The organism is Sphingopyxis sp. LC363 (assembly GCF_000756385.1).
GTDB lineage: Bacteria > Pseudomonadota > Alphaproteobacteria > Sphingomonadales > Sphingomonadaceae > Sphingopyxis.
Window position 1 is genome coordinate 1 of record NZ_JNFC01000019.1, and the last position, 56,248, is coordinate 56,248.

Sequence of the window (56,248 nt, forward strand, 5' to 3'; positions counted from 1 at the left end):
CCCCATGACGAACCGCCGCCGCCGCCGCCCCAATTGCCCCAGTCGTCGTCATCGCCCCAGATGATGATCGGCGCGGCGCCCCATGGCCCGCCCTTGCGCCGTTTCCTGCCGCGCCGCGAGCGGCTCGACAGCCAGGGGATGATGAAGAAGATCAGGATGATGAAGCCGATGAAGAAGAGGCCGCCGAAATTGCCGTCGTCGGCGCGGTCGCGCTCGGCCTTGTCGGCCGCGGCAGCCCGGGCGGCGGCTTCCTCGGGCGTCAGCTGGATCTGCTCCGCGATCGCGTTGACGCCATCCCGAATGCCGCCGGGCATATCGCCCGCCTTGAACTTGGGCGTCACGACGTCGCGGATGATCCGGCCCGACAGCGCGTCGGTCAGGATGGGTTCGAGGCCATAGCCGACCGAAATATTCATCCGTCGCTCGTTCGGCGCGATCAGGAAGACGACGCCGTCGTCCTTTTCCTTGTCGCCGATCTGCCATTCGCGACCGAGACGGTAGCCATAGTCGGAGACGTCATGGCCCTCGAGGTCGTTCACCGTCGCGACGACGAGCTGATGTCCGGTCTTATGCTGGAATTCGAGCAGCTGCGTGTTCAGCGCGGCTTCCTCGGCCGCGGGGATGATGTCGGCCTGATCGACGACGGGGTTGCCCGCGAGCTTGGGGAAGGTCTGCGCCGCGGCGGGGGAGGCGACGACCGTCCCGGCAATGGCAAACGCCAACCACGCGGCCAGTTTGCGCTTATGCAGAAAAACTCCGCTCGTGCTGAGCTCGTCGAAGCACCGTTCTTCCTCCTTTTGACGTCGAAAGAAAGAACGGCCCTTCGACAAGCTCAGGGCGAACGGTAAATGGGTCATACCGCTTGCCTTAGCTGCCGAAATCGACCTTCGGCGCCTGATTGGCGTTGGGCGTCACCGCGCGGTACGGCGTCATCGGCTGCGCGCCATGGACGATCTTGGCACCGATGATGTCGGGGAAGGTGCGGATCGTCGTATTATAGTCCTGCACCGCGGCGTTATAATCCTGCACCGACACGTTGATGCGGTTCTCGGTGCCCTCGAGCTGGGTCATCAGGTCGGCGAAGCGCGCCTGGCTCTTGAGATCGGGATAGGCTTCGACGGTAACGAGCAGGCGGCCGAGGGCGCTCGACACATTGCCTTGCGCCTGCTGGAAGGCTTGCACCTTGGCCGGATCTTCGAGATCGTCGGTGCTGAGCTTCACCTGCGTCGCCGAAGCGCGTGCCTGGATGACGCCCTCGAGCGTCGACTGCTCGATATTGGCGGCGCCCTTCGCGGTTTCGACGAGATTGGGGATCAGGTCGGCGCGCCGCTGATAGGCGGCCTCGACATTCGCCCACTTCGCTTTCGCGGCCTCTTCCTTGGTCGGGACGCTGTTGATGCCGCAGGCGGACAGGCTCATCGCGGCGACGGGCAGGATCAACCAGCGGGCGTTACGATAGGTCATGGTCATCAGGCTCCCTCCGGCGGCGTTTTGCCGCAACAATACACATAATAGGATCGCGCTTGCCTTTGTGCAATCGTCGCGGCAGTTTTCACGGCACGGCTCAACAACTTGGGGTACGACAAGATGCTGAATGAATTCAGGGAATTTATCGCCCGCGGCAATGTCATCGACCTCGCGGTCGGTGTCATCATCGGCGGCGCCTTCGCAACGATCACCAAGTCGCTGACCGAGGATATCATCATGCCCGTCGTCGGCGCGCTCTTCGGCGGGGTCGATTTCTCGAACATGTTCATCCGCCTCGGTCCAGTGCCGGCGGGCGTGTCGGCGACCGACTATGCCGCGCTCAAAGAGGCCGGGGTCGCGATGTTCGGCTATGGCGCCTTCATCACCGCGACGATCAACTTCCTGATCCTCGCGTGGATCATCTTCCTGCTGGTGAGGGCGGTGAACAAGGTCGTCCGCAAGGCGCCCGACGCGCCGGCGGGGCCGACAGAGGTCGAACTGCTGGCCGAAATCCGCGACGAGCTGAGAAAGAAGTAGTTCGCGATCCGCGACGAAACGCCCGCCCGCTCTTTCCAAGCGCGGGCGGGCTTCCTATATGGGTTGTTGCCGGCTTCGGCCGGCTATGAGGATAAATGGTGTCGTGGAATAGACACAGCGGACCCGGGGGCAGTACCCGGCGGCTCCACCACAAACCCGCGTTTCATCGATGGGCGCGCGGGTTTCTGACGGGGCCGAACCAGGATCGACGTGTGTTCAAAGACGATGTTTTCTTCCGGGCTGAGTAACCCGTTCAAGGCTCAAAACTATAAGTGCTAACGATAACGAAGCACTCGCTCTTGCTGCCTAACCGATAAGCCTCACGGCCTAAGGTTAGACAAATAGAACGCGGTTCGGACCGAACCGGGCAACAGAATCGGATACCAGCGGCTGGGGACGAGCCGGGCAACAGAATCGTCCCACCTATTCCTCCCCAATCAACCGCAGCATCAACCTGATGCCTTCGCACGCGGATCGCCGCCGCACGGCATCACGGCCGGCAGCGCCGAGATGGAGTTCGAGCGTTTCCATTCGTGCGCCGCGCAAGGCCGCCAAATATACCAAGCCCTCCTCGTCTTCCGCCCCGGCGGGTCCGGCAAAGCCGGTGATTGCGAGCGCCAAATCCGCACCGGAGGCTGCGAGCGCGCCCGTCACCATCGCCCTCGCGACCGCTGCAGAGACCGCGCCATTCTCCTCGATCAGCGCGGGCGCAATACCCAGCATCTCTATCTTCGCTTCGTCGCTGTAGGTGACGAAGCCACGCTCGAATACATGTCCAAGTCCCTCGACATCGGTGAGTAGCGAGGCAATCATTCCGCCCGAGCAACTTTCGGCGGTCCCTATTCGCAGATCGCGTGCAGACGCGGCGCGAAGCAGCTGCGCCACCAGATCATCCAGATCCAAGTCCCTGACCATCTCCCCCTAACGTTTCGGCCCCGATCTTGTTTCCTCGGTAGACGAGGGAAAGGGAAGTAACTGATATCGCTTCCCTTTCCATGGTCAGTCTGCTGCTATCAGCTGCCCTGTGGGGCGAACGACGTGCTGTCGACGCGCAGATTGTTCTGCACATGCTTCACGCCCGTCACATCGTCGGCGAGATCCTCGGCGCGGCGTTTGGCGCGCTTGCCGTCGACGCTGCCATCGAGCGTGACTTCGCCGCTCGACACGGTGACGCCGATGCGCGAGGCGTCGAGCCAATAATCCTCGGTCAGCCTGTCGTTCACATCCTCGCGGATGCGGTCGTCCGAACGGACATAATCGGCAGGGCCGCGCCCGCGATGGTCGCGCTCGCGGCGGCGCTGCGCTTCCTCGTCGCCAAACCACGACAGCAGCTCGTCACCCGCGCGCTCGAAGAAGCCGCGCTCGTGACGCCCGCGCGGCGAATAGCCGCCGCGGTCATAGGTCGATCGGCCGAAATCGGCGGCACCATAGGGGATATAGGTCGGCCAGCCATAAGGGTCAGCATATCCCATATAGGCCCAAGCCGACTGGCGATTCTCGCGGTCGCGCCAATCGCGATCGCGCGAACCGCCATAGCGGTCCTTGTCGTCTCGGTCGCCATATCGCTGATCGTCGTCCCAATAGCGCCGCGCACCATAAGCGCGATTCCAGTCGTTTCCGGCATAATCGCGCGGGCGATCGGCGCTGTAATGGCTGCGTTCGGTGCGCTCGCGCCCGCTGCGGCCATGGTCGCCATAACGCCGCGTCTCGCGCGGACCGAATCCGGCTTCGGGATAGCCGCCATAGGCGTATCCGCCGTCGTCGGCGCGGTTCGATTCCCACTCGTAAAGCGGTCCCGATTGCATATCGCGATCGCCGGTTTCGTCGCGGCTGCCGCGATCTCTGTTCGTCTGCCTCTCCACTTTCCGTCTCCTCTTTTCGCTGGGGGAGCGGTTGGCAGGCGCCAAGGGGGCCGACGCCCCCAACCTGTCCGATTGACGCGTGTACGGCGCCCGGGTTCCTGCCTGTTCGACAAAGCGAGTGGAAATAGCCGCGCGACCTTGATCCATGTTGGCCGCCGCTGTTCCGCGGGGCGGTAGGCTCTAGTGCTGGCTTTCGCAGCGGCTGTGGTCGCCAAGTGCCTCGATGACCCGGCAATCGGCGGCGATGCCGCCGCGGCAGCGCCCGACGATGCGCGCAAGTTCGTCGCGAAGCAGAACCAACTGTGCGATCTTCGCCTCGACCTGCCCCAGATGCGCGGTCGCGATCCGGTCGGCCTCGCCGCAGTCGCGCGCCGGATCGTCCGACAAGTCGAGAAGCGACCGGATTTCCTCGATCGTGAAGCCCAGCTCGCGTGAATGGCGCACAAAGCTCAGCCGCGACCGGTGCGCCGGGCCATAGCTGCGATAATTGGCCGCGGTGCGGGCGGGCGCGGGGAGCAGGCCGATGCGCTCATAATAGCGGATGGTTTCGATATTTGCGCCGGTGGCACGCGACAATTCGCCGATCTTCATCGCTTGACCCTGTAGTTGCTACAGGGTGCATATAGGACGCCGACTCGAAGATAACAGGAGATTTCGGCGATGGCCGATCGATGCTGTGCCGGCAAAAGCGGCAAGACCGCGCTGAACAACCCCAAATGGCGTCGCGTCCTGTGGTTCGCGCTGCTGGTCAATGCCGCCATGTTCTGCGTCGAGATCGTCGCGGGCGTCGCGGCGGATTCGCGTGCGCTTCAGGCCGACGCGCTCGATTTCCTCGGCGACAGCGCCAATTATGCGATCAGCCTGGGCGTGGCGGGTATGGCGCTTGCCTGGCGCGCCCGCGCCGCCTTGCTGAAGGCGGCAACGATGCTCGCCTTCGGGCTTTGGGTTTTCGGATCGGCGGTCTGGGGCTTCCTTGCCGGCTCGGCGCCACATGCCGAGACGATGGGACTGATCGGCGCATTGGCGCTCGCCGCCAACGTCGCGGTCGCCCTGATGCTCTATCGCTATCGGACGGGCGATGCCAATATGCGCTCTGTATGGATCTGTTCGCGAAACGATGCGATCGGTAACCTTGCCGTGATGGGCGCGGCGCTCGGCGTATTCGGCACCGGGCGCAATTGGCCCGACCTCGCCGTCGCGGTGATCATGGCCGGGCTCGCGATCTGGGGCAGCCTTGAGGTGTTCCGGCAGGCGCGGGGCGAACTTGCGGCCGGCACCTGAACCTCCGGCCGGTCGTCCTCCGCACGGATCATCCTGTATCCGGCACAAGCCCGCGCTGCCCGCTTGTAATTATTGCCTCCCCGGACATGTTGCATCGCAACAAGATTATGTGAATTCAGGGAGTCTCCCATCCCATGACCAAGATCGACCTGGCGCTCCAGGGCGCACCCGTCCGGACGCCGATTGCGAAAGCGGCGCGCCGCGATGCCAAGATATGGCTCTGCCTCGGCCTGATGGGGTTGGACGCGGTAGCGCTGATGGCGGGTTTTGCGGTGACGCTGATCATCGAAGCGCCGCGGAGCATTTCGGAGAGTTTGCTGACGGCGCTGCTCGGCGCGCTGCTCGTTCACGCGGCGATCGCCTTTCAGAATCAGGCCTATAACCCGCGCTGCCTGACCAAGCCGCTCAAGAGCTGCCGTCAGACGATGCTCTCGTTCGCGACGACCTTGCTCGTCTTCCTCCTCGCCGCCTTCTCGCTGCGCGTGACCGGCGACGTCCCGCGCTTCGCGCTCGGCATGGGCATGGTGACCGCGCTGATACTGCTTGTCGCGCAGCGGTTGCTCGTCTGCCATGTCGTGCGCCGCGTTTTCGGCGAGATGACGGCCGAACTGGTGATCGTCGACGGCGCGAACCTGCCGCCATCCTATCTGAAGCGCGATATCATCGACGCGCGCGCGTCGGGGCTTCGCACCGATCTCGACGACCCGTACATGCTCGACCGGCTCGGTACGGTGTTGCAGGATTACGACCGGGTGACGATCGTTTGCGCGCCCGAGCGGAAGGTCGAATGGGCCCGCGCGCTGAAGGGCGTGAACATCCTTGGCGAGATCGTGATGCCCGAGATCGCCGAACTGGGGCCACTCACCACGCGGCAATCGGGCGGGGTGACGACGCTGGTGGTATCGTGGGGCCCGCTCAACCGCGCCAACCGGGTCAAGAAACGCGCGCTCGATCTCGCGGTGACGATCCCGGCGCTCTTCGTGCTGGCGCCCTTTCTGATGCTGGTCGCGATCGCGATCAAACTCGATTCGCCGGGACCGGTGTTTTTCCGGCAGGAGCGGATGGGGCGCGGCAATCGCATTTTCCGGATCCTCAAATTCCGCAGCATGCGCGTCGAGGCGACCGATGCGAACGGCGCGCGCTCGGCGAGCCGCGACGACGACCGGATCACGCGCGTCGGCAAATTCATCCGGGCGACGAGCATCGACGAACTTCCGCAGCTGATCAACGTGCTCTCGGGCGAGATGAGCCTCGTCGGGCCGCGCCCACACGCGCTGGGCTCGACAGCGGGGAACGAGCTGTTCTGGCGCGTCGACCGGCAATATTGGCATCGCCACGCGCTCAAGCCGGGCATCACCGGGCTCGCCCAGATCCGCGGTTTTCGCGGTGCGACCAACACAAAACGCGATATCGTCAACCGGCTGGGCGCCGACCTTGAATATCAGCATGGCTGGTCGCTGCTGCGCGACGTTTCGATTCTGGTGCGCACGGCGCAGGTGCTGATCCACCGCAACGCCTATTGAGGCGCTGAACCCTCAGCCGTCGACGATCTGCGGCGCGGTGCCGGCAAGCGCGGTTTCGAAAGCCTCGGCGCGGCCGGTCGCGCGCATCAGTCCTGCATAATCCCCGGTCCATTGATCGGCGAAGCCCGCGACCTTGCCATAGCTGTTGTCGAGCAGCACATGCGGGATGTCGAGCAACAGCGAGAGGATATGCGCGTGGAGCCGGTCGGTGACGACCAGCTCGCCGGTGGAGAGCATCGCGAGCCCGCGCCCGAGCCGCCATTCGGCCAGGCGCTGTTGCCGCGCGGCGCGCTGCGCCACCGGATCGCGGTTGAAGAGCCGGCCGAGCCCCAGCGACAGGCGCAGGCGGCGCTTTTGCGCGGCATCTTCTTCAAGCCAGTCGTCGGCGACTACCCCGGCGGGGAGCGCATCGGCGCTGCCGGGTGCTCGCTCATGATCGGTGCGGAGCAGCGCGAAGACCGGCACGATGGCGGGACTCCGCTGCTGGCGGCCCAGCATCAGCGCGGCATCGGGGCAGAGCCGGATCGCGCAATCGAAATGCCGCTCGGCAAAGGCGAGCGAGCGGGCGTCGCGGACCAGCAGCGTGAACTGGCCGTGATCGCGGATCGCTTCGGCCATCTCGGCCGCGGCGGCGGGGTCGGCATAGTGGATCGACTGCGGCATCTGCACGATCGGACGGCCGCGGTGCGTGCGAAGAAGGTGCAGACGAAACGCTTCATGCTTCGGCCACAACGTCCCCATATTGCCGCCGCCGTGGATCAGGATCGGACCGTCGCCGATCGCTTCCCGGCAGGCTTCGTCGTCGAAATCGGCGATCGCCGAATAATAGGCGGGCAGGCGGTTCCGCTTGCGCAGATAGGCCATCTCGCCAAGCCAGATCGCCGAATCGCCGACGTTGGAATGATCGGGAAAGTCGACGAGGGCCAGCCGATCCGCCGGCAGCACGGCATCGAGCACGCGGGCAAAATGGTCGGCGAGTTCGCCGACAAGCAGGTCGGCGCTTTTCATGGTCATATCGGGCTCTTTCTGAGCTGTCTGGAGAGGGAGAGGAGGCGGCCGCGCCATGTTCCGGAGATGGCGAGCAACGCGATACCGTAAAAGAGCGCCCCGACAGCCGTGAGCAGCAGCAAGGCCTGCCATCCCGCGAGATGGTCGCCCAGCAGCCGCAGAGCGACCGCGAGCGCGACGCCCATCAGCGAGGAGGCGACGAGCGGCGGGCCAACCGCGCGCAGGCTGTCGATCGGCCGGATGCCCGAGGCGCGGCGGAGCAGCCAGATCTGCATCGGCAGGGTGAGATAGGCACGCCCGACATAGGAAACGGCCACCGCGAAGAGGCCGAAGGGCAGCGCCGCGAGCGTCAGCGCGACGCCGAGCACGAGCTGCGTCGTCGAAAGCGAGATCAGGCTGCGCGATGCGCCGAGCACGCTCAGCGAGGGCGAAGCGAAGAAGTTGAGCGTGAAGGGCACCGCCATGAAGGCGAAAATCTGGGCGAGCTGACCCGCCTCGGCCCATTTGGCGCCGAACACGGTCGGGATCGCGATCGGGGCGAGCGCGCCGAAACCGACCAGCGCCGGAAAGGACAGCGCCGAAGCGCGCGAAATCATCCAGCGATAGGCACGGCGCAGTTCGGCAGGATCGTCCTTGACGCGGGCGAGCGTCTGGACCGCGACCTGCGTGAAAGGCTGGATCGCGCCGCGGCCGATTAGCTCGACGGTCCGCCAGGCGGTGCGATAAATGCCGACGGCGGCGAGCCCGATCCCGGCGCCGATCGCCATTTCCTGCACGCGGACGGTGGCGAGAAAGGCGAGCTGGACATAGATCAGGCTGGCGTTGAGCATCAGATTGCCGCGCAATATGACCCAGTCGAACTGCCAGCCGGGTTTCCAGTCATAGGAAGCGCGCGACAGGATGAGCCCGACGATCTCGGTGACGAGACGCTGGATCACGAGGCTCCACAGGCCGAGCCCGGCGAAAGCGGCGACCACGGCGGCGGTCCCGCCGATCAGTCCGCCGACGACCGAGCGCAGTGCGGTGGTGCGGTGCCCGAACTCGCGCAGGCGCAGCGCCATATGCGTCGCGCCGAACGAGGATATCGGCAGCGTCAGGCTCATCACCGCGAGCGGCAGCGCGATATCCGGCGCACCCATCCAATTGGCGATGGGCTGGGCCAGCGCCATGATCAGCAGGGCGGAGAGGAAGGAAAAGGCCTGCTGCGAGCGATAGATGGTGTCGAGGAAGGCCGGCGTGATGTCCTTCTTGCGCGCGATCGTCTGGACGAGGCCGGCGGTCGCGATGATGCGGAACGCCTCCGCCGTCACCGCCATCACTGCGAAGGCGCCGATGTCCGCTTGGGTCAGCAGGCGCGCGAGGATGACGAAAACGACGAAGGAGAAGATCTGGTCGGAGAGGAAACGCGTCACCGTCCAGCCGATCGAACTGCGGCTGCGTGCGCGTAACCCCGCGTCGAAGCGGGTGGGGAGGTCAGCGCTCAAGCAGGCGCCTCGCTTTCAGCATCCGCATGCGTGCGCGCTCGATATGGCGCCAGAGTCTTTGTCTTGCCGAATGGTAGAGCGGGTCGTTCTTCGGAACGAAGCGCGAATTGCCGATGTCCGAGACGATCGCCGCCTCGAGGATCGGCGCCGGATAGAGCGCGAGATTAGGCAGGCCGTGCGCCCACGACCGGTCCATCTCGTCATCGATCGGGCGGCGGACGGTGCGGCAATGCTCGACAAGCCGCCGCGCGCCCGGGAGCGTGATCGCATAGCCCTGGGTGCCGTAAGCGAGTCCGACCAGCTCGACCACCGCGCGCGAATGCTGGAGGAAGTCGCGCTTGACCACGCGCTGCCACGTCGGCCGCTTGGCATAGAGCCGCAGATAATCGATGCCCTCGGCATGGAGATCGGTGCGCGCGAGCGGCTCGAGATAGGCCCAGTCGACGACCGTATCGTCCTCGAGGATGATCGACTGGCGCACGCCGCGGTCGACCATGTCCTGCCAGATCGAGAAATGGCTCGCATAGCAGCCGATCTCGCCCTTGCTCATCGCGCGGCCCTTGTTGCGGCGGATCGCGGCGTCGTCGACCGTCATCCCCGCCGCAGGGCCGGTGCACGCGTCGAAGAAACGCCAAGCGAGCGACGTGTCCGCGGCGCGCGCGGCGAAGGCGGCCCGCCGAGCCTCGGCGGATTCGAGCGACACCACCAATATTTCGGCAGCCTCGCCCGATTCGGGCAGGAATTCACCCACGGATATACGTCTCCTATTCACCGCCGCTGCGGGGTCTGCGCGGTGCAGAACGGGCGACCAGCCCGACGCGATCCTTGGTAGCGGGCAATTATTTGAGAGCGAAGGCACCCCGGCTCCGGTCGTCCGGTCAACGGGGCGGCTCGTCTTCGCAGGTGCAGCATAAGGTTGACCCGGACCGGGCGAGAGGCCGATTGGATCGATGCGGGGGCACTTAAACAGGCGAATCCATGTTTGAAGTCGCAGTCGTCATACCTGTCTGGAATGGGGAAGCGGTGCTCGGCCGCTGTCTCGAAGCGCTCGCGCACCAAACCTTGCCGCGCGAGGCTTATCAGATCATCGTCGTCGACAATGGGTCGAACGATGCCACGCGCGAAATCGCGCGGAGCTACGCCGGCGTCGAGCTGCTCGAAGAGGCGCGGCCCGGCTCCTATGTCGCGCGTAACCGCGGGATCGAACGCGTGCGGGCGCCGGTTACCGCCTTTACCGATGCCGATTGCGAGCCCGCGCCCGACTGGCTGGAACAGGTGGTGCGCGCTGCCGCCGCTAACCCGGGTTTCGGCGTGCTCGCGGGCAAGATCGAGCTGTTCGACGAAATCGCGCCCGAGCGCGAGGTGTTCGGCGATTATGAGCGGCTTTTCAGCTTTCCGCAGGCGCACGCGTCGCGCGGCAATTGCGCGACCGCCAATTGGGCGAGCGAGACGGCGCTGCTGAAGGAGCTTGGCGGGTTCGATGCGGCTTTGAAATCGGGCGGCGACCGCCAGATGGCGCTGCGCATCCGGGGCGCCGGCCGGCCGCTCATTTATGTGCCGGCGATGACCGTCCGCCATCCGGTGCGCGCGAGCCGCGCCGAGCTGGTGCGCAAGCGCCAGCGACTGAGCGGCGGACGCTGGGACCGCACCGTGGGTCGCCCGCGCCTCGTCCATGTGCTCGGCATCACCGCTGTCGATACGGTGCGGCGATTGCGCCGGGCGGCGATCACACGCGAGCTGTCGTTGCGGCGACGGCTGGCGGTGATGCTGCTGACGTTGCAGCTCGCCGGGGTGGCGGTGGGCGAGTTCCTCAATCTGGCGGGGGGACGAAAGGCAGCACGCGACTGATGACAAATTCCCGACCCGCTCCGCGCTTTTCCGTGGTGATGCCGCTCTATAACAAGGCCGCGCATGTCCGCGCGGCGATCGAGAGCGCGCTCGCGCAGAGCTATCCGGCGCACGAGATACTCGTGATCGATAATGGCTCGACCGACGGCGGCCGCGAACTGGCGGCCGCGGTCGGCGACGATCGAATCACGCTGCTCGACCTCGCGACACCGGGACCGGGCGGCTATGCGGGGCGCAATGTCGGCATTCGCGCCGCGAACGGCGACTGGATCGCCTTCCTCGATGCCGACGACCTGTGGCAGCCCGATCATCTTGCGGTGCTCGCCGAAGGCATCGCCGCCGACGCCGATGTGCGCGCGGCGGCCACGCGGTTCGACCATGTGTTCGAAGATCGCGTGCAGCCGCAGCGGATCGCGCCTAAGTTGGATCGCGCGCGGAGCCTGGACTTCGCGGACTTCCTTGAAGCATGGCTCGCGGTGCGCGAATGCCCGATGTGGACCGGCGCGATCGCGATCCGCCGCGACACGTTGTTCGAGGCGGGGCTGTTTCCCGAAGGGCGCGCGGTGCGCGGGGGCGACAAGGATTTGTGGCTGCGCGTGCTCGCCAAGGGCGCGCTGCGCTATGATCCGCGGATCACCGCGCGCTTTCACCGCGACAGCGACAACAAGGTCAGCAAGTCGACCACGACGCTCGACCTGCCCTGTCTGGTCGAGACGGCGCGGGCGATGCTTGCCGACGCGACGCCGCGCGAAGCCGCCTTGCTGCGGCGGCTCGTCAATCAGGAAATCGCGCATTATGCGCGCTATGCGATGAAATATCCGGGCCGGACGGCGATCCGGGTCGGCGATGTCTATCTGCCCGAGGGGACGGGCACCGCGGCGCTCCTGCTCGCCGCGAAGCTTATCCCAGCGTCGCTCCGGCAGTCGGGCCATGCCCTGCGCAACCGGCTGCGCGCCCGCGCGTGAAACCGGTCCGCGCCTTCGGTTCCCTGCTGGCGGGCGGGGGGATCGTCGCTGCGTGGCTTTCGCTCGCCGGCGGATGGGTGCCGGCGCTCGACCTGCTCGCCTCCTTCCTCCCCTTCTTCGGCGTGGCGGTCTTGCTGGGGCTGTTGTTCGCCCGGTGGCGACCGGGCCTTACGATCGCGGCGGCCCTGCTGGCGCTGGTCCCGTTCGCGATCGGCGTTGCGCCCGAATGGCTGCGTTCGATTCCCGCCGCGCCTTCGGACGCGCCGCGGGTTCTTGTGCTGACGCACAATGTCTGGGCGGGCAACTCCGACCCCGCCGACACCGCGCAGACGATCATCGATGCGAAGCCCGACGTGGTGATGCTGCAAGAGGTGAACGGCAGCTTCCGGCCGATGCTTGCGGCGCTGAGCCAGCATTTCGCCCATGCGACCCGGTGCCCGCGCGGCTGCGACCTCGCCATATTCTCGCGCTGGCCGATCGCCGATGGCGATTATTTTCTGAAGGACGCGACCGGCCGCAAATTCGGCCCCGCGTTGCTCTGGGCGCGGATCGTGCCACCCGCGGGAGAAGCGTTCATGGTCGCGACGCTCCACTATCCCCGGCCGACGTCAAGCGACCAGGCGGTGCGCAGGCGCGACGTGGCGCATGCGTTGGCGCGGATCGATCGCGATGCCTTGATCGTTGCAGGCGACATGAACCTGACCCCTTGGGCCGCGGCGATGCGCGAGCAGGACCGCGCGCTTGCTCCGCTCACCCGCATGACGCGTGCGCCCAGCTGGCCGCGTGCGCTTCCCGTGCTGCCGATCGATCATCTTTATGCCGGGCCCGATTGGGGGCTGGTGTCCACGCGGCAATTGCCCGCGACGGGGTCGGACCATCGGCCGATTCTCGTGACGTTGGCGCGCCGATGAAACGCGTCTTTTCCCTCGCGCTGCTCGGCAGCTGCGGCCTCGCCGTGCCCGCGCTGGCGCAGCAATCGGACGCGACCGACGGGCTCGGTTCGGTGTCGAGCGAAAACAGCTTCGGACGCGACCGCAACATCAGCGTGCTCGAACGCCGTCGGCCCGATTATACGGCGGAGCCGATCCGTGTCGGCTCGCTCGAACTGATGCCGCGCATCGCGGTCGGCGCCGGCTACGACGACAATCTCTATGCGCAGCCCGATGACGAGATCGGCGACGCCTATCTACGCATCCGCCCGCGCATCTCGCTGGTGCGGCCGTCGCCCGACCTCAAGCTGTCGCTCGAAGGCGAAGTCGATCTGCTCCGCTACGCCGACCGGTCCAGCGAAAATGCCACCCAATATGCGGTGAACGCGGGCGCGGCCTGGACGATCAGCAAGTCGGACACGCTCGACATCACGCTGCGCAATGGGCGTTACAGCCAGGAACGCGTCTCGCCCGACAGCCCGACGCAGGCGTCGCGGCCGATCCGCTTCACTCTGAACGGGGGCACCGCGACCTATACGCACGTCTTCAACCGGCTGCGCGTGCGTGGCGTGATCGATGTCGAGAACCGCAATTACAGCGACAGCGTGACGCCGGGCGGCGATCCGATCGATCAGGATTTCCGCGATCACACCAGCTATACCGGCACCGCGATCGGCGAATATGCGTTGAGCCCCAGCGTCGCGCTGTTCGTCGCGGGATCGCTCGGCAAGCGCGACTATCGCGAACGCAGCGGCCCGGTTCCGGCGCGCGATTCGACCGGCTTCGACCTTGCCGCCGGGGCGAGCTTTGAACTGGGGCGCAAGGCGCGCGGATCGCTTCGCCTCGGCTATCTCCATCAGGATTACAAGGCGGCCGAGTTCGAGGATGTCTCGGGCTTCCTCGTGCGCGGCGAACTCGCCTATTTCCTGACCCCGCTGGTGACGATCACCGGCACCGTCGACCGCGGCATCAAGGAAACCGGCGTCAACGGCGCTACGGGCTATCTCGCTACCAACATGACGCTGCGCGCCGATTACGAGCTGCTGCGCAACCTGATCATCAGCGCGGGCGGCGAGCTGGAAAAGCGCGATTTCAACAATATCGACCGGCAGGACGAGCGCTGGACCTGGCGCGCCAACGCCTCCTATCTGGTGAGCAAGCGGCTGGCGCTGCGGTTCGACGTGCAGCGGCGTACCCAGTCGAGCTGGGGCTTCAACGCCGGCCGCGAATTCACCGATAACCGCGTCTCGGTCGGGGTGACCTTCTCGGGTTTGTAGGCCCGATCAGCGGTGCTTCGTCCGCGACCCGTGGAACGCGCCTTCGCATGCGGCGAGCAGCTCGGGCGGGGCGAGGCGGTTGATATAGCCCGCCGATCCCTGATCCGAGAGCAGTTTTGCCGGAATACCGCCGACCACGCCGCGCTCGGGCACGTCCTTCGTCACGACCGCATTGGCGCCGATCGCCGCCTCCGCGCCCACGGCGATGCCGCCGATGACCTTGGCGCCCGACCCCAGAAAGCTGCGGTCGCCGATCACCGGGGCGCCGCGCCGGCCGCCGCGGTTCATATAGCCGAGCACGACGCCGTGGGTGATGTTGACATTGCTGCCGAGCACCGCGTCGCCGTGAAAATAGAAGCCGCCGAAACGGTTGAGGAACAGCCCCGGCCCGATTTCCATATATTCGGGGATCGCAAAACCATATTTGTAGCGCGCGCGCAGCAGCAGCCACTTGGCGAGTGGATAGAGACCGAAAGCCTTGGCGGGCTTCAGCTTGAGCCAACCGGTCGTGCGCATCAGCACGGTGTATTTATATCCGGGAGTGAAGGCATAATGCCGCGCGAAGGCGCCGAAGCCGGTGCGGCCGGCATAGCGATAGAGGTCAGCGGCGAGCAGCGCCTTGAGCTTCGCGAAGCTCACCGGGCAGCCGCGCAGATGCGGCTTGCCAGTCTCCTCGGAAACGGGCTCGTCGAACGCCGGAGCGGGGGCGAGCGATGCGCTGGCCAGGTCCATCAGAAATAACGCTCGCCGAAACGGATCGTGTCGCCCGGAAGCACCGGGAAATCGGCGGTCATCTCATATTCGCGCTCGCCGGCTTCGCCCGCGCGTTTCAGGAAGACGCGCTTTTCGTTGGCGCGATAGGTGAAACCGTCGGCCTTGGCGACGGCACCGCGGATGGTGAGGCCCTGCGTATAGGGATATTCGCCCGGCTTGTTGACTTCGCCGAGCACATAGACGGGCCGGAAGCTCGCGACCTGGACCGAGACCTTGGGCTCGAGCAGATAGCCGTCGCCGAGCTTCGCTTCGATCGTCTTCGACAGCTCGTCGGTCTGCAGCCCGGCCGCCTTGACCTCGCCGATCAGCGGGAAGGCGATCGTGCCGGCGGGGGAGACTTCGAAGTCGCCGGTGAGCGTCTCTTCGCCATAGGTTGCAATCTTGACCTTGTCGCCGGGCGAGAGACTGAACGCCTCGGCGGGCGGCGGTGCGGCGCCGCTGCCGGCGAGCGGCGACTGCCCGGCGCACGCGCCGAGCATTGCGAGCGTGCCTGCCAAGGCGATCTGCTTAAGCCATTTCATGAAACCACTCCCGGACTTGATGCTGCAATGTCTTTGAATTCGGTCCCCGTGCGGAATCCGGCGAGCGCCGCCTCGATCCGGGCCCAATAATTCGCCGCGGCCTGTTCGACGCCATAGGCAAGCGAACGGGTGCGCGCGCGCGCGCCGCATTCGCTGCGGTGCGGCTCGGCGAGCACCCGGCGCAAGGCGGCGGCGAAGGCTGGCACATCATCGGTCGGCACCAACGCGCCGGCATCGACATCGATCCCGCCGCCGATCGTCTCGCGCGGCCGGTCGGCCAGAATCTCGGATGGGCCGGAGGCGCAATTGGTCGCGACGACGGGCACGCCGCACGCCATCGCCTCGACCAGCCCGTTCGGGAAACCCTCGGCGTTCGAGGGCATCGCATAGGCCTGCGCGCGGGACACCACCGCGAAAGGGTTGGCGACGAAGCCCGGCATGTCGACCCGGTCCGCGATACCGAGCGACGCGGCGAGCGCCTCCAGCGCGCCGCGCTCGGGTCCTTCGCCCAGGACGACGAGGCGCTCCGGCGGCGCGGCCTGGGCATAGGCGCGCAGCAAGAGCGGAAAATTCTTGTTCGGCATGAGCCGCCCGGCCGAGACGATATAGGGATCGGCAGGCACGAAGGCGGGCGGTTCGGCGGCCAGTTCGGCGATGCGGCGATGGTCGACCGGATTGGCGATCGCCGACATGCGGCTGCGCGCGACGCCGAAATTGGCGGCAAGATCGTCGACGACGCCTTCGGACACGGCGATGACATGCGCGGCGCGCGGATAGACGAGGCGAACCATCGCCTTGGCGGCAACGGCACTGCCAAGATGGGCGCTGGTGTTCACCCGTTCGCTGATCAGCCACGGCCGGCGGCGTCCCGCCATCGCCCAGGCGTTGGCGATATTGGCGCGGGTCAAAAAGCTGAGCGCCGCATCGGGCTTGAGCCGTCCGGCGAGCGCGCGCAGCCCGGTCAGGCTCGGCAGCAATTTATGCCGCGCGTCGAGCTGATGGGCCGCGACCCATTCGGGGATGTCATAGGCGCGCGGTTCGTCGTCGAGCAGCGCGAGATGGATGTCGTAGCGCGCGCGCCACGGCTCCGACCCGCCGAGCAGGGTCGCCAGCACGCGCTCGGCGCCGCCGCCCGCAAGCGAGTTGATCGCGAACAATATCCGCTTTCGGTGCAGCATGATTCCTCGTTGAAGCTGGTGCGGAATGCGCCTTGGAAGAACCCTTACCACGCCGAATTGTTGCAGTGCACACAGGCGCGCCCGCTTCATCGCCCGCGGGGGGCATTTGGCCGATTCGAGCGGGTTTCGCGCCGGGATGGGTCTATTACCGGCGACACCGATGAACGTTTGCGGAGATATGTAATGGACATTCGGCGCGTCGAGTGTCTGGACGGCTTGCGCGGCGTTGCGGCGCTCTGGGTGCTGCTCGGACACATGATGATCCTCACCGGTTTTCGGCTGCCGCTGATGAGCAAGCCCGACCTGGGCGTCGACCTGTTCATCCTGCTCTCGGGCTTTTTGATGATGTTTCAGTACCGGCTGCGCGCGGGAAGCGAGGATTGGACCGCGCCCGGCACCTGGGCCGCTTTCTGGACGCGGCGCTTTTTCCGGTTGGCGCCGCTTTTCTATGTGACGCTTGCCGCCGCGCTGATTGCAGGACCGGCGATCTATGAGGGCCGCGTCGCGATCGACAGCTTCCTCGGCCAGTCGCTGCAGCCGTCCGAACGCTATCTCGACGGTAGTCTCACGAACATCGCGCTGCATCTGAGCTTCCTGTTCGGATTGCTGCCCGACTATGCCTTCCGCACCCCGCTGCCCGACTGGAGCCTCGGGCTCGAGATGCAATTCTACCTGCTTTTTCCTTTCCTCATACTGCTCGGACGGCGGTTCGGCTGGATCGCGTCGGCGTTCGTCGCGGCCGGCGGCGGGGTGGTCATCGCGCTGCTCGCCGGGGCGGCGGGCCTCGACTATCCGATGCCGTCCTTCCTGCCATTGAAGCTCCAGCTTTTCCTCGCCGGCATGCTGCTCGCCGCCGGTGCGGGCGAAAGCTCTGCGCGGCTTTGGATGCGCCTCGGCGCGGCGATGCTGCTCGCCGCGATCCCGATCGGCGGCGATCAGGATCTGCTCCATTTCGCGGTCCGCGAACTGCTCGTCTTCGGCTTTTTCGCGCTGGTGCACCTGCGTTCGCTCGGCGTCATCGACTGGATTTCGCGGCTCTTCGGTAGCCGGCCCTTCTACTGGCTGGGCGAGCTTTCCTATGGCACCTATCTGATCCACCTCCTGATTCTGCAGCCCGTCGCGGCGGCGGTGATCGGACGGTTCGGCACCGGACTCGGCGCGGTCGAGCGCTTCATCCTGACCGGCGCGATCGTTGTGCCGGCGACCTATTTCCTTGCCTTTGTGACCTACAGGCTGGTCGAGCTGCCGGGGCAGCGGCTCGGGAAGGCGGTCATCAAACGAGCCGTCGGACGCGGTACGCCGCGCGCACATCAGACCGTTCCCGAAAGGATCGCCGCGCCGTGACGGCCGATTCGCCCTGCTATCCCGATACCAATGGAGATTATCCGATGGACCGACGCGCATTGCTGACGGCGATTGCCGGCGCCGCCGCCGCCGGTGCCTGCACGCGGCGCGACGACGATGGCGCCGGGACCGACCGCGCCGGCCGCCCGACGCTGGCGATCGATTCCGAAGGGCCGGGGCGCTGGCGCATCCGCAGCTGGCAATGGCGCGCGAACGCGTGGCGGCCGCGGATCGCGCGGGCGCGACGGGCCGGCGGCAAGATCGAAATAGACGGCGCGATCGATGCGGCCGACCGCGCCGAAGTGATCGCTCGGCTTCGCGCCTAAGCGTCCTAACCTCTCGCCGGCCCCGGGGTGGTGGAGGGGCGTGGGACCGGTCGGCGCGGCGCAAGCGCATCACGGTAGATTTCGAGCGTTTCCGCCGCCGCCCTGTCCCAGCTGAAACGCGCGCGAACAGCGTCGCGATCGACCTGGAAGTCGGCGCAATCGGCGTTTAGCCGCGCGATAAGTTCAGCGACGTCGCCGACCGCGAAATAATTCACGGGATCGAGCCCGATGTCGAGATTGGCCGGAATGTCGCTGAGCAGCATTCGCGCGCCGCAACTCGCCGCCTCCAGCGCCGCGATCGGCAGACCCTCGTGATAGGAGGGCATCACGAAGAGGGCACAATGCTCGTATAGGCATTTCAGCGTCGCGCGCGACTGGACGCCCGCAAAGATCACGCGGTCGCTCGCGCGTTCGAGGAGTTCGCGGGCATATTCGCTTTCGTGATCGGCCGAGCCTGCGATCACCAGCTTGGCGGTGCAGTCGGACCGTTCATAGGCGTCGATCAGATCGTGCAGGCCCTTTTCGGGGACAAGCCGCGCGACCGCGAGGAGGAAGTCGCCGTCGTCGATTCCCAGCCGCTCGAATATCAGCGCGGGATCGGCATCGCCGGGCAGGTCGGACGTGCCGTTGGGGATATAGGCGACCCTTTGTGCGCGCTGCGGGAAACTCTTGCGCAATTGCGCGGCGAGCGAGGGGGAAACGGCGATGACCCGGTCGGCGAAGTTCAGCGCCAGCCATTCGCCGGCGCGCAGCGCGCCGCGCGCGAGCGGGCCCCATTTGGCGCGGTGATAATCGGTGCCGTGGTGCGTCACGACGACCTTCAGGCCGAGCAGCCGCGCGACGGGCGCCAGCAGGCCGGGACCGATCGCATGGATATGGACGAGCCCGGCGCCACGCTTGCGCGCCGACAGCACGGCGAGAAAGGTCGACACGATCGCTTCGAAATGCTGCGAGCGCGGGCAGGGGATGCCGACGATCTCGACCCCGCGATGCTCGCTTGCGGGCTCGGGCAGATATGGCGCGCGGCCGAGCACGACCGAGCGGTGGCCGGGCCACAGCGCCTTGATCCGCGGCAGCAGTTCCTCGCAATGGCTTTCGATCCCGCCCATAACATGCGGGAAGCCGCGCAGGCCCGTCACGCAGATGGTGGGCGACCCCGACCGGTCGCCGGAAGACATGTTCGTCCGTTGCAGCATCATAAAACTCCAAAAGCGCCCCGCCGGATTTCCCGGCTCAGGCCACCGCTGCCATCGGCCCTCTTCCACCATTTTCTATTTCATTGAGATACCAGTCGACGAACCGCTCGATCCCGCGGGAAAGCGGCACCTTCGGGCTGTATCCGGTAAGCGCGTTGATCGCCGAGATGTCGGCATAGGTCGCGGTCACATCGCCGGGCTGCATCGGCCGCATCAGCTTGACCGCCGGCCGGCCGAGCGCACGCTCGAGCATCGCGATCATGTCCATCAGCCCGACCGGATTGCAGTCGCCGATGTTGAGCAAACGATGTTCGCCGCCGACCGGCGGCCTGTCGAGTACCCCGACGACACCATCGACGATATCGTCGATATAGGTGAAGTCGCGCGCCATCCGGCCCTCGCCGAACACCTCGATCGGCTGGCCGAGCAATATCTTCTGCGCGAATCCGTAATAGGCCATGTCGGGCCGACCCCACGGGCCATAGACGGTGAAGAAGCGCAGCCCGCTGAGCGGCAGTTTGTAGAGCGTGGCATAGCTCTGGCTCATCAATTCGCAGCTGCGCTTGGTTGCGGCATATAGCGAGACGGGCGCGGTGCAGGGTTCGTCCTCGCGGAAACCCGCGTCGCCGATCGGACGGTCGCCATAGACCGAACTCGACGAGGCGTAGACGAGATGCTCGATAGTGCCCGCGTGGCGCGCCGCTTCGAGCACCGCGAGATGCCCTTTGAGATTGCTGTGCTCATAGGCGAAGGGGTTTTCGAGGCTGTAGCGCACGCCCGCTTGCGCGGCGAGGTGGACGATGCGGCGAATGCCGTTCGCCTCGACCAGCTCGCTGACCAGCCCTGGGCTGGCGATGTCGCCGTCGATCAGCCGGAAACCCACATTGCCGGCCAGCCGCGCGGTGCGCGCTTTCTTCAGCGCGACGTCATAATAGTCGGTGAAGCTGTCGAGGCCGATCACGCGCTCACCGCGCGCGAGCAGCCGTTCGGACACCGCATGGCCGATGAAACCGGCGGCGCCGGTGACGAGAATGGGGCTGTCGTCAGTCACGCCGCGCGCCTTTCGCTCGAACCTTCGGCATCCTCATCGGGATTGCCCGGCCGCCCGATGCCGACATAGCGCAGGCCCGCCGCCTCCGCCTGTGCGGGGCGATAAATATTGCGCAGGTCGACGAGCAGCGGATCGGCCATCGCCGCCTTGAGGCGCGCGAGATCGAGCGCGCGGAAGGCATCCCATTCGGTGACGATCACCGTCGCCGCCGCGCCTTGCGCCGCGGCATAGGCGGAGGCGGCATAGTCGACATCGCTCAGCACGGTCCTGGCCGCGTCCATGCCCTCGGGGTCATAGGCGCGCACCTTGGCGCCGGCATCCTGCAGCGCCTGGATGATCGCGATCGAGGGCGCATCGCGCATGTCGTCGGTATTGGGTTTGAAGGTCAGACCGAGCACCGCGACGGTGCGGCCGCGAACCGGCCCGTCGATCGCCGCGAGGATCTTGCGGCCCATCGCGCGCTTGCGCTGCTCGTTGACCGCGACGGTCGCCTCGATCAGCCGCAGCGGCGCGTCGTGGTCCTGCGCCGTCTTCATCAGCGCGAGCGTGTCCTTGGGAAAGCAGGAGCCGCCGTAGCCTGGTCCCGCATTCAGGAATTTGCCGCCGATCCGGTTGTCGAGCCCGATGCCGCGCGCGACCTCCTGTACATCGGCGCCGACCTGTTCGCACAGATCCGCCATCTCGTTGATATAGGTGATCTTCATCGCGAGAAAGGCGTTCGCCGCATATTTGATCAGCTCGCTCGTGCGCCGCCGGGTGAAGACGATCGGCGCCTTGTTCAGCGACAGCGGGCGATAGACTTCTTCCATCGGCGGGCGGGCGCGTCCGTCCTCGATACCGATGACGACGCGGTCGGGGCGCTTGAAATCCTCGATCGCCGCGCCTTCGCGCAGGAATTCGGGGTTGGAGGCGACGGCGAACTCGGCCGCGGGATTGCATTCGCGGATGATCCGCTCGACCTCGTCGCCGGTGCCGACGGGGACAGTCGACTTGGTGACGATCACGGTGAAGCCGCTCAAGGCCCCGGCGATTTCGCGCGCCGCGCCATGGACGAAGGAAAGATCGGCGTGGCCATCGCCGCGGCGGCTCGGCGTGCCCACAGCGATGAACACGACGTCCGCGGCGCCAACGGCTTCGGAAAGCTCGGTGGTGAAGTCCAGATTGCCCGCTGCGACATTGCGCGCGACGAGGCTGTCGAGCCCGGGCTCATAGATGGGAATGCCGCCGGCGCGGAGCCGGGCGATCTTGTCCGCATCCTTGTCGACGCAGGTCACATGATGGCCGAAATCGGCAAAACACGCGCCCGAAACGAGCCCGACATAGCCGGACCCGATCATTACGATACGCATTACGCGTTGCTCCCTATTTATATGAAGGCGATTATGCTGCGCTTGCGAACAATCATCCCGGATAGCCCTCGCCCGTCAACTTGGCAGCTTTGAAAAGAGGCAATTCGGAGGCGAAGCGAATGCGCCCGCAATTCCGATTCAAAATGGGGCAGAATTAAAAAAGCGAGAGAAATTTAAGGAGATAACTCGCGACTTCGCGCAAACGAAGATCGAGCGCTTTGGATGCGATGCGACGAAACGTTTCGACTTGAACTTGCCACGCGTCGGCGCGGGACTAGAAGCTGGATACGATAAGCTGTGGGAAGGGCAGGATGCTGGAAGCGCAACGCGCGGCATTTTTCGCCGACCTGCCGGTGTCGCTGGCGGTTCGCCGCGACCGGTTGGGGCGAGCGATGCTGATGATCGAAGAAAATGCCGATGCGCTGTGCGCGGCGCTCGCTGCCGATCAGGCGAATCAGGATGTCGAGTCGGCGAGGCGCTCCGAAGTGGTCCCGGCATTGGCGGTGTTGCGCGCGGCGCGAAACAGCGTCGGGCAATGGATGCGCCTCGAAACCGATGGCCGGTTGCTTGCGCGGCTTTGGGGCGGCGGCGACTATGTCGAATATCTGCCGGTCGGCGTGATCGGAATATCGGCGCCTGCCTCGCTGGCATTGCTCCAGGTGGCGACTGTCCTCGCCGGGGCATTTGCCGCGGGCAATCGGATAATGCTGAAATTTGATACCGCCTCGCCGCGACTGGGCGACCTGATCGACCGGCTGGCTGCCGGCTTTTTCGATCCGCTCGAATTGGCTGTCGCTTCGGACGCGGCCTTTGCGGGGCGCGCATTCGATCTGCTCGTAACCAGCGAACAACAGGGCGACGGCATGATGATCGCGCGCTCGGGCAAGTCGCCGGTCATCTTCGGGCGCTCGGCCGATTTTGCGCGGGCTGCGGACAAGGTGATCGCGGACAAGCGCGTCCGGGGCGGACGGGTGCCGCTGGCGCCCGACTATCTGCTCGTGCCCGACGAGCGGGAAGAGGCGATCGCCGCCTGGCTGTGGCGCGCGGCGATGCAGCCGGCCGCGAACGAAGCGGCGCCGACCGCTGCCGAGCAGGCGCGATGGACGCGGCTGCTGGACGACGCGCGCGCGCGCGGAGGCGAAGTGATGACCGCACGCCCGCGGGGGACGGAAATGCCGCTCCACATCGTCCGCCATGCCAGCGAGGACATGCTGGTGATGCAGGAGGATGTCGAGGGGCCGATCCTGCCGTTGTGCAATTATGCCCGGATCGAGGACGCGATCGCCACGATCCACCGTCGCGCGCCGCCGCATGCCATATATTATTTCGGGCGTGACGGCGCCGAGCGCCGGCATGTGCTGGGGCGCACCCTGTCGTCGGCGATCACGATCGACGGGCGGGCGCTGTCTCCGGTTACGGCGGGCGCGGGCATGACGCTCAATATCGGCTCGGGGGAAGCAGGCTTTCGTCGGTTCAGTCGAACCCGGCGCGTCTGCCGCCCGCCTTTCTTCGGTCTCGCAACCCGGCTCGCGATCAAGGGCGGCGACGATCTTTCCGGGCCGGAACCCGCGCTGCACTGATCCCGGACACACCACGCCGCGCCGCATCGCGCTCGCTCTTATTCGCGCCGACCGCCTAACGCCGCCGCATGGCCGACATGCCCTCCCGCCGCGTTGCGAGCGCGGTTCAGATCGCCGCGAACGGCGAGCCTGTCTATGTCGTGCGCTCGGATGCCGCCTATCGCGACGTGCGCGCCCGCGATGTCGGCAACGGCCTGTTCGTGATTCGCGAACCGGTACGCAATGTGCGGATTTCCAACGTCAGGGTGGCAAGCGGTTATCGCGTCATCGAAAATACCGCGGCGCCCGGCGTGGAGGCCGCAGGCTGCGTTGGGCTGCACGTGCGCGGGGCGAAGGCGAGCGATCTCGAACGCAGCTTTGCGCGTATCCGCTATGACAGCCGCGATGGCGTGATCGAGGATGTGAGCGCGAGCGGCAGACTTACGACCGGTTCGACCGATCTTCCGGTCGGCATCGGATTCGCCGACACGGCGCATGATTTCCGGATCGAGCGCTGTTCGATGCGGGGGTTTCAGTGGAAACGCCGCGACTCGCAATATTGGAACGGCGACGGCTTCTCGACCGAGCGCGGCAATGCGCGGTTCCTGTTTCGGCAGTGCGCCGCCTGGGACAATAGCGACGGTGGGTTCGACCTGAAGTCGACCGAGACTTTGCTCGACGATTGCACCAGCGGCCGCAACGCGCGCAACTTCCGGCTCTGGTCGAGCATTCGCGCGACGCGGCTTATCAGTCTCGATCCGATCAAGATCGGCGGAATCGGCGACACCAACCATTTTTCTATCATGGCGCCGACAGGCGCGAACGAGCCGCTGGTCATCTATATCGAGCATCTGACGGTGAAGAGCGATCGCGGCTGGCCGATCTTCGACGTTCATAACGGACCCGCCAGGATTATCATCGGCTCGCACGATATCCAGGTGCCGCGCGGAACGCAGCTGGTCCGCTCGCGAGGCGGGGGTTCGGTGCCGGGCGGGGTATCCTTCAAGGGCGAGCCGCCGAAGCTTTGAAATAGCCCCGACGCACTTTGGACACGCTTCGACGCCGGGCTCTTGCTGCAATGCAGCGTAAAGGCGCAAACCGCGCCCGTCAGCACGTGGCGATCGTGTCTGGCAAGCCGAATACTGGTTTTTTGGGGGGGAACCCAGTGACCAGAAAAGGGTGGAAAAATGCGAAAGATACGCAAGGCCGTGTTCCCCATTGGCGGCCTTGGAACCCGGTTTCTTCCGGCGACCAAATCCATGCCAAAGGAAATGCTGCCGGTCGTCGACCGGCCGCTCATTCAATATGCCGTCGACGAGGCGCGCGAGGCGGGCATCGAACAGTTCATCTTCGTCACCAGCCGCGGCAAGAGCCTGATCGAGGATCATTTCGATCACGCCTTCGAGCTTGAGGAAGCGATGGCGCGGCGCGGCAAATCGCTTTCCGCGCTCGACGGCACCCGCCCCTCGCCGGGCGATATTACCATCGTGCGGCAGCAAGAGCCGCTCGGGCTCGGCCACGCCGTCTGGTGCGCGCGTCGCCTTGTCGGTGACGAGCCCTTCGCCGTGTTGCTGCCCGACGATTTGATGGTCGGCGAGCCCGGCTGTCTCAAGCAGATGGTCGAAGCCTATAACGACCTTGGTGGCAATCTGATCTGCACCGAGGAAGTGGCGGCAGACCAGACGCATAAATATGGCATCGTCACCCCCGGAGCGCAGGCGGGGCCGATCACCGAAGTGAAGGGGCTGGTCGAAAAGCCGGCGCCCGATGTCGCACCGTCGCGGCTCGCGATCATCGGCCGCTATATTCTCCAGCCCGAGGTGATGGACGTGCTCGGCAGTCAGGAGGAAGGCGCGGGCGGCGAGATTCAGCTCACCGACGCGCTGGCGCGAATGATCGGCCAGCAACCCTTCCACGGCGTCACCTTTGCGGGGACGCGCTATGACTGCGGCGACAAGAGCGGTTTCGTGACTGCGACGCTCGCGCTCGCGCTCGGCCGTCCCGATATCGCGCCCGCGGTCCGCGCTTTCCTGGCTGCCGCGTGACATGGATGCACTTTCACGGCGTACGTCGCTTCGTCAGGAAGCGGATCCGCAGGTCGATCGCGGCGCGCTGATCGACCTGCGCCATATCGGCGGGATTTTGCGCCGGCGATGGATGGTGCTGTGTGCGGCGATGGTCGCGGCGATCATCGTCGCGACCGCCGCCTATCTCGTCGCCGAGCCGCGCTATCTCGCCACCGCGCAGGTCGCGCTCGAACGCACGGCGGAGCGGGTGATCGACGTCGATGCGGTGCCCCCGACCGCCGATCCCGATTCGGCGGCGGTCGACACCGAAGTGCAGGCGCTGCGCTCGCCCGAGCTGATCGGGCGGGTGGTCGACCGGCTGCGGCTCGCGCGCGATCCCGCGTTCAACGAGGCCGCGGGGCAGGGCGCTCCCGCAGCGCAGCCCGACCTGATCGGGCGGCAGCGCGCGATCGGCGCGCTGCTGGGCGGCCTGACGGTGAAGCGCGACGGGCTCTCCTATGCGATCAGCGTGTCTTACGAAGGGAATACGCCGGCGCAGGCGGCCCAGATCGCCAATGCGCTGGTCGACGACTATGTTTCGGGACAGGCGGGTTCGAAGGCCGAGGCGACGCAGCGCGCACAAGGCTTTCTCGAGAAGCGGCTTGAGGAGCTGCGCACGCAGGTGCTCGGCGCCGAGCGAGCGGTCGCCGACTATCGCGCCGCGAACAATCTTTTCGCCGTTTCCGAAGCCAGCACGGTGACGCAGCAGGAATTGTCGGGTCTTTCGACGCAACTCGCGCAGGCCAAGGCGGAAAATGCCGCGGCGCAGGCGCGACTTTCGGCAGCACGCGCACAGGTGCGCGGTGGACGGAGCGGCGAGGAACTCGGCGACTCGCTCGATTCTCCGGTGGTCAGCCAGCTCCGGGCCCAGCGCGCCGAGGCCGCGCGCGAGGTGGCGGCGCTCGAAAAACGCTATGGTCCGCGTCATCCTGCGCTGGTTCAGGCGCAGAACCAGCTCCGCACCGCCGACCAGCATATCGCCGCAGAGGTAAAGCGCATCGTCGCCAACGCGTCGATCCAGGCGAGCATCGCCAATCAGCGCGCGGCTTCGCTCGCGGGCTCGGTCGCGCAGACTCAAGGCAAGCTCGCGAGCGACAATGAAGCATCGGTGCGGCTGGCCGAGCTGGAGCGCAACGCCGAATCGTCGCGGACTCTCTATCAGGCCTTCCTCGACCGCTATCGCCAGACGGTCGCGCAATCGGGGCTCGAGCGCAGCGATTCCTATATCGTCAGCCGTGCGCGCGTTCCCGGTGCGCCCAGTTCGCCTAACATGCTGATCTATGCCGCAATGGCGGTGGTCGGCGGGCTCGGTATCGGGGTTCTGCTCGTGGTGCTGCTGCAATTGCTCGAGCGCGGGCTCGAGACGAGCGACGCGATCGAGGAAGCTTTGGGGTTGGCGACGCTCGCCTCGATCCCCGACGCGCGCACCTTGCCTGGCTATCGCAAGTCGGGGCTGCCGGCGCCGCCCGCGGAGCTGCTGATCAAGCGGCCGCAATCGACCTATGCGGAGGCGTTCCGGGCCTTGCGCACCTCGATCCAGTTCGCCGAGGCGGCGAAGCCGGTCCGTGTCGTCGCGATCACCTCGGCGGTGCCGGGCGAGGGCAAGACGACGACTGCGATGGGTCTTGCCCGCGCGATGGCGGCGACGGGCGGCAAGGTGCTGCTGATCGACGCCGATGCGCGCCGGCGTGCATCGAGCCGGCAGTTCGCCGAGGGCGTAACGCTCGGCCTCGACGAAGTGCTGGCAGGCGAGGCGACCCTCGATCAGGCGATTGTCAAGGACAGCCTGTCCGACGCCTGCTTGCTGCCGCAGCGGCTCGATTCGAAGGGTATCGGCCTGACCGAGAGCCCGCGGCTCGCCGAGCTGATCGAACAGGTGCGCGACCGCTACGACCTCGTGATTCTCGACACGCCGCCGGTCCTGCCGGTCGACGAGGCGCGCGTGATCGCCAGCATGGCGGATGGCGTCGTCTTCCTCGTACGCTGGCGCAAGACGCCGTCGAAGGCGGCGTCGGTGGCGCTGCGCCGGCTCTACGACGTCCATGCCGAAATGCTGGGCGCGGTGCTGACGCTGGTCGATGTGCGCGAGCAGGAACGCGCCGGCTATGAGGATGGCGGCACCTTCCTCAAGGCATACCGCCACTATTATGCCGACTGATCCGTCGGCGCCGTGACCGCGCAGCCGCTGCCCTATGGCCCGGCCTTCGGGCCCGGCATATTGGTGCCCGTCACGCTGCTGCTGCTCGTCCCGCTGGTCGTCGCGGCGCGGCGGGCGGGCGGCATGGCCGGGGCTTTCGTGGTCGTTGCGCTGTGGCTGCGTACCACCGCGGGCGCCTATCATCTCTATATGTTCCAGCCGCTTGCGGGCGGACTGTCGGGTAACGCGCTGCTTTCGGTCGCGGTGACGGGCTTCGGGCTGCTTTTCGTCGTGCGGCCCGCCAATCTCGCGCTCAAATGGCTCGTGCCCATCTATGTGCTCATCCTGCTCGCGCTGGTCAGCGCCGTCCTCAACGGCGATCCGGTGGGCGGCGTCAATGTCGCGGTCAAATATGCCTATATGATCGTGATACTGCTCGCGGCTTTCCAGGCGCTGCGCCGCGATCCCGATGCGCGCTTTCTGACCTGGGCGATGGTTTCCTTCCTGCCCTTGCTCGTCTTTCAGGCGCTGTCGCTGGCTCTTAACATGCCCAAGGGGGCCGAGGATGGCGACGGGCTCGTCTGGATCGGCGGCTATAATCACGAGGCGGCCTTTTCGGTCGCGCTGCTGACGGGGTTCCTCGTCGGCGGCCTCGCGCGCTCGGCGCCGCGCGCGGTGCGGATCGCCTTTCTGTCCGTGACGCTCATTGCCATTCTGCTCGCTGGTTATCGCACCACGATCCTCGCGCTCGCGCCGCTCGCGCTGGCCATCTTCCTCGGCGGGGTGACGATGAGCGTGCGGCGCGACCAGCGCGGTGCGATGGCGGTGACGGCGACCGTCGCGGGGGCGCTGCTCTTTGCGATTGCGGCGCTGCTCTACCGCGAGAGTTTCGCCGACCTCGCCGCCTTCCTCGCGGACCCGGCGGCGCTGATCAAGCCGCCACGCGAGTTCGACCTGCTCGAGCGGCAGGTGATGTCGGGTCGCCCGCTGATCTGGAGCAGCTATATCTATGCCTGGGCCGACGGCACGCCGCTTCAGCATTTGTTCGGCCTCGGGCCCGAAAGCTGGGAGGGCGTGTTCAAAGTCTATCCGCACAACACGCTGGTGGCGACGCTCTATGAACTCGGCTGGTTCGGCGTCGCGGCGATGATTGCCTTGTGGACGGCGATGTTCGCGGCGGCGGCGTCGGCGCGCGGCGACCGCTTCCTGCTGATCGCCGCCCATTTCGCTTTCTTCCTGCTCAACATGGCGACGATGCCCTTCTGGCAGGTCGAGGGGCTGGCGTTTTATGGCCTGCTCTGCGGTTACACCGTCCATGCGGCGCGTGCGGCGACGCGGCGGGGGACAGTCTCTCCGGACCGGTTTGCTTACCGATTGCCAGAAGGCCGCGGGATTCGGGTGCGATGATGGTGCCGGCTACAGGATTCGAACCCGTGGCCCCCTGATTACAAATCAGGTGCTCTACCAACTGAGCTAAGCCGGCGCTCGCGCTCCCCTAAGCATTTTTCGGTCCGATGGAAACAGCGGACGTGCGGGAAAATGCGGTAGGCTGGAAATGGTCAGATAATGCCGAAGGTCCAGCCTTCGGTTCGGGCGAGGGCCTCGGTCAGCGGGGGCGGCGACCAAGGGGCGGCCTCGCTCGCGATCGTGCGTAGCCACGCCGCGGTCAGCAGCGCGTCGCTCGCATGGTCGCTGACCGGGCCGATAAGGCCGGCAGGCGGCGATCCCAGTACGGCGAGCGCAGCATCGAGCGCCGCGCCGTCGCGGATCTTGCTGCGCCCCGGCGGCAGGCCGGCCGCGCGCGCCGCAAGGCTCGTATAGATTTCGACGAGCAGCGGGCCGCGGGCCGGAACCGGATCGAGCGGCCACAGCGGGATCCGGTCTGACAGCCGGTGCAGCAGGCGCATGCCGGCGAGGCTCGCCTTGCCGACCTGCGCCGCGCCGACAAGGTTGAAATTGCTGACGCTCGCGGCCTGCTTGGTCGCGCGCTGATATTGCTCGACGATCCGCAGGCGGCCCGCGCCGGGCGCGAACAGATCGCCGACATCGCCCCGGCCGTGGCGAAAATGGCGCCGCGCGTCGGGATGGCCGAGAAAGGCGCCGGCTTCATAGTGCGGATCGACGCGCGCGAGCCGCTCGACCAGCGCCCAAAGCGCCCGAATATCGGCGGGGCTCTCGCTCCATTCGGGAAAATAGGCGCCTTCGTCGGCAAAGGCGAAGGCGGCCGAGAAATCGAAGCCGATCAGCATGTCCTCGCCCGCGGCGGCGACATCCTCCAGCCAGGCGAGGATTTCGGCGCGCGACCAGATATGGCCGGGCCGTACGAGCGCGGGCGCCGCCGCGCCGCTCGCGACCGCGAGCGCGATCCCGCGCTGGCGCTCGCCGCGGGCGCCCGACCAGTCGAGAGCGGTGAAATGGGTGAAGCGACGCATCGGCGCGCCTTAGGCGTTGTTCCACTTGCGTGGAAGCGGCACCGGCCCTCTCTCACCCCGGCCTCCCTAGGTTACTATCGTTGGGGAGGCCGGGTGGGGGAAGAGGGCCGGTGCCGCTTCTGCTTCAGCGAAGCTGAAGCCTGCCCATCTCACCTTGCACAAAGGGCGACGGAGCCCCACATGCGCCCCATGCTGATCGAAACCGAATCGACGCCCAATCCCGCGACGCTCAAATTCCTGCCCGGCCGGGCGGTGATGGAGACGGGAACCCGCGACTTCGCGAGCCCCGAAGAGGCCGAAGCCTCGCCGCTCGCGAGCGCGCTCTTCTCGCTCGGCGATGTGACGGGCGTGTTCTTCGGCCGCGATTTCGTGTCGGTGACGATCGCGCCCGGCGCCGAATGGGCCGATGCGAAGCCCGACGTGCTCGGTATCGTGATGGATCATTTCCTCGCCGACGTGCCGCTGTTCAATGCCGCGAGCGCGGGTTTCTCGGTTCCGGCCGAGGATGAGGGCTTCGCCGACGATCCCGCCGACGCCGACATCATCGACCAGATCAAGGAACTCATTGAAACGCGCGTCCGCCCCGCGGTCGCCAACGACGGCGGCGACATCATCTATCGCGGTTTCGACAAGGGTAATGTGTATCTGAAGATGCAGGGGGCCTGCGCCGGCTGTCCCTCCTCGACCGCGACGTTGAAGAATGGCATCGAGTCCCTCTTGAAACATTATGTTCCCGAGGTAACGGCAGTTCACGCCGTTTGATTTTTTCCTCGAGGAGTTAGCCCATGAGCGAGCCGCTTTCCGACAGCGCTCTCGACCAGCTGTTTCGCACCGCGCGCACCTATAATGGCTATCACGACAAACCCGTGACAGAAGCGCAGCTGCACGCGATCTGGGACCTGATGAAGTTCGGCCCGACCAGCGCGAACAGCCTGCCGGCGCGGATCGTCTGGTGCGTGTCCGACGAAGCGAAGGCAAAGCTCGCCGCGCACGCCATTCCGGGCAATGAGGAAAAGATCCGCAAGGCCCCCGTTACCGCGATCATCGCGATGGACACCGAGTTCTACGAGCATCTGCCCGAATTCTTCCCGCATACCGACGCGCGGAGCTGGTTCGCGGGCAACGATGCGCACGCGGAGACGACCGCGTTTCGCAATTCGAGCCTGCAGGGTGCCTATTTCATCCTTGCCGCGCGCGCGCTCGGGCTCGACACCGGGCCGATGTCGGGTTTCGACAATGCCGCGGTCGACAAGGCCTTCTTCGCCGACGAGCCGAAGGTGAAGAGCAACTTCATCTCGACCCTCGGCTATGGCGATCCCGCGAGCATTTTCGAGCGCAGCCCGCGCCCGGATTTCGCGCGCTTCAACCGCATCGCCTGAGCGGCGCGCGCTCCCGCCCATGCGCCATCTGGTCATCGATTCGGCGAGTGAAGCCTGTTCGGTGGCGCTGATCGAGGCGGGCTCGGTCGTCGATTATCGCCACGAAGTGATCGGGCGGGGTCACGCCGAGCGCCTCGTTCCGCTGATCGCCGAACTCGTCGGTGGCGGCCGCGCCGACGTCATCGCCGCCGGATGCGGCCCGGGCAGCTTTGCCGGGGTGCGCATCGGCGTGGCCGCAGCGCGCGCGCTCGCGCTCGGCTGGCAGGTACCGGTCCACGGCTTTTCGACGCTCGCCCTCGTTGCCGCCGCCGCGGCGGACGACATCGCGGCGGCAGACGGTGCGCTGGTGGTGATGGAGGGCGGCCACGGCCAATGGTTCGTTCAGCCTTTCGCCGCCGATCTCGCCCCGCGCGCCGAACTTCGATCGCTGCTTCCCGACGAGGCGATCGAACTCGTCGACGCGCTGGTGGTCGGCAATCGCGCCGAGGCCTTTGTCGCGAAACGCGGCTCGGGGCGTGCGCTCACGATGCTGCCCGACGCGCGCGCCTTTTTGCACCTGCCCGCGAGCGCGATGATCGACACGCCGAGCCCGATCTATGGCCGCGCGCCCGACGCCAAGCCGATGGCGCGTGCATGACCGCCGCCATTCGCCTCGCCACCGCGCGCGTCGGCGATCTGGCCGCGGTGATGCGCGTGATGGATGCGGCGTTCGAGCCCGCCTATGGCGAGGCGTGGACCAGCGCGCAGCTTTTGACCCTGTTCGCGCTGCCGTCGGCGCGCGTGTGCCTGGCGTGGGAGGGCGAGCAGGCGTGCGGTTTTTCCGCCGCGCGGATCGCGGGACCCGAAAGCGAATTATTATTGCTCGCGGTCGACCCGCAATTTCGCGGCCGCGGGATCGGGCGATTATTGATCGAAGACTGGCGCGTCTGGGCTAGAGGCGAGGGCGCCGAAGACTATTTCCTTGAAATGCGGGCCGACAATGACGCGGTTCATCTTTATGAACGCGCGGGCTTTACCGAATGCGGGCGGCGCCCAGCCTATTATCGCGGCAACGACGGCAAGCTTCGCGATGCCATTACGATGCGGCGGCCGGCCAGCGAGAGTCTAGGCGACTGATCTGTCATTGCGGAATTATATCCAAAGTGGCACTAATCCCTGCGGTGAAAGAAAAAATCCAATATTCGCCGAGATACTTCTGGGTAATCGAAAACAAGGAATAGTCTCATGTCCGATTCTGCCGACACCAATGAGATGCTCGTTACGTTGACCGCCGACATTGTCGCGGCGCATGTCAGCAACAACAGCGTCGCCATTTCAGACCTCTCCATATTGATCAACAATGTCCACGCCGCGCTGTCGGGTCTCGGAAGCGAGCCGGTCGTGGAAGAAAAGCTGGTGCCGGCGGTTTCGATCCGCACCTCGGTCAAGCCCGACTATATCGTCTGCCTCGAAGACGGCAAAAAGCTGAAGATGCTGCGCCGCCACCTGATGACGCATTATGGCATGACCCCCGACGACTATCGCGCCAAATGGGGTCTTGCTGCCGACTATCCGATGGTCGCGCCCAATTATGCCGAAAAGCGCCGCGCGCTGGCGAAGGAAATCGGCCTCGGCACCAAGGGTCGTGGCGGCGGGCGCAAGCGCAAAGCCAAGGCCTGACAGCCGCGATATATCGCTCCAGCCGGAGCAGGAAGGGCGGCGTTCGCAGGGGCGCCGCCCTTGTCCTATTCGCGGGGCGTCCCTATACAGTTTATGACAAAGACAGACACGGCTGCATCTGCAGGAAAGGCAAGCATGTCCGGCAATATCGATCTCGAAGCCCTGTGCCACGAAAAGGGCCTCCGCATCACCGAACAGCGCCGCATCATCGCGCGCGTCATCTCGGATTCGGAGGATCATCCCGATGTCGAGACCCTCTATGAACGTGCGTCGAAGATCGACAGTGGCATCTCGATCGCGACCGTTTACCGCACCGTGCGCCTGTTCGAAGAAGCCGGCATTCTCGACCGTCATGATTTCGGCGACGGGCGCTCGCGTTACGAAGCCGCGCCCGAGGCGCATCACGATCATCTGATCGACGTCGAAACGGGCAATGTGATCGAATTCGTCGATCCCGAACTCGAAGCGTTGCAGAAGGTGATCGCCGAACGGCTGGGCTTCCGCCTCGTCGACCACCGCATGGAGCTTTACGGTGTCGCCATCGATCGCAAGCGCGACTGATCGCACCTCGATCACCTGGCGGACGGTCGCCCGTCTCGCCTTGATGGTGCTGGCGCTCCTTTTCCTAATCGTTCCGCATCTGCTTTACCGTGCCATCGGCCGCCCGTCGCCGATGGTGATGGCTTTCCTCAATGCCGTCGGCTGGATCGCGGGGCTGCGCATAAAGACGACCGGAACGCGGCTGCGGCGCGATGTCCTGTTCGTGTCGAATCATGTCAGCTGGCTCGACATTCTCGCGCTCGGCGGTGCGGCGCGCTCGGCGTTCGTGTCGAAGGCCGAGATCGGCTCGGCGCCGCTCGTCGGCTGGCTCGCCGACCAGAACCACACCGTCTATGTCCAGCGCGAGGCGCGGCGCGAGATCCACAATCAGGCGAACGACTTGCGCAATGCGCTCGCGCGCGGCCGCCCGGTGACTTTGTTTCCCGAAGGCACGACGGGCCCGGGCGACGGCTTGCTGCCCTTTCGCGCGTCGCTGTTCCAGGCGGTGATCCCGACGCCGCCGAAGCTGCGCGTCCAGCCAGTGTTCCTCGACTACGGGCCCGAAGCGAACGACATCGCGTGGCTCGATCCCGAATCCGGGCTGGACAACTTCAAGCGGCTGCTCGCGCGCAAGCGCCCGGTCCACTTGACGATCCATTATCTCGATCCGCTGCCCGACGCCGTCGAAGGAGACCGCAAGCTGCTCGCCGAAGCGGCACGCGCGGCGATCGCGGCGGAAATCGCACGCTCTTCCGCCAGCCCACCGCATCGCCTATAGCGCGCGGATGAAATCCGACTCTCGCAAGACTTTTCACGTCAAATCCTTCGGCTGCCAGATGAACGTCTATGACGGCGAGCGCATGGCCGAGATGTTGGGCGCGGAGGGCTATGTCGCGGCCGCCGATGGCGCCGACGCCGATCTGGTCGTGCTCAACACCTGCCACATCCGCGAAAAGGCGGCCGAGAAAGTCTATTCGGACATTGGCCGGTTGAAGCGCGCCGACGGCAGCACGCCCACCATCGCGGTGGCCGGCTGCGTCGCGCAGGCCGAAGGCGCCGAGATCGCGCGCCGTGCGCCCAGCGTCGATGTCGTCGTCGGACCGCAGGCCTATCACCGCCTGCCCGACCTGATCGCACGCGCCGAGCGCGGCGAAAAGGCGGTCGATCTCGACATGCCGCTCGAAAGCAAGTTCGGCGCGCTGCCCAAACGCGTGGGCGGCCAGCGCCCGACCGCTTTCCTCACCGTGCAGGAAGGCTGCGACAAATTCTGCACTTATTGCGTCGTCCCCTATACGCGCGGCGCCGAAATCAGCCGGCCCTTCGCTGACCTGATCGCCGAGGCGCGGGCGCTTGTCGCGGGCGGGGTGCGCGAGATCACCTTGCTCGGGCAGAACGTCAACGCGTGGGATGGCGAGGACGAGAAGGGCCGGGCGATCGGGCTCGACGGGCTGATTCGCGAACTGGCGCGCGAGGACGGGCTCGAACGCATCCGCTACACGACGAGCCACCCCAACGACATGACCGACGGGCTGATCGCGGCGCATGGCGAGGTCGACAAGTTGATGCCTTTCCTCCACCTACCGGTGCAGGCGGGCAGCGACCGCATCCTTGCGGCGATGAACCGCAGCCACAGCGTCGAGAGCTATCTTCGCGTCATCGAGCGCGTTCGCGAAGCGCGCCCCGACATCGCGATTTCGGGCGACTTCATCGTCGGCTTCCCCGGCGAGAGCGAAGAGGATTTCGAAGCGACGCTCGATATCGTCCGCGCCACCAATTACGCGATGGCATACAGCTTCAAATATTCGCGCCGCCCCGGCACGCCTGCGGCGACGATGGACGGCCAGATTTCCGAAGCCGAAATGAATGATCGCCTCCAGCGGCTGCAAGCCTTGCTCAACGAGCAGCAGCAGGCGTTCAACGAAGCGACCGTCGGCCGCACCACGCGGCTGCTCCTCGAGCGCAAGGGCAAGCTCGAAGGGCAGCTCATCGGCAAGTCGCCCTGGCTTCAGTCGGTTCACGTCATCGCGCCGGGATTGAAGATCGGCGACATGGTCGACGTGCGGATTACTTCGGCCGGACCCAACAGCCTGGGTGCCGAGCTGCTGATGGAAGCGGTCGCCTAGTGCCACGGGCGGAAGCTGTCTCCGCGAAGACACACTCCGTCTTTTTCCGTCGCATTCCGAACCCGCGGGAGATGGACTCGCGCCTTCGCGGGACTACAGTCGCCTTATCGCCAGAAGGAGCCTTGCCCACGTGTCCAAACGCCCGCTGACCGCCTCCACCCCCGCCGAACCCGGCGACCGCGTCCGACTGACGGCGGAATTTGAGCGCACACAGCTTTTGGGCATTCTCTTCGGCGAGTTCGACCGCAACCTCGTCGCGATCGAGAACCGCCTCGGCGTATACATTTCGGCGCGCGGCAACCGCGTGCAGATCGAGGGCGAGGCCGAAGCCGCGGCGCGCGCGCGCGACGTGCTCACCGACTTGTATGATCGCATCGAAAAGGGGCAGGAGGTCGATGCCGGCATGGTCGACGGGTTGATCGCGATGTCGGCGCAGCCGACGCTCGACGGCATCATCCGCCACGACGCGAGCGAAGCGCCGCCGGTGATGATCCGCACGCGCAAGAAGACGATCGTCCCGCGCGCGCCATCGCAGGTCCCCTATATGCAGGCGCTCGCGCGCGACGAGGTGATCTTCGCGCTCGGTCCCGCGGGCACGGGCAAGACCTATCTCGCGGTCGCGCAGGCGGTCGCGCAGCTCATCACCGGCAGCGTCCAGCGCCTGATCCTGTCGCGCCCCGCGGTCGAGGCGGGGGAGAAGCTCGGCTTCCTCCCCGGCGACATGAAGGAAAAGGTCGATCCCTATCTGCGCCCGCTCTACGACGCGCTCCACGACTGCCTGCCCGCCGAACAGGTCGAGCGCCGCATCGCGAGCGGCGAGATCGAGATCGCACCGCTGGCCTTCATGCGCGGCCGCACACTCGCCGACGCCTTCATCATTCTCGACGAGGCGCAGAATACGACAATCCCGCAGATGAAGATGTTCCTGACCCGCTTCGGCATGAACAGCCGCATGGTCATCTGCGGCGACCCGAAGCAGGTCGATCTGCCGATGCCCGCGACCTCGGGCCTCGCCGACGCCGTCGCGCGGCTTGAGGGGCTCGAAGGGATCAACGTCAGCCGCTTCACCGCCGCCGACGTGGTGCGTCATCCGATCGTCGGCCGGATCGTCGAAGCCTATGAGGGGCCGGGGGCTTAACGCGAACGATGACGGGTTTGGGGTGGAGAGCTGTCGTCCAGATCCTCCCCTTGCGCAGCGATGGGGAGGTGGCAGCCCGCAGGGCTGACGGAGGGGTCGACGCCGTCAGGCGTCGGTGCAAGGCCAGACCCCTCCACCACCGCTTCGCGGCGATCCCCCTCCCCAGCGCTTCGCGATGGGGAGGATCTGTACGTCCGCTTCCGGTCGGTCTCAGACATTCGTCATCCCGGACTTGATCCGGGATCCATTCTTTCCGCGCTGCATGAATGGACCTCGGATCAAGTCCGGGGTGACGATGAAAGATAGGTCCGCTTCGGGCCGCCAGCGGCCTCGAACCCTTAATCCGATGACCCCTGACATTGTTCCGGACGACGCCTCCCATAACGTCGCACCGTTCGCAATATTTTTCGAGAGTGATTCGCATTAGCATATTGACCCTCTGATTTTGCGCGCCTAGAGCGCCGCTATTGCGAGTCAATCGCATAACAATCAGGGGAAGAAAATTGACCAGCCAGAGTTTGTCGTCCGCAAGCCGCCTCGCCGTCGGCAGCGCGCTGAGCCTTGCGCTCGCCGCGACCGCCGCGCCGGCCTTTGCGCAGGACAATGACGGCGAATATTGGCTGGCGCGCAAGAACCAGATCGTCGTGACCGCGACGCGCACCGCGGTGAAGGCCGAAGACCTGCCCGTCACCGTCAGCGTCAAGACCGACGAACAGATCGCCGACGAACTCGTCACGGACATCCGCGACCTCGTGCGCTTCGAGCCCGGCGTCAGCGTCCAGCGCCAGCCCGCGCGCTTCGGCGCCGCGCTGGGCGCGACCGGGCGCGCCGGTAACGAGAGCTTCAACATCCGCGGCATCGGCGGCAACCGCGTGCTGATCCAGGTCGACGGCGTGCGCGTCCCCGATGGCTTCAGCTTCGGCGCGCAGGCGTCGGGGCGCGGCGATTATGTCGACCTAGGTCTCATCAAGTCGGTCGAAATCTTGCGCGGTCCTTCGTCGGCGCTTTACGGCAGCGACGGGCTCGCGGGTGCGGTCAGCTTCATCACCGCCGACCCCGCCGATTTCATCGAAACGGGCAAGACTATCGGCGGCCTCCTCCGCGCAGGCTACAGCAGCGCCGACGAGGAGTTCAGCGAAACCGCGATCCTCGCGGGGCGCAGCGGCGACTGGTCGCTGATGGCCGCCTATACCCGCCGCGACTGGCAGGAGCTCGACAACAAGGGCACGGTCGGCGGTAACGGTCCGGCGCGCACCGAACCCAATCCGCAGGACGGCCATTCGAACGCCGCGCTGGCGCGGATCGTCTATGACCCGGCAAACGGCCATAAATTGCGGCTGACCGGCGAATATCTCGACACAGAGCTTTACACCAACGGACTGACCGGCGTCGGGCCGGGAAGCTTCGGCGCATCGGTCGACCGGCTCGAAGGCTGGGACACGGGCGAACGCAAGCGCGTTTCGCTCGACTGGAGCTGGGAGGGCGAGGGGGTAATCGATTTCGCGCGCGTCGCGCTCTACTGGCAGGATGGCGAAGACCGGCAATATACCGAGGAAGACCGCACGCCTTCGGCCGACCGCACGCGTCTCAACACCTTCGAAAACCGCGTCATCGGTGCCTCGGCCGATGCGCGCGCCGATTTTGCGACCGGGGCGATCGCGCATCGCCTCGTCTTCGGCGGCGACATCAGCAAGACGCGCCAGCGGGGCTTGCGCGATGGTACCGTCCCGCCCGCGGGCGAGGTGTTTCCCACCCGCGCCTTCCCGAGCACCGACTTCACGCGCGGCGGCCTGTTCGCGGGCGACGAGATCAGCATCGCCGACGGCCGGCTGATCCTCTATCCGGCATTGCGCTTCGACTGGTATGATTTGTCGCCCGACGACGACCCGCTGCTTCCGGCGTTCAGCGGTGCCGGGCAGGACGGCTCGCGGCTGTCGCCCAAGTTCGGCGCTTTGTGGAAGATCACCGACACCGTCCGGCTGTTCGCCAATTATGCGACCGGCTTCAAGGCGCCCGAGCCGGGGCAGGTCAACCAGTTCTTCGAAAATCTCGCCTTCGGCTATACGTCGGCGCCGAACCCCGATCTCGACCCCGAACGCAGCGAAAGCTTCGAGGGCGGCATCCGCTTTTCCAGCGATCAGGTCAGCCTCGACGTCACCGCCTTTTCGGCGCGCTACAAGGATTTCATCAGCCAGGAAGTGGTGAGCGGCAGCTTCACGCCCGCCGATCCCGCCGTCTATCAATTCGTGAATCTCGACCGCGCCCGGGTCAAAGGCGCCGAAGCGCGGTTCGAGGGGCGAGCGTCGTCCGGCCTGTATACGACGCTCGCCCTATCCTATGCCAAGGGTGACGAGATTCAGCCCGACGGCACGCGCGTGCCGCTGTCGACGATCGACCCGCTCAAGCTCGTTGTGGGCATCGGTTATCGCGAGCCGCAGAACGGGCGTTTCGGCGGCCAGCTGATCATGACGCACAGCGCGCGCAAGGAGGCGTCGCGGACCGACGGGCTGTGCACGCCCGAATGCTTCCGTCCCGACGGTTTCACCATCCTCGACGCGACCGCTTTCGTGCGGATTGTCGAGGGGCTGACGCTCCGCGCCGGCGTCTTCAACATCCTCGACGAAAAATATGCGTGGTGGAGCGACGTGCGCGGGCTCGCGTCCACCTCGACCGTCACCGACGCCTATACGCAGCCCGGCCGCAATGTGAGCGCCTCGCTGAGCTTCCGCTTCTAAACAAGAAAAGGACTGCACCGATGAAACATTATCGCAAGATCGCCGCCGGGCTTTTGCTGCTCACCGCCGCGCTGCCCGCCGTCGCCACCGCCCACCCGCCGATCGCCGCCGAGGAGGCCGCCGCCAATTTCGAGCAGGACCGCGCCGACATCCTCGCCATGGCCGGCAATTACCGCGTCAGCTTCAACATGCAGGAATCGACGCGCTGGGACCCCGATTACGAAGTGCTCGAACCCAAAAGGTCGGGCGGCAACGAAGTCGTGCGCGTGATCGAGGACACGGGGCGCAAGATCATACTCCAGCATATGCTCGTCATCACCGGCGACGACGACAAGAGCTTCGTGATCAAGCATTGGCGGCAGGACTGGGAATATGAGCCTGCAAAGATCCTCGCCTATTCGGATCGCAATCAATGGGCGTGGGAAGACGTCCCCGAACGGATGCGCACCGGCCGCTGGTCGCAGACCGTCTATCAGGTCGACGACAGCCCGCGTTACGCCGGCTGGGGGCAGTTCGAAACGCAGGGCGGCGTCCGCCGCTGGCGCTCCAGCTGGACGTGGCGCCCGCTCGCGCGCCGCGATGCGGTGCGGAATCCCGTCTACGACCGCTACCTTTCGATCAACCGCCACCAGCCCTCGCCCGACGGCTGGATCCACTGGCAGGACAATACCAAAATGGGGACGAAGGACGGCAAGCTGGTGCCGATCGTCCAGGAATATGTCCTCAACACCTATAGCAAGTTTGACCAATATGACGTGAAGGCGGCCGACGATTATTGGGCGGCGACCAAGGAATATTGGGCCGCGGTGCGCGCCGAATGGGACCGGGTGGCCGCGACCAAGGGCGGCATCGCGATCGACGAAAAGGCTGACACCGGCACCGTCATTAGCGGCCGCCTGCTCGAAATGGCCGACGAGGTTCAGGAAAAGAAACTGACGACGGCGAAGGCGATCGCTGAGGCGAAGAAGCTGATCGAAGCGAACACGCGCAAGCTGTAACGACCTTCACCATGTGAAGCCCGCATCTGGGGGCGGTCCGGAAGGGGCGCCCCCTATTTTGTGGCGCCGATTGTCGGCTTTGGGGTGGTGAGTTGCCGTTCCCGATCCTATTTAGCCCCTCCCCTTCAGGGGAGGGGCAACGCAGACTTGGCAGCTTGCTGCCTGGTCGTAGTGGGGTGGGGTCTATCGGCCTTGCGCAAGGCCGATAGACCCCACCCCAACCCCTCCCCTGAAGAGGAGGGGCTTTCTTTTCCCCGTGTCCGCTTTCGGCCGATCCGAGCCATTCGCGATCCTGAACCGGATTCGGAATTTTCTACGGAATCGCGCGCCCTATTTCTTCGCCCCGTCGACGCTCCAGACCCCCGCGCCGCGCGTCGCGATGACGAGGAAGATGAAGCAATAGAGCGCGATCGTCTCGCCGCCGTTGACGATCGGATAGGGGCCCCTAACGCCGTGCATCATCCAATAGCCGACCGCCGCCATCCCGCTGGCGACGAATGCCGCTGGGCGCGTGAACAGGCCGATGACGATCAGGGCCCCGGCGACGAGTTCGATGATTCCCGCGGCGTGGAGCATCGGGTTCAGCGGCATCGGGAAGGCGACCGGGAAATTGAAGAATTTCTGCACGCCATGCGCCAGAAACAGCAGTCCCGCGACGATGCGCAGCAACGCATAGGCCTGTTCGCCGAAACCACCCAGAAACTTCATGAATTGCCCCCTCATTCCGATTGTCGAGGCGAGGAGGCTAACCGATTTTCCCGCCGACGCGAATTTTTTTCGCAGCGCATGTCACATCCGCCGATCCTGTCTCGTCATATCTGCACAACCCGTCGAAGGAGACACGATATGTCCAAGGTAACCGATCCCTTTGCCGCCTCGCCGCAGCTCATGAAGCAGTGGATGGCGGTCAGCCTCGCGGCGCAGGAAAGCCTGGAGAAGAGCCTGATCGAGCTGGTGAAGATCCGCTCGTCGATCCTCAACAGCTGCGCCAATTGCATCAACATGCACACCGCCGAAGCGCGCGCGAAGGGCGAAACCGAACAGCGCATCTACCTGCTCGCCGCGTGGCACGAAGCGCCGGTCTATACCGACCGCGAACGCGCCGCGCTCGCCTGGACCGACGCCTTGACCCGCCTTTCGCAAGGCCACACACGGAAGGAGGCGCGCGAGGCACTCGAAGCGCATTTCACCGCAGAGGAACAAATGAACCTGACCCTGATGATCAACGTCATCAATGGCTGGAACCGCATCGCGGTCGGCTTCGAGCTCTTTTACGAGGGCGGCGCGCCGGCGAAGGCGGCCTGATGACCCCCGAAGGCGTCCGGGACGGTGTCGATGCGGAGGATGCGGCGGTCAGTTTCGACCCGCTGCGTCCGCTGCTCACGCGCGTCGCCTATCGCATGCTCGGCTCGGTCGCCGATGCCGAGGATGTGGTACAGGACGCCTTCATCCGCTGGCTCGGCACCGATCGCGGCGCGGTGCGCGAGCCCGCGGCATTCCTCCGCCGCACCGTGACGCGGCTTTGCCTCGACCAGCTCAAATCGGCGCGCAGCAGCCGCGAGACCTACATCGGCCCCTGGCTCCCCGATCCGCTGGTCGAGGAGGAGGAAGAGGATGACATCACCCTGCCGCTGATGCTCGCGCTCGAACGGCTCTCCCCCTTGGAGCGCGCGGCCTTCCTCCTCCACGACGTCTTCGGTGTCGGGTTCGACGAGGTCGCAAAGACGATCGACCGCGATCCGGCGGCGACGCGCCAGCTCGCCGCCCGCGCGCGTACTCACGTTCGCGACGCGCGCCCGCGCTACAAGCTTGAAAAGGAGCGGGGGCTACAGATCGCCGACGCTTTCTTCGCTGCCTCGCGCAGCGGCGACATGGGGGCGCTCGGCGCGCTGCTCGCGGCCGACGTCGGCATGTGGACCGATGGCGGCGGCAAGCGCCCCGCCGCGATGGAGCCGGTGCTCGGTTACGACGTCGTGCTCAAACTGCACCGCGGCCTCGCGGTCTTGTTCGGCAAATATGGCTCGACGCTCGTTCACACCGGCATGATCAACGGCCTGCCGGGTTTCGTCACGCGCGAGGCCGACGGCGAACTCCAGACCACCGCGCTCGACATCGAGGACGGCCGGATCGTGGCGATTTATGTGATGCGCAACCCCGACAAGCTCCGCCACGTGCATTAGGGTCTGGATCGCCCCGGCGCTCCGGTCGCCGGCAAGCGATAGGCGATGCGATACAGGTCCATCGACGCCGCGCCATCGCGCCGTGCCGAGAAGGTCAGCCGGCCCGGCGCCGACCAGTCGACCATCGGACCATAGCTGTCGCCGACGGCATCGTTCACCGACAGCGGGAATTTCATGCCCGCGTCGTAGCGGCCATCGGTCGCCGCGGCGGCGAACAGGTCGACCCGGTTGTCCTGCATGCTCGGCGCGCGCGCGAAAATCACGGTCTTTCCGTCCGAAAGAAAGGTCGCGTCGAACTCGTCGGCGGCGGTGTTGATCGCGCCGGCCAACGGAGCCGCCGCCGCAAAGCCGCCTCGCGCCGTGCGCGCACTGTAAAGGTCATGCCGCCCCGCGCCGCCCGGACGGTCGCTCGAAAACAGCAGGCGCCGGCCGCCCGGCGACAGCATCGGCGCGAATTCACTTCCCGCGCTGTTGACCGCGGGCCCCAGATTCGCGGGGGTACCAAAGCCCGACCGGATCACCGCGACGCGGTAGAGGTCGTCCTTGCCGATTCCGCCGGGCCGGTCGGAGCAGAAATAGACGAAGCGGCCGTCGCGTGTGAAAGCGGGGTCGAAATCACGGCCGGGCGAATTGAACGAAACCGGTGTCGCCGGGGACCAGCCCGATGCCGATCGCCGCGACATCCAGATATCATATCCGCCCGCGCCGCCGGGCCGGTCGCGGCTGAACCACAGCGCCGTCCGGCCGTCGGGGCTGATCGTCAGCCGGACTTCCGAATGTCCGGTCGACGCGATGCCCGGGGCAAACATCTCCGCCGCGCCGACGATCTCGACCGGCGGCGTGGCGGCGAGCAGGGCTATCGCAAGCATCCTATACGACCCTCGCGAAATCGCTGATCCAGTTGGTCTCCCAGCTTGCGCCGCCATCGGCGGAAAAGGCCTGCTCCCAGCGCGCCGACGTCGCGGTAATCCGCGACCACAGCACGCGCGTCTTGATCGGACGCCCTTCGAAACTGTCGTCGCCGATGAAGGTGCCGGTCCCGTCCTTGAAGCCGCCGCGGACGGGCGGCGCGATCGCCGCCGGGCTGCGTCCGTCGAGCCACCAGCTCAGCCATTCGCCCGTCGCGGGGTCGAGCGTGCGCACACCGACACCGCGGAACGGCGCGCCCGGAAAGTTCATGACATTGTCGCCGACATTGCCGCGCCCGCCCAGCACTGGCCAGTTGACGAACGTCCCGTCGAAATCGATCCACTCGCTGTTTCCGGCCAGCCGCTTTTTCAGGCGCCGATGCGCGACCTTCCAGCGGCCCGCGAGAAAGTCGAAGTCGCGCGCGTTCGGCGCGCCGGGGCTGTCGGCCAATTTGGGCAGCGGGGTCGGCGTCGCGGCGGTGCGGGTGAAATAATTACGCCAGTTGATCTCCCAGGTCGCGCCGCCGTCGGTCGAAAATCCCTGGTCCCAATGCGGTCGCGCGCCATGCACCTCGTGCCAGCGAAAGCGGACGGCAATATCCTTGCCGTTGAACGTGTCGCGCCCCGTAAAGACGCCTTCGTCGCCGTCGAAACACCCGACGACCGGCGGCTCGATATGCGTCGGGTTGCGGCCGTCGACCCACCAGATCGCCCATTGCCGCGTCGCAGGATCAAAAGCGCGGATACCGAAACCGCGATATTCGCCGCCGGGCAGGTCGAGGATATTGTCGTCGATCGTGCCGAGCCCGCCCAGCGTCAGCCAGCACGCGCTCTTCCCGCCGAACTCGGCCCAGTCGTCGCTGCCCGCCAGCCGTTCCTTCAGCCGCCGGTGCCATACGTCCCAATTGCCGACCAGCCACCGCCAGTCGTCCCGGTGGGCGTCGGGTCGGGGCGCCTCGGCCCATGCGGGCATGTCGAACGCCGCCGCGCCGCCGGCAAGGATTATCGCTTCGACCAGCTGACGCCGGTTGAGGGCAGGGGAAAGAAAGGTCATGGGGCCTCCGGCAGGATGGAACGGGACGGCGTCCGGTCTGCCCGACAGGTCGCGCTTGGACGACGCGAAGTTTTGGCGTAGAGGCTAAAGTAGGCTTATGGTCCGTACCGGCAAACTTCCGCCCCTGCCTTCGATCCGCGCCTTCGAAGCGGCGGCACGGCTCGAAAGCTTCGCCCGCGCCGCGCAGGAACTTGGCACGACGGCCGCCTCGGTCAGCTATCATGTTCGCCAGCTCGAACGGCAGACCGGAATCCACCTGTTCGTGCGCCATCCGCACAAGGTCGCGCTCACAGCGACCGGCGCCGCGATCGCGCGTGAGGCGACCGCCGCTTTCGCGGCGCTTCAGGCGAGCTTCGTCAAGGCGCGCGAACAGGATGAGGCGCGGCTTTCGCTCACCGCCTTGCCGACCTTCGGGACGAGTTGGCTCACCCCGCGGCTCGGGCTGTTTCGCACCGCGCACCCCGACATCGCGATCGAACTCGAACTGTCGGCCGAGCCGCAGCCGCTCGGCAACGGGCGGTTCGACGCGGCGATCCGCCACGGTCTCGGCGACTGGCCGGGCCTCCGCAGCGTCCGGCTCTTCCCCGTCCTGTTCACGCCGCTGTGCGCGCCGGCGCTGCGCGATGCCGCCCGCAAGCTCACCGATCCCGTCCGCCCGCTCGATGTGCCGCTGCTCGGCCGGCCCGACTGGTGGGCGCTCTGGTACCGCGCGCTCGGCGTCGTCCCCGGCCCGCGGCCCGATCGTTTCGGGACCAGTCTCGCCGCCGAGCATATGGATATCGCCGCCGCCGTCGCGGGGCACGGCATCGCGATCGGATCGCCGATCCTTTTCTGCGACGAGATCGCCGCCGGCCGCCTCGTCCCGGCGCACGACCTCGTCGCGGGCGACGGCCGCGCCTTCTGGTTCGTCTATCCCGTCGCGCGGCTGCAGAGCGCGAAGATCGCGCGCTTCCGCGACTGGTTGGCCGATACCGCCGCGGCCGAGATCGCGGCGGCGCGCCACCTGGTCGAGCGCGCGGTCATTCTCGACCCGTAAGGCTCGTCAAATATCGCTGTCCTATAAAATCGCGCCGCGATACGAGATGGCGAGAAAAGCCTTCGCCGCTTCGCGGCCATTCGCGCGGGCATAGGGACAAACATGCGAATCTTGAGTGAAGTTGCGCAGTTTTCAGCGAGTTTCCGTTTCGGGCTTCTTTCATGCTGAGTGTCGAAACCCATGAGGCATCGCCATGGCCCGACGCCCTCGATTGGGAGGTGCGCGCGGCAGAAGCCGCCGCGGCGGCGCTCGCGCTGACGCCCTTCGCGGCGCTTGCCGACGCCGCGCCGCTGGTCGAAATCGCCGTGCGGCTGACCGACGATGCCGAAGTGCACACGCTCAACCGCGATTTCCGGGGTAAGGACAAGCCGACCAACGTGCTGTCCTTTCCGCAGGTGCAGGACGATCTGCTCGAAAGCCTCGCCAACAGCGACGACGGCGAAATATTGCTCGGCGACATCGTGCTCGCGCGCGAAACTTGCCTGCGCGAGGCCGAGGAGAAGGGCATTTCGGTCGCCGATCATGCGACGCACCTGATCGTGCACGGCACGCTCCACCTCGTCGGATACGACCATATGGACGATGCCCCGGCGGCGGCGATGGAGGCGCTCGAAGTGAAAGCCCTTGCATCGCTGGGCATCGCCAATCCATATGCGGATCAGGATTAACTTAGGAAAAGCCGGAAAATGCCCGACGACCAGGGATCTTCGAACCGATCGGAAGAGGACAGTAGCAGGTCCGGACTGCTGTCCGGACTGAAAAACCTGCTGTTCGGCGGCGACAAGGAACCGTCGCTGCGCGAACAGATCGAAGAGGTCATCGACGAGGCCGAGGAAGAGGGCGAGGACCGGCGCGGCAGCAATATCGTCGGCGACCTGTCGCCCATTGAACGCAAGATGCTGCGTAACCTCCTCCACTTCGGCGAACAGACCGTCGACGATGTCGCGGTGCCGCGCGCCGACATCATCGCCATCTCCGAAAGCGCCCCCTTTGCCGAGGTCGTCGCGCTGTTTGCCGAAGCGGGACACAGCCGCCTGCCGGTCTATCGCGAAAATCTCGACGAGGTCGTCGGCATGATCCACGTCAAGGACGTGTTCGCGGTGCTCGCCGAGGGGCGCCCGCCGCCGCCCTTGCTCGACCTGCTCCGCCAGCCGCTCTACGTCCCGCAATCGATGGGCGTGCTCGACCTGCTCGCCGAAATGCGCGCCAAGCGCACCCACCTCGCCATCGTCATCGACGAATATTCGGGCACCGAAGGCCTGCTGACGATCGAGGATCTGGTCGAGGAAATCGTGGGCGAGATCGAGGACGAGCATGACGACGAGCCCGAGCCGCTTATCGTCGCGGGCGAAGATGGCTGCTGGGACGCCGATGCGCGCGCCGAACTCGACGATGTGGGTGAGGTTGTCGACCCCCGGCTGGCGGACGTCGACGAGGATGTCGACACATTGGGCGGGCTCGCCGCGGTCCTCGCGGGACATGTTCCCGAGGTCGGCGAGATACTCCTCCATCCGAGCGGCTGGCGGCTCGAGGTGATCGAGGCCGACGAGCGCCGAGTCCACCGGCTGCGCCTCCACCCGCCCGTCGAAATCGATCTAGAAGCACCGTCGGAGCGTAGCGAAGAATTCTGACGCAATTGCCTTTGGACAGCGGAGGGATTAGGCGAAGCCCGATGGAAGTTTCCGATCTTCGCATCGCCCTGTTCAGCGGCAATTACAATATGACCACCGACGGTGCGAACAAGGCGCTCAATCGCCTGGTCGGCTTTCTGCTGGCGCATGGTGCGGCGGTGCGCGTCTATTCGCCGACCGTTGCCGACCCCGATTTCGCGCCGACCGGCGACCTCGTCAGTGTGCCGTCGATGGCGATTCCAGGGCGCAGCGAATATCGCATTCCGCTGAGCTTTTCGCCGCGCGTTCGCCAAGACATCACCGCATTCGCGCCCAATATCGTCCATATTTCCAGCCCCGACCGCGTGTCGCGGCAGGCGGCGGCGTGGGCGCGGCGACGGCGGCTACCGGTCGCCTGCTCGGTGCACACGCGCTTCGAGACCTATTTCCGCTATTACAACCTGTCGTTCCTCGAACCCGTCGTCGTCGCCTGGCTGCGCAAGCTCTACCGCAAGTGCGACGCGCTGATCGCACCCTCCGAAAGCTTTGCGCAGGTGCTGCGCGACCAGCGGATGAATTACGACATCGGCATCTGGACGCGCGGGGTCGAGCAGGGGGTCTTCAATCCCGGCCGGCGGGACATGGCGTGGCGCCGGTCGCTCGGTATTGGCGACGATGTGCCCGCGATCGCCTTTCTCGGCCGGCTCGTGATGGAAAAGGGGCTCGACGTCTTCGCCGACGCCATCGACGTGCTCCAGCGGCGCGGCGTGCCCCACAAGGTCGTCGTGATCGGCGAAGGGCCGGCGCGCGAATGGTTTGAATCGCGGCTGCCCGACGCCAGTTTCGTCGGCTTTCAGGGCGGCGCGGATCTCGCCCACGCGTTGGCATCGTGCGACATCTTCTTCAATCCGTCGGTCACCGAAACCTTCGGCAATGTGACCCTTGAAGCCATGGCGTGTGGGCTGCCGGTCGTGGCCGCCCGCGCCACCGGCAGCGCAAGCATCGTCAAGCATGGACAGACGGGCTATCTCGTCGCCCCCGGGTCGATCACCGGCTTTGCCGACCATCTCCAACATTATTGCCGCGACACCGCGCTCCGCGCCGAACATGGCGCGGCGGCGGTACTCGAAAGCGGTGCCTATCAATGGGATGCGATCAATCAGGCGGTCGCCGATACCTATATCCGCCTGATCCGTCAGAAACAGCGGCGCGGGGGCTGAGCGTCCGATGGCCGGGGATCTGTTCGGCGAGCGCGCACCCGACCAGCGCGATAGCGGCGCGACCGGTCCCGCGCCGCTCGCCGAGCGGCTGCGCCCGCGCACGCTCGCCGATGTCGTCGGGCAGGAGCATCTGACCGGTCCCGAGGGTGCGATCGGCCGCATGGTCGCCGCCGGGCAATTGTCGTCGATCATCCTCTGGGGCCCGCCGGGGACGGGCAAGACGACAATCGCGCGGCTGCTCGCCGAGGCGGTCGGCATGCGCTTCGCGCCCTTGTCGGCGGTCTTCTCGGGCGTCGCCGACCTCAGGCAAGCCTTCGCCGATGCCGAAAAGATGGCGGCCGCCGGCAAGCGCACCCTGCTCTTCGTCGACGAGATTCACCGGTTCAATCGCGCCCAGCAGGACGGCTTTCTGCCCTATGTCGAGCGCGGCACCGTGGTGCTCGTCGGCGCGACGACCGAGAATCCCAGCTTTGCATTGAACGCCGCGCTGCTCAGCCGCGCGCAGGTGCTCGTGCTGAACCGGCTCGGCGAGGGCGCGCTCGGCACATTGATCGAGCGCGCCGAGGCCGAAATCGGCCAGCGCTTGCCGGTGACCGACGCGGCGCGCGCCGCGCTGATCGCGAGCGCCGACGGCGACGGGCGCTTCCTGCTCAACCAGGTTGAAACTCTGTTTTCGGTGACGATCGAAGAACCGCTCGATCCGGCCGAGCTCGCGCAGTTCCTTCACCGCCGGATGCCGGTCTACGACAAGGACCGCGACGGCCACTACAATCTGATCTCGGCGCTCCATAAGGCACTGCGCGGATCGGACCCGCAGGCGGCGCTCTACTGGCTCGCGCGAATGCTCGTCGCGGGCGAGGAGCCGCTCTACGTCCTCCGGCGACTCACCCGCTTCGCGAGCGAGGATATCGGCCTCGCCGATCCGCAGGCTTTGGTGCAATGCCTCGCCGCGAAGGACGCCTATCAGTTCCTCGGTTCGCCCGAGGGCGAGCTCGCGATCGTGCAGGCCTGCCTCTATCTCGCCACCGCGCCGAAATCGAACGCGGCCTATGCGGCGCAGAAGGCCGCGTGGGCGGCGGCGCGCGAAACCGGCAGCCTCGCGCCCCCCGCGAACATTCTCAACGCCCCGACCAAGTTGATGAAAGATCTGGGTTATGGCGCGGGCTATAGTTACGACCATGACGCGCCCGACGGCTTTTCGGGCGACAATTACTGGCCCGACGAAATGGCGCCCGCGGACTTCTATCGCCCCGTCGATCGCGGCTTCGAAAAGCGCATCGCCGAGCGCCTCGCCTGGTGGGACGAGCGGCGCCGCGCGAAGGACTGAGGCTGGGGGCTTTCCGAGCCTTGCTCCGTATGACGCGAGGGTTTAATTTTCGCCGCGTCGGGTCGCGCCGGAACTGGGGTAGTCATCATGGCATTGGCGCTTGTCCTTGCCGCTGCAGCGACACCGATCCTGTCCTGTCCAGGCGGCACCGTCGAAACCATCTGCACCGCGGCGGAGGTGACCGCGAAGATCGCGGTGACGCGCGCGCGCCTCGCCAGTATCGCGCAGCGGTGCCTCTATGACTTCGGCGGCAAATGCAGCGTCGAGGCGAGCGGGCGGATCAACACCGCGGACCGCAGCGCGACCTTGTTATGGCAAAAAATGTTGCTCGCCCCGCGCGACGGCGCCCAAACGCGGATGCTCGTGCTCGTTGCACAGGACAAGGCGGGCAAGCCGACGCTCGCGGGTTTCGCTGAAAGCTCGGGATCGATCGGGGCGCCCGATCTGGTCGTCGATAACGACCAACGCCGGCTCGTTCATGTCGGCGGCGCGCTGGCGGGGAGCGGGGGCGGCAATGCCGATGCGCTCTTCATGAGCGATGCCGCCGCGCCCAAATGGCGGCGCGTCGATCTGTCCGACTGGTCCGAACAGGGTGGCAAGCTGCTGCCGACCGGCTATTGGCTGCGCGGCCCGGCCGCGTTCGCATTCGCCGAGATGGCCGCGTCGGCCCCGGTCGCGCGCGACGGCGACGGCAATTGCTGCCCGCGCGGCGGCAACGCCATGTTCGACCTCGACATTCAGGACGACCGGCTGGTGTTGACGCGCCTGCGCTTCCAGCCCATGCAGCCTCTGGGGCGCGACATAGAGGTCACCGCCGGGACATTGGAAGACTGAGTCACGCTGGCGAGATGGCTTTGAAATTCGGCAGCTGGGAGGATGTGGTCGCGTTCGCGTGCGCGCTTCCCGATGTCGAGATGCTTTCCTTTTATGGCACCCCCTGTCCCAAGCTTAACGGCAAGGCGCTCGCTTCGCCCGGGCGCGAGCCCGGCAGCTTTGCGGTCATGTGCAAGCCCGACGAAAAGGAAATCCTGCTTGAAACCGATCCCGACACCTTCTGGCAGACCCCGCATTATGAAGGGTGGCACGCGCTGCTCGTCCGTTTCGGATCGGACGACCCCGAACGCGTCGCCGATGTCCTGCGCCGTGCCTGGTGGGATCGCGCGAAAAAGGCGCAGCGGCAGGCCTTCGGCGATCGTCCCTGACCTGTTGCGCCTGTTCGGGGCTGCGCTCCTTGCGGGTGCGGCGCCCGCGGCGGCGCAGGCGCCGAAGCCCGACGCCGAACTCCATCGCGCCTGGGCGGCGGGCTATCGCGCCGCCTTCACCTGCTCGTCGCTGTGGAACGGTGCGGGAAAGTCGCTCGCGGCGATCGAGCGCGACGAGCTCACCAACATCTATCCCGAGATCGAAGCCGATGTCCGCGCGCTCAAGGCCGATGTCGACCCGCGCGCCAAACGGGTGAGCGTTACTTATCGCGACGACATGCCGCCGCGCATCGCCGAATGGCGCGGGCGCGAAGGCTGCGTCACCTTGCCGATCGGCGCGTCGGCACCGACGTCGGCGAAGGGCCGCGTGGCGGCGCGCCCGAACCTTGACGATCGGCCTTGGCCCATGGGCGACAGCGACAGCCGCGTCGTGGGGAAGTCCGCGGGTCTTCAGCCTTTCGTCGAGGTTCTCACCCATCGTGGAGACTTCGGCGGCCGCACCAGTTCGTTGATGATCGTCAAGCGCGGGCGGATCATGGTCGAATGGTATCAGCCCGGGCATGATCTGCACACCGCGCAGCGCACTTTCTCGGTCGCCAAGTCGATGGCCGCGACGCTGATCGGCCATGCGGTGCTCAAGGGGCGGATCGACGTGACGAAGCCTGCCATGATCGCCGAATGGAAATCCCCCGGCGACCCGCGCGCCGCGATCACCACCGAACAGCTGATGCGCATGGCGAGCGGCCTCACCAGCGACACCGCGGGCAATCGTACCGACGCCATCTATATGGGCGGCGCATCGGTGCGCCAGTGGACGACGCAATGGCCGCTGCTCAATCCGCCGAATGCGCGTTATCGCTATGCCAACAACGATACGTTGCTCGCGACGCTGTCGCTGAAGGCTGCGCTCGAAAAGGCGGAGACGCCGCTCGATCCCGCCGCCTTCTTCGACCGGCTCGGCATGACGCGCACCTTCGCCGAGCATGACAAGGACGGTAATTATATCCTGTCGAGCCAGGTCTGGACCAGCGCGCGCGACCTCGCGCGGCTCGGCCTTCTCTATCAGAATGACGGAGTGTGGCAGGGCGAACGCCTCCTTCCCGAAGGCTGGCGGCGCTTCGTCACGACACCCAGCGGACCGCAGCCCGACCGGGATTTCGGATATGGCGCGGGCTTCTGGCTGTTCGATAAATCGGACGGCATCCCCGCCGACGCTTTCGGCGCTTTCGGCAATCGCGGCCAATATCTGGTCGTCATTCCGTCGCGCCAGCTCGTTATCGTCCGCCAGGGCTATGACGACGGCAAGACCCGGCTCGACATCGCGAAGCTCGTCGCGGCGGTTGTCGCTGCCGACCCCCGATGACGCGCGCTATTCGAAGGGCGGATAGCGTTCGAACGCCGGCAGGTCGCTGAGCTTCTCCATCCAGCCGATGCGCTCGGCGGTCTGGATCTGCGCCTGTGCCGGGATCCGGTCGGGATCGTCGAGCGTCGCGCTTTGCACGTCGATCTGGCCGGGAAAGATCGACTCGTTGGTATAGAATAGCCCGGTGCCGCAATTGCCGCAGAAATGACGGCGGCCATGCTCCGACGAAGCATAGACTTTCGCCGTGCCGCTGATCTCGATCTCGTCGTTGCCGACGAGCGCCCAGCCGACGAGCGGAGCGCCCGAATGACGGCGGCAATCGCTGCAATGACACAGAGCATGGTGCTGCACCGCGGTGCTCATCGAATAGCGGATCTGGCCGCAATGGCATTGGCCGCTGACACGGGGGGCTTCGTCGTTCATCGCTCTCTCCCTTATAGAGTCGATGGGGAACATATCATAAACATAGCCGCCTCGGCAATGATGTGAGAGGTAAGCATTATCGGGATATTAACCACAGGCGCCTAGGCCGCAGAGACACGGATTTGGGGAATTTCCATGGATCAGGGCGGATGGGGAAAATCGGCTGCGGGACGATCGGCGTCGATGGCGACCCTGCGGAGGGTTGCACGATGAAGCTCGTCATCCAGATTCCCTGTCTGAACGAGGCCGAAGACCTCCCCGCGACGCTCGCGGCCTTGCCCCGCAAGATCGACGGTATCGACGCGATCGAAATCCTCGTCATCGACGACGGCAGCACCGACAATACGGCACAGGTCGCGCGCATGTGGGGCGTGCACCATGTCGTACGCCACCGCACCAACCGCGGTCTCGCCGCCGCATTCCGCTCGGGCATCGATGCCGCGCTCGCGGCGGGCGCCGACATCATCGTCAACACCGACGCCGACGGTCAATATGTCGGAGAGGATATCGCCCGGATCGTCGCGCCGATCCTCGACGGCCGCGCCGACATCGTCGTCGGCGACCGCGGCGCCGCCGACAATGCGCATTTCGGCCCGGTCAAGCGCCGGCTGCAGGAACTGGGCAGCCGGGTGGTCCAGCGCCTCGCCAATGTGCAGATTTCGGACGCCGTCAGCGGCTTTCGCGCGATCAGCCGCGAGGCGGCGCAGCGCATCAACATCACGACCGAGTTCAGCTATACGACCGACATGCTGATCCAGGCCGGCCGCAAGCGGCTGTCGATCCTGAGCGTGCCGATCCGTACCAACGCCACGCTGCGCCCGTCGCGTCTGTTCAAATCGATCCCGCGCTTCATCGTCAACACGGGCATCACGATGGCGCGCGCCTACACGACCTACAACCCGCTGCGCGCCTTCGTCGGCCTCGGGTTGGCCATCGCTTTCGTCGGCGTCGTGCCGATCGTCCGTTTCCTGATCTTTTTCCTGCAGGGCGGCGGCGACGGGCACATCCAGTCGCTGGTGATCGGCGGGGCGCTGCTGGTGCTTGGCGCGATGGTCGCGGTGATGGGCCTGCTCGCCGACCTGATCGCCGCGAACCGCAAGCTGATCGAAGCCGGCCTCGTCCGCCTGCACAAGATCGAGGCGCATCTGGATATGGCGACCGGCAGCGCTGCCGATCCGGTTTCCGGCGAGGTGAGAACCAAGCGTCGGGCCGAACGCTGAACATGGCATCGGTGGCCGATCGGCGAGGTTTCGCGGCGAGACTGCCGCGCCCGACCGCCGCGCAGCTATTATGCGCGATGCTGGCCTTCGTGCTGCTGCTCCAAGTCGAGCTCGTGTTTTCCAAAAGCGTGAACTGGGACGAATTTTTCCATTTCAGCCAGATTCACCAGCATCTGCTCGGGCGTCCGGCGCCATGGCTGCAGGCGCCCTTTGTCGCGCTGTTTTTCTGGGTGCCCGCGCTGCCCGGCGACAATATCGACCATATCCAGCTTATCCGCCTTCTGATTCTTCCGTTCGAAATCGTCACGATCGCGATGATCGCGGGAATGGTGCGCCGTTTCGCCGACCGCGAAACGGCGCTGCTTTGCGGTCTGATATATGCGACCGGTGGCTATGTGTTCTTGCACGCCTTCGCGCTGCGCGCCGACATGATCGCGGCGGCGCTGCTGATGACGGCGCTGTGGCTGATCCTTTGCCGTCCGCTGCGTGGTGGCAACATCGCCTTGATCCTTTTGCTTGTCGGATTGGCCTTCGTTTCGACAATCAAGGCGGTGCTTTATGCGCCCGCCTTTCTGGGCGTCCTGCTGTTCCGGCTGGAGCGGCCGGGCCATCGCCGGGCACTGGCGAGCGCAGCCATTCTGGTCTTGCTGGCAGGCTTGGCGCTGCTCTGGCTGGCCCCGCATCTGCCGGCGAGCGGGCCGGTCGGCGCGTTGCGCGACATCGGCGATCTGGGTCGCGCTTCGATCGACCGCATGTTTTCGGGCGGCGTCTTTCCCCAAGGGGTCTGGCTCGCGCTGCAGATCGTTTTCGCCCCGCTGCTGTCGGCCGCAATCTTCGCGGCGATCCTTCATGCCTGCTGGCCGGGGCGCGAGCCGATGGAGCGCATCCTCTTTCTCTCGCTCCTCGCGCCGCTGGCGACGGTGGCGATCTATCGCAACGCCTTTCCCTATCATTTCGCCTTCATCCTGCCCCCCGCCGCGGTCGCCATCGCGCCGGTGGTGGGCTGGCTTCGGCGGCGCTACGGGGTGGTCGCGGTTTCGTTCCTTCCGCTCGCCGGCGCGCTATTGTTGTCCTTGGGTCAGGACCGCGAGGTGCTGTCCAGCCAGCGGGCGATCCAGACCGGCATCCAGACGATATTTCCCGTGCCCGTCGCCTACATCGATAACAGTGGGATGGCGGGAAACTTTCCGCGTGCGGTCAATCACTTCGCCAGCGGATGGGGGCTGGATAATTACTATAGAGCGGGCGAACCGATTTACAGCGAGGCTTTGGCGGCTGAGCCGGTCCCGATGCTTCTGGCCAATAATGTGGTGCTGCGGAGCCTTTTTCACGACACGCTTTCCGGCGGCCGTCTTCTGCCCGCAGACGACGAGATCCTGCGCGAGAATTATATTCCACATTGGGGACGGGTGTTCGTTGCCGGAAAGGCCATCGCGAGGGGTGAACGGCCGCTTGCGATCGCGATCGCTGTTCCCGGACGCTATACGGTCGAGGGCGGGGGCATCGCCATCGATGGGGAATATTATCCCGCCGGAAGCGTGGTCACGCTAGCGAGAGGTATGCACAGCGTCGCGGGGAGCCGCGGCGTCGACGTGACGCTGCGTTGGGGCGATCATCTGGCCCGGCCGGCCTTTGCCTGGCCGAGCGGGCGCAGCTTTACGGAGTATTGAAGGGATCATGGACCAGCAGGGTGAAGCACCGAGCCATGTCGGTGTGGCGAAGTGCCGGAAAGGCGTCGCATGACGTCGCCGGCGATCAAGACGCCCGACCTCCGCGTCGGAAAACTTCCCGACGCCGGCTCGCTTTTCTGGCCGATGGCGGGGATCGTGCTGGCCCGGCACTTACACGGTGCGCGATGCGAGCATCACGATCGGCGACCGCGCGTTCGCGCCCGGGCAGTTGGTCCGTCTCGATCGCGGCGACTATCGGGCGTCGACCGCCGGAGCCTCGGGTGCGCGGCTGATCTGGGGCAAGAATATCGAGGTCCCGGCGCAGCCCGACGAGGGCGGGCCGCTGTTC

The 56,248-nt window shown here is 66.1% G+C and carries 56 protein-coding genes, 1 tRNA gene and 1 other RNA gene; 38 read left to right on the plus strand and 20 right to left on the minus strand.

Features of this window, described 5'->3' with window-relative positions; genetic code table 11:
- Positions 1-722 (minus strand): TPM domain-containing protein (locus FG95_RS08480; protein ID WP_235211504.1); only part of this gene is annotated, 722 nt, incomplete at its 3' end.
- A gap of 145 nt (positions 723-867) precedes the next feature.
- Positions 868-1,470, minus strand: coding sequence for a LemA family protein (locus tag FG95_RS08485; protein WP_037555290.1), 603 nt, complete (start codon positions 1,468-1,470; stop codon positions 868-870).
- 117 nt (positions 1,471-1,587) lie between these two features.
- Here FG95_RS08485 and mscL point away from each other — a divergent pair, with 117 nt between their 5' ends.
- Both mscL and ssrA read left to right on the plus strand, forming a co-directional pair.
- The gene (mscL, locus tag FG95_RS08490) at positions 1,588-2,004 is read left to right on the plus strand and encodes a large conductance mechanosensitive channel protein MscL (protein WP_037555346.1); all 417 of its coding nucleotides are present in this window, start codon (positions 1,588-1,590) and stop codon (positions 2,002-2,004) included.
- A gap of 28 nt (positions 2,005-2,032) precedes the next feature.
- Positions 2,033-2,389, plus strand: a transfer-messenger RNA (tmRNA) gene (ssrA, locus tag FG95_RS20170).
- Between the two features lie 38 nt (positions 2,390-2,427).
- Here ssrA and FG95_RS08495 read toward each other — a convergent pair.
- The 3 genes from FG95_RS08495 to FG95_RS08505 all read right to left on the minus strand — a co-directional run bounded on the left by FG95_RS08495 (position 2,428) and on the right by FG95_RS08505 (position 4,457).
- On the minus strand, positions 2,428-2,907 hold the full coding sequence (locus FG95_RS08495) for a CinA family protein (RefSeq protein WP_235211505.1): 480 nt from the start codon (positions 2,905-2,907) through the stop codon (positions 2,428-2,430).
- 110 nt (positions 2,908-3,017) lie between these two features.
- Entirely contained in the window at positions 3,018-3,866 is an 849-nt protein-coding gene (locus tag FG95_RS19850; protein ID WP_052182219.1) for a BON domain-containing protein, read from the minus strand.
- Between the two features lie 180 nt (positions 3,867-4,046).
- Positions 4,047-4,457 carry a MerR family transcriptional regulator gene (locus FG95_RS08505; RefSeq protein ID WP_037555292.1) on the minus strand — a complete coding sequence of 137 codons (411 nt, stop codon included), beginning with the start codon at positions 4,455-4,457 and terminating at the stop codon, positions 4,047-4,049.
- Positions 4,458-4,526: 69 nt separating this feature from the next.
- Between FG95_RS08505 and FG95_RS08510 the strand changes: the two genes are divergently transcribed.
- Complete coding sequence (locus FG95_RS08510; RefSeq protein WP_037555293.1) at positions 4,527-5,147, plus strand: cation transporter; 621 nt, start codon at positions 4,527-4,529, stop codon at positions 5,145-5,147.
- A 134-nt stretch (positions 5,148-5,281) separates the two neighbouring features.
- Positions 5,282-6,670, plus strand: a complete 1,389-nt coding sequence (locus FG95_RS08515; protein WP_037555294.1) for an exopolysaccharide biosynthesis polyprenyl glycosylphosphotransferase — start codon at positions 5,282-5,284, stop codon at positions 6,668-6,670.
- Positions 6,671-6,682: 12 nt separating this feature from the next.
- Here FG95_RS08515 and FG95_RS08520 read toward each other — a convergent pair whose 3' ends face one another.
- The 3 genes from FG95_RS08520 to FG95_RS08530 are packed head-to-tail and all read right to left on the minus strand — an operon-like array spanning position 6,683 to position 9,913.
- Positions 6,683-7,684: a polysaccharide pyruvyl transferase family protein gene (locus tag FG95_RS08520; RefSeq protein WP_161786541.1), complete on the minus strand. Its 1,002-nt coding sequence runs from the start codon at positions 7,682-7,684 to the stop codon at positions 6,683-6,685.
- A complete protein-coding gene (locus FG95_RS08525) occupies positions 7,681-9,162 on the minus strand; it encodes a lipopolysaccharide biosynthesis protein (RefSeq protein ID WP_037555296.1) in 1,482 nt (493 codons plus the stop codon). Before FG95_RS08525 ends, FG95_RS08520 begins: the two co-directional genes overlap by 4 nt.
- Positions 9,152-9,913 (minus strand): glycosyltransferase family 25 protein, encoded by a 762-nt coding sequence (locus FG95_RS08530; protein WP_235211506.1) that lies wholly within the window; start codon positions 9,911-9,913, stop codon positions 9,152-9,154. The genes FG95_RS08525 and FG95_RS08530 overlap by 11 nt, the downstream gene beginning before the upstream one ends.
- Positions 9,914-10,140: 227 nt before the next feature.
- Here FG95_RS08530 and FG95_RS08535 point away from each other — a divergent pair, with 227 nt between their 5' ends.
- Genes FG95_RS08535 through FG95_RS08550 form a run of 4 tightly spaced genes read left to right on the plus strand, consistent with a single transcriptional unit; the run spans position 10,141 to position 14,181 of the window.
- The gene (locus FG95_RS08535) at positions 10,141-11,010 is read left to right on the plus strand and encodes a glycosyltransferase (RefSeq protein ID WP_037555298.1); all 870 of its coding nucleotides are present in this window, start codon (positions 10,141-10,143) and stop codon (positions 11,008-11,010) included.
- Positions 11,010-11,975 carry a glycosyltransferase family 2 protein gene (locus FG95_RS08540; RefSeq protein ID WP_037555299.1) on the plus strand — a complete coding sequence of 322 codons (966 nt, stop codon included), beginning with the start codon at positions 11,010-11,012 and terminating at the stop codon, positions 11,973-11,975. Before FG95_RS08535 ends, FG95_RS08540 begins: the two co-directional genes overlap by 1 nt.
- Entirely contained in the window at positions 11,972-12,886 is a 915-nt protein-coding gene (locus FG95_RS08545; RefSeq protein WP_052182221.1) for an endonuclease/exonuclease/phosphatase family protein, read from the plus strand. The genes FG95_RS08540 and FG95_RS08545 overlap by 4 nt, the downstream gene beginning before the upstream one ends.
- On the plus strand, positions 12,883-14,181 hold the full coding sequence (locus FG95_RS08550) for an outer membrane beta-barrel protein (RefSeq protein WP_037555301.1): 1,299 nt from the start codon (positions 12,883-12,885) through the stop codon (positions 14,179-14,181). The genes FG95_RS08545 and FG95_RS08550 overlap by 4 nt, the downstream gene beginning before the upstream one ends.
- 6 nt (positions 14,182-14,187) lie before the next feature.
- Here FG95_RS08550 and FG95_RS08555 read toward each other — a convergent pair whose 3' ends face one another.
- From FG95_RS08555 to FG95_RS08565, 3 genes are read right to left on the minus strand one after another with little or no spacing between them, the layout of a single operon-like run.
- On the minus strand, positions 14,188-14,913 hold the full coding sequence (locus tag FG95_RS08555) for a serine acetyltransferase (protein ID WP_037555302.1): 726 nt from the start codon (positions 14,911-14,913) through the stop codon (positions 14,188-14,190).
- Positions 14,913-15,476: a polysaccharide biosynthesis/export family protein gene (locus FG95_RS08560; RefSeq protein WP_037555304.1), complete on the minus strand. Its 564-nt coding sequence runs from the start codon at positions 15,474-15,476 to the stop codon at positions 14,913-14,915. The genes FG95_RS08555 and FG95_RS08560 overlap by 1 nt, the downstream gene beginning before the upstream one ends.
- Positions 15,473-16,654: a glycosyltransferase gene (locus FG95_RS08565; RefSeq protein ID WP_052182222.1), complete on the minus strand. Its 1,182-nt coding sequence runs from the start codon at positions 16,652-16,654 to the stop codon at positions 15,473-15,475. The genes FG95_RS08560 and FG95_RS08565 overlap by 4 nt, the downstream gene beginning before the upstream one ends.
- Before the next feature lie 183 nt (positions 16,655-16,837).
- Here FG95_RS08565 and FG95_RS08570 point away from each other — a divergent pair, with 183 nt between their 5' ends.
- Together FG95_RS08570 and FG95_RS08575 are read left to right on the plus strand one after the other, a co-directional pair.
- Positions 16,838-17,998: an acyltransferase family protein gene (locus FG95_RS08570; protein WP_037555305.1), complete on the plus strand. Its 1,161-nt coding sequence runs from the start codon at positions 16,838-16,840 to the stop codon at positions 17,996-17,998.
- On the plus strand, positions 17,995-18,324 hold the full coding sequence (locus tag FG95_RS08575) for a hypothetical protein (RefSeq protein WP_037555306.1): 330 nt from the start codon (positions 17,995-17,997) through the stop codon (positions 18,322-18,324). The genes FG95_RS08570 and FG95_RS08575 overlap by 4 nt, the downstream gene beginning before the upstream one ends.
- A 5-nt stretch (positions 18,325-18,329) precedes the next feature.
- On the opposite strand, the gene FG95_RS08580 is transcribed toward FG95_RS08575, so the two are convergent.
- The 3 genes from FG95_RS08580 to FG95_RS08590 are packed head-to-tail and all read right to left on the minus strand — an operon-like array spanning position 18,330 to position 21,920.
- A complete protein-coding gene (locus tag FG95_RS08580) occupies positions 18,330-19,523 on the minus strand; it encodes a glycosyltransferase family 4 protein (RefSeq protein ID WP_052182223.1) in 1,194 nt (397 codons plus the stop codon).
- 34 nt (positions 19,524-19,557) lie between these two features.
- Positions 19,558-20,571: an NAD-dependent epimerase/dehydratase family protein gene (locus FG95_RS08585; protein ID WP_037555307.1), complete on the minus strand. Its 1,014-nt coding sequence runs from the start codon at positions 20,569-20,571 to the stop codon at positions 19,558-19,560.
- Positions 20,568-21,920, minus strand: coding sequence for a UDP-glucose dehydrogenase family protein (locus FG95_RS08590; RefSeq protein ID WP_037555308.1), 1,353 nt, complete (start codon positions 21,918-21,920; stop codon positions 20,568-20,570). Before FG95_RS08590 ends, FG95_RS08585 begins: the two co-directional genes overlap by 4 nt.
- 311 nt (positions 21,921-22,231) lie before the next feature.
- On the opposite strand from FG95_RS08590, the gene FG95_RS08595 reads away from it, so the two are divergent.
- The 5 genes from FG95_RS08595 (at position 22,232) to FG95_RS08615 (ending at position 29,089) form a co-directional block, all read left to right on the plus strand.
- On the plus strand, positions 22,232-23,500 hold the full coding sequence (locus tag FG95_RS08595) for an aldehyde dehydrogenase family protein (protein WP_052182224.1): 1,269 nt from the start codon (positions 22,232-22,234) through the stop codon (positions 23,498-23,500).
- Between the two features lie 68 nt (positions 23,501-23,568).
- The gene (locus FG95_RS08600; RefSeq protein ID WP_037555309.1) at positions 23,569-24,507 is read left to right on the plus strand and encodes a hypothetical protein; all 939 of its coding nucleotides are present in this window, start codon (positions 23,569-23,571) and stop codon (positions 24,505-24,507) included.
- 159 nt (positions 24,508-24,666) lie between these two features.
- Positions 24,667-25,524: a UTP--glucose-1-phosphate uridylyltransferase gene (locus FG95_RS08605; protein ID WP_037555310.1), complete on the plus strand. Its 858-nt coding sequence runs from the start codon at positions 24,667-24,669 to the stop codon at positions 25,522-25,524.
- A gap of 1 nt (position 25,525) precedes the next feature.
- Positions 25,526-27,703: a GumC family protein gene (locus FG95_RS08610; RefSeq protein WP_037555311.1), complete on the plus strand. Its 2,178-nt coding sequence runs from the start codon at positions 25,526-25,528 to the stop codon at positions 27,701-27,703.
- 12 nt (positions 27,704-27,715) lie between these two features.
- A complete protein-coding gene (locus FG95_RS08615) occupies positions 27,716-29,089 on the plus strand; it encodes a hypothetical protein (protein ID WP_052182225.1) in 1,374 nt (457 codons plus the stop codon).
- Here the strand turns inward: FG95_RS08615 and FG95_RS08620 are convergent.
- Positions 29,090-29,165, minus strand: a tRNA-Thr gene (locus tag FG95_RS08620).
- A gap of 76 nt (positions 29,166-29,241) precedes the next feature.
- Entirely contained in the window at positions 29,242-30,114 is an 873-nt protein-coding gene (locus FG95_RS08625; protein WP_037555313.1) for a hypothetical protein, read from the minus strand.
- A gap of 189 nt (positions 30,115-30,303) precedes the next feature.
- Here FG95_RS08625 and FG95_RS08630 point away from each other — a divergent pair, with 189 nt between their 5' ends.
- From FG95_RS08630 to FG95_RS08680, 11 genes are all read left to right on the plus strand, one after another.
- Complete coding sequence (locus FG95_RS08630) at positions 30,304-30,876, plus strand: NifU family protein (protein WP_037555358.1); 573 nt, start codon at positions 30,304-30,306, stop codon at positions 30,874-30,876.
- Between the two features lie 23 nt (positions 30,877-30,899).
- The gene (locus FG95_RS08635; protein ID WP_037555314.1) at positions 30,900-31,493 is read left to right on the plus strand and encodes a malonic semialdehyde reductase; all 594 of its coding nucleotides are present in this window, start codon (positions 30,900-30,902) and stop codon (positions 31,491-31,493) included.
- 19 nt (positions 31,494-31,512) lie between these two features.
- Complete coding sequence (tsaB, locus tag FG95_RS08640) at positions 31,513-32,130, plus strand: tRNA (adenosine(37)-N6)-threonylcarbamoyltransferase complex dimerization subunit type 1 TsaB (protein ID WP_037555316.1); 618 nt, start codon at positions 31,513-31,515, stop codon at positions 32,128-32,130.
- Positions 32,127-32,609 carry a GNAT family N-acetyltransferase gene (locus FG95_RS08645; RefSeq protein WP_052182226.1) on the plus strand — a complete coding sequence of 161 codons (483 nt, stop codon included), beginning with the start codon at positions 32,127-32,129 and terminating at the stop codon, positions 32,607-32,609. The genes tsaB and FG95_RS08645 overlap by 4 nt, the downstream gene beginning before the upstream one ends.
- A gap of 108 nt (positions 32,610-32,717) precedes the next feature.
- Complete coding sequence (locus tag FG95_RS08650) at positions 32,718-33,152, plus strand: MucR family transcriptional regulator (protein ID WP_037555318.1); 435 nt, start codon at positions 32,718-32,720, stop codon at positions 33,150-33,152.
- Between the two features lie 135 nt (positions 33,153-33,287).
- On the plus strand, positions 33,288-33,713 hold the full coding sequence (locus tag FG95_RS08655; protein WP_037555319.1) for a Fur family transcriptional regulator: 426 nt from the start codon (positions 33,288-33,290) through the stop codon (positions 33,711-33,713).
- A complete protein-coding gene (locus tag FG95_RS08660; RefSeq protein ID WP_052182227.1) occupies positions 33,685-34,470 on the plus strand; it encodes a lysophospholipid acyltransferase family protein in 786 nt (261 codons plus the stop codon). The genes FG95_RS08655 and FG95_RS08660 overlap by 29 nt, the downstream gene beginning before the upstream one ends.
- Before the next feature lie 7 nt (positions 34,471-34,477).
- Positions 34,478-35,815, plus strand: coding sequence for a tRNA (N6-isopentenyl adenosine(37)-C2)-methylthiotransferase MiaB (miaB, locus tag FG95_RS08665; protein WP_052182228.1), 1,338 nt, complete (start codon positions 34,478-34,480; stop codon positions 35,813-35,815).
- A 130-nt stretch (positions 35,816-35,945) separates the two neighbouring features.
- Positions 35,946-36,953, plus strand: coding sequence for a PhoH family protein (locus FG95_RS08670; RefSeq protein WP_037555321.1), 1,008 nt, complete (start codon positions 35,946-35,948; stop codon positions 36,951-36,953).
- Positions 36,954-37,456: 503 nt separating this feature from the next.
- Positions 37,457-39,688 carry a TonB-dependent hemoglobin/transferrin/lactoferrin family receptor gene (locus FG95_RS08675; protein WP_235211507.1) on the plus strand — a complete coding sequence of 744 codons (2,232 nt, stop codon included), beginning with the start codon at positions 37,457-37,459 and terminating at the stop codon, positions 39,686-39,688.
- 20 nt (positions 39,689-39,708) lie between these two features.
- Entirely contained in the window at positions 39,709-40,686 is a 978-nt protein-coding gene (locus tag FG95_RS08680) for a DUF6607 family protein (protein ID WP_037555323.1), read from the plus strand.
- Positions 40,687-41,016: 330 nt separating this feature from the next.
- On the opposite strand, the gene FG95_RS08685 is transcribed toward FG95_RS08680, so the two are convergent.
- Entirely contained in the window at positions 41,017-41,394 is a 378-nt protein-coding gene (locus FG95_RS08685; protein ID WP_037555325.1) for a DoxX family protein, read from the minus strand.
- Positions 41,395-41,532: 138 nt separating this feature from the next.
- Here FG95_RS08685 and FG95_RS08690 point away from each other — a divergent pair, with 138 nt between their 5' ends.
- The gene (locus FG95_RS08690) at positions 41,533-41,991 is read left to right on the plus strand and encodes a carboxymuconolactone decarboxylase family protein (RefSeq protein ID WP_037555326.1); all 459 of its coding nucleotides are present in this window, start codon (positions 41,533-41,535) and stop codon (positions 41,989-41,991) included.
- Entirely contained in the window at positions 41,991-42,866 is an 876-nt protein-coding gene (locus tag FG95_RS08695; protein WP_037555327.1) for a sigma-70 family RNA polymerase sigma factor, read from the plus strand. The genes FG95_RS08690 and FG95_RS08695 overlap by 1 nt, the downstream gene beginning before the upstream one ends.
- Here FG95_RS08695 and FG95_RS08700 read toward each other — a convergent pair.
- Positions 42,863-43,735, minus strand: coding sequence for a TolB family protein (locus FG95_RS08700; protein ID WP_037555328.1), 873 nt, complete (start codon positions 43,733-43,735; stop codon positions 42,863-42,865). The two genes, FG95_RS08695 and FG95_RS08700, sit on opposite strands and share 4 nt — an antisense overlap.
- A gap of 1 nt (position 43,736) precedes the next feature.
- Positions 43,737-44,828 (minus strand): hypothetical protein, encoded by a 1,092-nt coding sequence (locus tag FG95_RS08705; protein ID WP_037555329.1) that lies wholly within the window; start codon positions 44,826-44,828, stop codon positions 43,737-43,739.
- Between the two features lie 97 nt (positions 44,829-44,925).
- On the opposite strand from FG95_RS08705, the gene FG95_RS08710 reads away from it, so the two are divergent.
- From FG95_RS08710 to FG95_RS08745, 8 genes are all read left to right on the plus strand, one after another.
- Positions 44,926-45,864, plus strand: coding sequence for a LysR substrate-binding domain-containing protein (locus FG95_RS08710; RefSeq protein ID WP_037555330.1), 939 nt, complete (start codon positions 44,926-44,928; stop codon positions 45,862-45,864).
- 161 nt (positions 45,865-46,025) lie between these two features.
- Positions 46,026-46,532, plus strand: coding sequence for an rRNA maturation RNase YbeY (gene ybeY / locus FG95_RS08715; RefSeq protein ID WP_037555332.1), 507 nt, complete (start codon positions 46,026-46,028; stop codon positions 46,530-46,532).
- A gap of 18 nt (positions 46,533-46,550) precedes the next feature.
- Positions 46,551-47,495, plus strand: coding sequence for a hemolysin family protein (locus FG95_RS08720; protein WP_037555333.1), 945 nt, complete (start codon positions 46,551-46,553; stop codon positions 47,493-47,495).
- A gap of 41 nt (positions 47,496-47,536) precedes the next feature.
- Complete coding sequence (locus FG95_RS08725) at positions 47,537-48,694, plus strand: glycosyltransferase family 4 protein (RefSeq protein ID WP_037555334.1); 1,158 nt, start codon at positions 47,537-47,539, stop codon at positions 48,692-48,694.
- 7 nt (positions 48,695-48,701) lie between these two features.
- A complete protein-coding gene (locus FG95_RS08730) occupies positions 48,702-50,021 on the plus strand; it encodes a replication-associated recombination protein A (protein WP_037555335.1) in 1,320 nt (439 codons plus the stop codon).
- A gap of 87 nt (positions 50,022-50,108) precedes the next feature.
- Positions 50,109-50,855, plus strand: a complete 747-nt coding sequence (locus FG95_RS08735; RefSeq protein ID WP_037555336.1) for a hypothetical protein — start codon at positions 50,109-50,111, stop codon at positions 50,853-50,855.
- A gap of 14 nt (positions 50,856-50,869) precedes the next feature.
- Positions 50,870-51,223 carry an MmcQ/YjbR family DNA-binding protein gene (locus FG95_RS08740; protein WP_037555337.1) on the plus strand — a complete coding sequence of 118 codons (354 nt, stop codon included), beginning with the start codon at positions 50,870-50,872 and terminating at the stop codon, positions 51,221-51,223.
- 4 nt (positions 51,224-51,227) lie between these two features.
- Positions 51,228-52,586 (plus strand): serine hydrolase domain-containing protein, encoded by a 1,359-nt coding sequence (locus tag FG95_RS08745; protein ID WP_037555338.1) that lies wholly within the window; start codon positions 51,228-51,230, stop codon positions 52,584-52,586.
- 6 nt (positions 52,587-52,592) lie between these two features.
- Here the strand turns inward: FG95_RS08745 and FG95_RS08750 are convergent, their stop codons facing one another.
- Positions 52,593-53,009, minus strand: coding sequence for a GFA family protein (locus tag FG95_RS08750; RefSeq protein WP_037555340.1), 417 nt, complete (start codon positions 53,007-53,009; stop codon positions 52,593-52,595).
- 149 nt (positions 53,010-53,158) lie between these two features.
- On the opposite strand from FG95_RS08750, the gene FG95_RS08755 reads away from it, so the two are divergent.
- Positions 53,159-54,229 (plus strand): glycosyltransferase family 2 protein, encoded by a 1,071-nt coding sequence (locus tag FG95_RS08755; RefSeq protein WP_235211508.1) that lies wholly within the window; start codon positions 53,159-53,161, stop codon positions 54,227-54,229.
- An 11-nt stretch (positions 54,230-54,240) separates the two neighbouring features.
- Entirely contained in the window at positions 54,241-55,899 is a 1,659-nt protein-coding gene (locus FG95_RS08760) for a glycosyltransferase family 39 protein (RefSeq protein ID WP_161786542.1), read from the plus strand.
- Positions 55,900-56,248 lie beyond the last annotated feature (349 nt).

Coding starts and splice junctions, on each gene's coding strand:
- FG95_RS08485 (WP_037555290.1), bottom strand. CDS start 1,470: ATGACCATGACCTATCGTAACGCCCGCTGGTTGATCCTGCCCGTCGCC.
- mscL (WP_037555346.1), top strand. CDS start 1,588: ATGCTGAATGAATTCAGGGAATTTATCGCCCGCGGCAATGTCATCGAC.
- FG95_RS08505 (WP_037555292.1), bottom strand. CDS start 4,457: ATGAAGATCGGCGAATTGTCGCGTGCCACCGGCGCAAATATCGAAACC.
- FG95_RS08510 (WP_037555293.1), top strand. CDS start 4,527: ATGGCCGATCGATGCTGTGCCGGCAAAAGCGGCAAGACCGCGCTGAAC.
- FG95_RS08515 (WP_037555294.1), top strand. CDS start 5,282: ATGACCAAGATCGACCTGGCGCTCCAGGGCGCACCCGTCCGGACGCCG.
- FG95_RS08520 (WP_161786541.1), bottom strand. CDS start 7,684: ATGACCATGAAAAGCGCCGACCTGCTTGTCGGCGAACTCGCCGACCAT.
- FG95_RS08535 (WP_037555298.1), top strand. CDS start 10,141: ATGTTTGAAGTCGCAGTCGTCATACCTGTCTGGAATGGGGAAGCGGTG.
- FG95_RS08540 (WP_037555299.1), top strand. CDS start 11,010: ATGACAAATTCCCGACCCGCTCCGCGCTTTTCCGTGGTGATGCCGCTC.
- FG95_RS08550 (WP_037555301.1), top strand. CDS start 12,883: ATGAAACGCGTCTTTTCCCTCGCGCTGCTCGGCAGCTGCGGCCTCGCC.
- FG95_RS08555 (WP_037555302.1), bottom strand. CDS start 14,913: ATGGACCTGGCCAGCGCATCGCTCGCCCCCGCTCCGGCGTTCGACGAG.
- FG95_RS08560 (WP_037555304.1), bottom strand. CDS start 15,476: ATGAAATGGCTTAAGCAGATCGCCTTGGCAGGCACGCTCGCAATGCTC.
- FG95_RS08565 (WP_052182222.1), bottom strand. CDS start 16,654: ATGCTGCACCGAAAGCGGATATTGTTCGCGATCAACTCGCTTGCGGGC.
- FG95_RS08570 (WP_037555305.1), top strand. CDS start 16,838: ATGGACATTCGGCGCGTCGAGTGTCTGGACGGCTTGCGCGGCGTTGCG.
- FG95_RS08580 (WP_052182223.1), bottom strand. CDS start 19,523: ATGATGCTGCAACGGACGAACATGTCTTCCGGCGACCGGTCGGGGTCG.
- FG95_RS08590 (WP_037555308.1), bottom strand. CDS start 21,920: ATGCGTATCGTAATGATCGGGTCCGGCTATGTCGGGCTCGTTTCGGGC.
- FG95_RS08595 (WP_052182224.1), top strand. CDS start 22,232: ATGCTGGAAGCGCAACGCGCGGCATTTTTCGCCGACCTGCCGGTGTCG.
- FG95_RS08600 (WP_037555309.1), top strand. CDS start 23,569: ATGGCCGACATGCCCTCCCGCCGCGTTGCGAGCGCGGTTCAGATCGCC.
- FG95_RS08605 (WP_037555310.1), top strand. CDS start 24,667: ATGCGAAAGATACGCAAGGCCGTGTTCCCCATTGGCGGCCTTGGAACC.
- FG95_RS08610 (WP_037555311.1), top strand. CDS start 25,526: ATGGATGCACTTTCACGGCGTACGTCGCTTCGTCAGGAAGCGGATCCG.
- FG95_RS08625 (WP_037555313.1), bottom strand. CDS start 30,114: ATGCGTCGCTTCACCCATTTCACCGCTCTCGACTGGTCGGGCGCCCGC.
- FG95_RS08630 (WP_037555358.1), top strand. CDS start 30,304: ATGCTGATCGAAACCGAATCGACGCCCAATCCCGCGACGCTCAAATTC.
- FG95_RS08635 (WP_037555314.1), top strand. CDS start 30,900: ATGAGCGAGCCGCTTTCCGACAGCGCTCTCGACCAGCTGTTTCGCACC.
- tsaB (WP_037555316.1), top strand. CDS start 31,513: ATGCGCCATCTGGTCATCGATTCGGCGAGTGAAGCCTGTTCGGTGGCG.
- FG95_RS08645 (WP_052182226.1), top strand. CDS start 32,127: ATGACCGCCGCCATTCGCCTCGCCACCGCGCGCGTCGGCGATCTGGCC.
- FG95_RS08650 (WP_037555318.1), top strand. CDS start 32,718: ATGTCCGATTCTGCCGACACCAATGAGATGCTCGTTACGTTGACCGCC.
- FG95_RS08655 (WP_037555319.1), top strand. CDS start 33,288: ATGTCCGGCAATATCGATCTCGAAGCCCTGTGCCACGAAAAGGGCCTC.
- miaB (WP_052182228.1), top strand. CDS start 34,478: ATGAAATCCGACTCTCGCAAGACTTTTCACGTCAAATCCTTCGGCTGC.
- FG95_RS08680 (WP_037555323.1), top strand. CDS start 39,709: ATGAAACATTATCGCAAGATCGCCGCCGGGCTTTTGCTGCTCACCGCC.
- FG95_RS08685 (WP_037555325.1), bottom strand. CDS start 41,394: ATGAAGTTTCTGGGTGGTTTCGGCGAACAGGCCTATGCGTTGCTGCGC.
- FG95_RS08690 (WP_037555326.1), top strand. CDS start 41,533: ATGTCCAAGGTAACCGATCCCTTTGCCGCCTCGCCGCAGCTCATGAAG.
- FG95_RS08695 (WP_037555327.1), top strand. CDS start 41,991: ATGACCCCCGAAGGCGTCCGGGACGGTGTCGATGCGGAGGATGCGGCG.
- FG95_RS08700 (WP_037555328.1), bottom strand. CDS start 43,735: ATGCTTGCGATAGCCCTGCTCGCCGCCACGCCGCCGGTCGAGATCGTC.
- FG95_RS08705 (WP_037555329.1), bottom strand. CDS start 44,828: ATGACCTTTCTTTCCCCTGCCCTCAACCGGCGTCAGCTGGTCGAAGCG.
- FG95_RS08710 (WP_037555330.1), top strand. CDS start 44,926: ATGGTCCGTACCGGCAAACTTCCGCCCCTGCCTTCGATCCGCGCCTTC.
- ybeY (WP_037555332.1), top strand. CDS start 46,026: ATGCTGAGTGTCGAAACCCATGAGGCATCGCCATGGCCCGACGCCCTC.
- FG95_RS08720 (WP_037555333.1), top strand. CDS start 46,551: ATGCCCGACGACCAGGGATCTTCGAACCGATCGGAAGAGGACAGTAGC.
- FG95_RS08725 (WP_037555334.1), top strand. CDS start 47,537: ATGGAAGTTTCCGATCTTCGCATCGCCCTGTTCAGCGGCAATTACAAT.
- FG95_RS08730 (WP_037555335.1), top strand. CDS start 48,702: ATGGCCGGGGATCTGTTCGGCGAGCGCGCACCCGACCAGCGCGATAGC.
- FG95_RS08735 (WP_037555336.1), top strand. CDS start 50,109: ATGGCATTGGCGCTTGTCCTTGCCGCTGCAGCGACACCGATCCTGTCC.
- FG95_RS08740 (WP_037555337.1), top strand. CDS start 50,870: ATGGCTTTGAAATTCGGCAGCTGGGAGGATGTGGTCGCGTTCGCGTGC.
- FG95_RS08750 (WP_037555340.1), bottom strand. CDS start 53,009: ATGAACGACGAAGCCCCCCGTGTCAGCGGCCAATGCCATTGCGGCCAG.
- FG95_RS08755 (WP_235211508.1), top strand. CDS start 53,159: ATGGGGAAAATCGGCTGCGGGACGATCGGCGTCGATGGCGACCCTGCG.